Annotated in this window: 52 protein-coding genes (2 of these 52 cut by a window edge); 20 read left to right on the top strand and 32 right to left on the bottom strand. The window is 69.2% G+C overall.

The window, feature by feature from the left end; all coding sequences use genetic code 11:
- The 7 genes from ITJ67_RS00760 to ITJ67_RS00730 all read right to left on the bottom strand — a co-directional run.
- Window positions 1-485, bottom strand: partial view of an SDR family NAD(P)-dependent oxidoreductase gene (locus ITJ67_RS00760; RefSeq protein ID WP_194676679.1) — the 5' portion only. The gene continues 301 nt to the left of window position 1, outside the view; the window shows 485 of its 786 coding nt (coding positions 1-485); the start codon lies at window positions 483-485; its stop codon lies off the left edge, out of view.
- A 454-nt stretch (window positions 486-939) separates the two neighbouring features.
- Window positions 940-1,788, bottom strand: a complete 849-nt coding sequence (locus ITJ67_RS00755; protein WP_160075063.1) for a fumarylacetoacetate hydrolase family protein — start codon at window positions 1,786-1,788, stop codon at window positions 940-942.
- Entirely contained in the window at window positions 1,785-2,876 is a 1,092-nt protein-coding gene (locus tag ITJ67_RS00750; RefSeq protein WP_323741344.1) for an aldo/keto reductase, read from the bottom strand. Before ITJ67_RS00750 ends, ITJ67_RS00755 begins: the two co-directional genes overlap by 4 nt.
- Window positions 2,873-3,808, bottom strand: coding sequence for an amidohydrolase family protein (locus ITJ67_RS00745; RefSeq protein WP_228502153.1), 936 nt, complete (start codon window positions 3,806-3,808; stop codon window positions 2,873-2,875). The genes ITJ67_RS00750 and ITJ67_RS00745 overlap by 4 nt, the downstream gene beginning before the upstream one ends.
- The gene (locus tag ITJ67_RS00740) at window positions 3,805-4,752 is read right to left on the bottom strand and encodes a carbohydrate ABC transporter permease (RefSeq protein ID WP_236558624.1); all 948 of its coding nucleotides are present in this window, start codon (window positions 4,750-4,752) and stop codon (window positions 3,805-3,807) included. Before ITJ67_RS00740 ends, ITJ67_RS00745 begins: the two co-directional genes overlap by 4 nt.
- Complete coding sequence (locus tag ITJ67_RS00735; protein ID WP_228502152.1) at window positions 4,745-5,716, bottom strand: carbohydrate ABC transporter permease; 972 nt, start codon at window positions 5,714-5,716, stop codon at window positions 4,745-4,747. Before ITJ67_RS00735 ends, ITJ67_RS00740 begins: the two co-directional genes overlap by 8 nt.
- On the bottom strand, window positions 5,713-7,077 hold the full coding sequence (locus ITJ67_RS00730; RefSeq protein ID WP_194676424.1) for an ABC transporter substrate-binding protein: 1,365 nt from the start codon (window positions 7,075-7,077) through the stop codon (window positions 5,713-5,715). The genes ITJ67_RS00735 and ITJ67_RS00730 overlap by 4 nt, the downstream gene beginning before the upstream one ends.
- Before the next feature lie 161 nt (window positions 7,078-7,238).
- Here ITJ67_RS00730 and ITJ67_RS00725 point away from each other — a divergent pair, with 161 nt between their 5' ends.
- Window positions 7,239-8,264, top strand: a complete 1,026-nt coding sequence (locus tag ITJ67_RS00725) for a zinc-dependent alcohol dehydrogenase (RefSeq protein ID WP_194676423.1) — start codon at window positions 7,239-7,241, stop codon at window positions 8,262-8,264.
- Here the strand turns inward: ITJ67_RS00725 and ITJ67_RS00720 are convergent.
- The gene (locus ITJ67_RS00720; RefSeq protein WP_194676422.1) at window positions 8,161-9,153 is read right to left on the bottom strand and encodes a DMT family transporter; all 993 of its coding nucleotides are present in this window, start codon (window positions 9,151-9,153) and stop codon (window positions 8,161-8,163) included. The two genes, ITJ67_RS00725 and ITJ67_RS00720, sit on opposite strands and share 104 nt — an antisense overlap.
- Before the next feature lie 39 nt (window positions 9,154-9,192).
- Between ITJ67_RS00720 and ITJ67_RS00715 the strand changes: the two genes are divergently transcribed.
- From ITJ67_RS00715 to ITJ67_RS00695, 5 genes are all read left to right on the top strand, one after another.
- The gene (locus tag ITJ67_RS00715; protein WP_194676421.1) at window positions 9,193-9,723 is read left to right on the top strand and encodes a MarR family winged helix-turn-helix transcriptional regulator; all 531 of its coding nucleotides are present in this window, start codon (window positions 9,193-9,195) and stop codon (window positions 9,721-9,723) included.
- A 54-nt stretch (window positions 9,724-9,777) separates the two neighbouring features.
- The gene (locus ITJ67_RS00710) at window positions 9,778-11,223 is read left to right on the top strand and encodes a M20/M25/M40 family metallo-hydrolase (protein ID WP_194676420.1); all 1,446 of its coding nucleotides are present in this window, start codon (window positions 9,778-9,780) and stop codon (window positions 11,221-11,223) included.
- A 39-nt stretch (window positions 11,224-11,262) separates the two neighbouring features.
- Window positions 11,263-12,726, top strand: coding sequence for an MFS transporter (locus tag ITJ67_RS00705; protein WP_194676419.1), 1,464 nt, complete (start codon window positions 11,263-11,265; stop codon window positions 12,724-12,726).
- Window positions 12,727-13,205: 479 nt separating this feature from the next.
- A complete protein-coding gene (locus ITJ67_RS00700; protein WP_160074613.1) occupies window positions 13,206-13,571 on the top strand; it encodes a PadR family transcriptional regulator in 366 nt (121 codons plus the stop codon).
- Complete coding sequence (locus ITJ67_RS00695) at window positions 13,568-14,983, top strand: hypothetical protein (protein ID WP_194676417.1); 1,416 nt, start codon at window positions 13,568-13,570, stop codon at window positions 14,981-14,983. The genes ITJ67_RS00700 and ITJ67_RS00695 overlap by 4 nt, the downstream gene beginning before the upstream one ends.
- An 813-nt stretch (window positions 14,984-15,796) precedes the next feature.
- Here ITJ67_RS00695 and ITJ67_RS00690 read toward each other — a convergent pair.
- From ITJ67_RS00690 to efeU, 5 genes are all read right to left on the bottom strand, one after another.
- Entirely contained in the window at window positions 15,797-17,368 is a 1,572-nt protein-coding gene (locus ITJ67_RS00690) for a sensor histidine kinase (protein WP_194676416.1), read from the bottom strand.
- Window positions 17,365-18,114: a response regulator transcription factor gene (locus ITJ67_RS00685; protein WP_194676415.1), complete on the bottom strand. Its 750-nt coding sequence runs from the start codon at window positions 18,112-18,114 to the stop codon at window positions 17,365-17,367. The genes ITJ67_RS00690 and ITJ67_RS00685 overlap by 4 nt, the downstream gene beginning before the upstream one ends.
- A 115-nt stretch (window positions 18,115-18,229) precedes the next feature.
- Complete coding sequence (gene efeB / locus ITJ67_RS00680) at window positions 18,230-19,546, bottom strand: iron uptake transporter deferrochelatase/peroxidase subunit (RefSeq protein WP_323741343.1); 1,317 nt, start codon at window positions 19,544-19,546, stop codon at window positions 18,230-18,232.
- A gap of 126 nt (window positions 19,547-19,672) precedes the next feature.
- A complete protein-coding gene (efeO, locus tag ITJ67_RS00675) occupies window positions 19,673-20,890 on the bottom strand; it encodes an iron uptake system protein EfeO (RefSeq protein ID WP_194676413.1) in 1,218 nt (405 codons plus the stop codon).
- A 36-nt stretch (window positions 20,891-20,926) separates the two neighbouring features.
- Entirely contained in the window at window positions 20,927-21,835 is a 909-nt protein-coding gene (gene efeU, locus ITJ67_RS00670) for an iron uptake transporter permease EfeU (RefSeq protein ID WP_194676412.1), read from the bottom strand.
- Window positions 21,836-22,102: 267 nt separating this feature from the next.
- Here efeU and ITJ67_RS00665 point away from each other — a divergent pair, with 267 nt between their 5' ends.
- The 5 genes from ITJ67_RS00665 (at window position 22,103) to ITJ67_RS00645 (ending at window position 25,334) form a co-directional block, all read left to right on the top strand.
- Window positions 22,103-22,405 carry a rhodanese-like domain-containing protein gene (locus ITJ67_RS00665; RefSeq protein WP_194676411.1) on the top strand — a complete coding sequence of 101 codons (303 nt, stop codon included), beginning with the start codon at window positions 22,103-22,105 and terminating at the stop codon, window positions 22,403-22,405.
- A gap of 157 nt (window positions 22,406-22,562) precedes the next feature.
- Window positions 22,563-22,790, top strand: a complete 228-nt coding sequence (locus ITJ67_RS00660; protein WP_160075185.1) for a hypothetical protein — start codon at window positions 22,563-22,565, stop codon at window positions 22,788-22,790.
- Window positions 22,791-22,881: 91 nt separating this feature from the next.
- The gene (gene recQ, locus ITJ67_RS00655; RefSeq protein ID WP_228502151.1) at window positions 22,882-24,765 is read left to right on the top strand and encodes a DNA helicase RecQ; all 1,884 of its coding nucleotides are present in this window, start codon (window positions 22,882-22,884) and stop codon (window positions 24,763-24,765) included.
- Window positions 24,766-24,822: 57 nt separating this feature from the next.
- A complete protein-coding gene (locus tag ITJ67_RS00650; RefSeq protein WP_194676410.1) occupies window positions 24,823-25,071 on the top strand; it encodes a type II toxin-antitoxin system Phd/YefM family antitoxin in 249 nt (82 codons plus the stop codon).
- Complete coding sequence (locus ITJ67_RS00645; protein ID WP_194676409.1) at window positions 25,068-25,334, top strand: Txe/YoeB family addiction module toxin; 267 nt, start codon at window positions 25,068-25,070, stop codon at window positions 25,332-25,334. Before ITJ67_RS00650 ends, ITJ67_RS00645 begins: the two co-directional genes overlap by 4 nt.
- Window positions 25,335-25,628: 294 nt before the next feature.
- Here ITJ67_RS00645 and ITJ67_RS00640 read toward each other — a convergent pair whose 3' ends face one another.
- Window positions 25,629-26,129 (bottom strand): heme-degrading domain-containing protein, encoded by a 501-nt coding sequence (locus ITJ67_RS00640; protein WP_194676408.1) that lies wholly within the window; start codon window positions 26,127-26,129, stop codon window positions 25,629-25,631.
- 160 nt (window positions 26,130-26,289) lie between these two features.
- Between ITJ67_RS00640 and ITJ67_RS00635 the strand changes: the two genes are divergently transcribed.
- On the top strand, window positions 26,290-26,691 hold the full coding sequence (locus ITJ67_RS00635) for a YccF domain-containing protein (RefSeq protein ID WP_160075177.1): 402 nt from the start codon (window positions 26,290-26,292) through the stop codon (window positions 26,689-26,691).
- Between the two features lie 94 nt (window positions 26,692-26,785).
- Here ITJ67_RS00635 and ITJ67_RS00630 read toward each other — a convergent pair whose 3' ends face one another.
- From ITJ67_RS00630 to ITJ67_RS00610, 5 genes are all read right to left on the bottom strand, one after another.
- Complete coding sequence (locus tag ITJ67_RS00630) at window positions 26,786-27,685, bottom strand: ATP-binding cassette domain-containing protein (RefSeq protein ID WP_194676407.1); 900 nt, start codon at window positions 27,683-27,685, stop codon at window positions 26,786-26,788.
- Window positions 27,685-28,767 carry an ABC transporter permease gene (locus ITJ67_RS00625; protein ID WP_160075173.1) on the bottom strand — a complete coding sequence of 361 codons (1,083 nt, stop codon included), beginning with the start codon at window positions 28,765-28,767 and terminating at the stop codon, window positions 27,685-27,687. The genes ITJ67_RS00630 and ITJ67_RS00625 overlap by 1 nt, the downstream gene beginning before the upstream one ends.
- A gap of 67 nt (window positions 28,768-28,834) precedes the next feature.
- Complete coding sequence (locus ITJ67_RS00620) at window positions 28,835-29,812, bottom strand: substrate-binding domain-containing protein (protein ID WP_104240252.1); 978 nt, start codon at window positions 29,810-29,812, stop codon at window positions 28,835-28,837.
- A gap of 282 nt (window positions 29,813-30,094) precedes the next feature.
- Window positions 30,095-31,087, bottom strand: a complete 993-nt coding sequence (locus ITJ67_RS00615) for a Gfo/Idh/MocA family oxidoreductase (RefSeq protein WP_194676406.1) — start codon at window positions 31,085-31,087, stop codon at window positions 30,095-30,097.
- A 1-nt stretch (window position 31,088) separates the two neighbouring features.
- Window positions 31,089-32,315, bottom strand: coding sequence for a Gfo/Idh/MocA family protein (locus ITJ67_RS00610; protein WP_194676405.1), 1,227 nt, complete (start codon window positions 32,313-32,315; stop codon window positions 31,089-31,091).
- Window positions 32,316-32,446: 131 nt separating this feature from the next.
- Here ITJ67_RS00610 and ITJ67_RS00605 point away from each other — a divergent pair, with 131 nt between their 5' ends.
- Together ITJ67_RS00605 and ITJ67_RS00600 are read left to right on the top strand one after the other, a co-directional pair.
- Window positions 32,447-33,478, top strand: coding sequence for a LacI family DNA-binding transcriptional regulator (locus ITJ67_RS00605; RefSeq protein ID WP_323741342.1), 1,032 nt, complete (start codon window positions 32,447-32,449; stop codon window positions 33,476-33,478).
- Window positions 33,479-33,551: 73 nt separating this feature from the next.
- Complete coding sequence (locus tag ITJ67_RS00600) at window positions 33,552-34,082, top strand: GNAT family N-acetyltransferase (RefSeq protein ID WP_160075165.1); 531 nt, start codon at window positions 33,552-33,554, stop codon at window positions 34,080-34,082.
- A 152-nt stretch (window positions 34,083-34,234) separates the two neighbouring features.
- Here the strand turns inward: ITJ67_RS00600 and ITJ67_RS00595 are convergent, their stop codons facing one another.
- The gene (locus ITJ67_RS00595; protein WP_194676403.1) at window positions 34,235-35,854 is read right to left on the bottom strand and encodes an aminotransferase class I/II-fold pyridoxal phosphate-dependent enzyme; all 1,620 of its coding nucleotides are present in this window, start codon (window positions 35,852-35,854) and stop codon (window positions 34,235-34,237) included.
- Window positions 35,855-35,929: 75 nt separating this feature from the next.
- Here ITJ67_RS00595 and ITJ67_RS00590 point away from each other — a divergent pair, with 75 nt between their 5' ends.
- Window positions 35,930-36,871 (top strand): LysR family transcriptional regulator, encoded by a 942-nt coding sequence (locus tag ITJ67_RS00590; RefSeq protein WP_160075161.1) that lies wholly within the window; start codon window positions 35,930-35,932, stop codon window positions 36,869-36,871.
- Window positions 36,872-36,964: 93 nt separating this feature from the next.
- Window positions 36,965-37,798 (top strand): aldo/keto reductase, encoded by an 834-nt coding sequence (locus ITJ67_RS00585; protein WP_160075159.1) that lies wholly within the window; start codon window positions 36,965-36,967, stop codon window positions 37,796-37,798.
- A gap of 235 nt (window positions 37,799-38,033) precedes the next feature.
- On the opposite strand, the gene ITJ67_RS00580 is transcribed toward ITJ67_RS00585, so the two are convergent.
- The 3 genes from ITJ67_RS00580 to ITJ67_RS00570 form a co-directional block, all read right to left on the bottom strand.
- Window positions 38,034-38,927 carry a neutral zinc metallopeptidase gene (locus ITJ67_RS00580; RefSeq protein WP_194676402.1) on the bottom strand — a complete coding sequence of 298 codons (894 nt, stop codon included), beginning with the start codon at window positions 38,925-38,927 and terminating at the stop codon, window positions 38,034-38,036.
- A 134-nt stretch (window positions 38,928-39,061) separates the two neighbouring features.
- Window positions 39,062-40,486 carry an aldehyde dehydrogenase family protein gene (locus ITJ67_RS00575; protein ID WP_323741341.1) on the bottom strand — a complete coding sequence of 475 codons (1,425 nt, stop codon included), beginning with the start codon at window positions 40,484-40,486 and terminating at the stop codon, window positions 39,062-39,064.
- Window positions 40,483-41,568, bottom strand: coding sequence for a homoserine dehydrogenase (locus ITJ67_RS00570; protein ID WP_194676401.1), 1,086 nt, complete (start codon window positions 41,566-41,568; stop codon window positions 40,483-40,485). Before ITJ67_RS00570 ends, ITJ67_RS00575 begins: the two co-directional genes overlap by 4 nt.
- A 255-nt stretch (window positions 41,569-41,823) precedes the next feature.
- Here ITJ67_RS00570 and ITJ67_RS00565 point away from each other — a divergent pair, with 255 nt between their 5' ends.
- From ITJ67_RS00565 to ITJ67_RS00555, 3 genes are read left to right on the top strand one after another with little or no spacing between them, the layout of a single operon-like run.
- Window positions 41,824-43,338: an amino acid permease gene (locus ITJ67_RS00565; protein WP_194676400.1), complete on the top strand. Its 1,515-nt coding sequence runs from the start codon at window positions 41,824-41,826 to the stop codon at window positions 43,336-43,338.
- Complete coding sequence (gene alr, locus ITJ67_RS00560; protein WP_194676399.1) at window positions 43,335-44,501, top strand: alanine racemase; 1,167 nt, start codon at window positions 43,335-43,337, stop codon at window positions 44,499-44,501. The genes ITJ67_RS00565 and alr overlap by 4 nt, the downstream gene beginning before the upstream one ends.
- 51 nt (window positions 44,502-44,552) lie before the next feature.
- Window positions 44,553-45,305, top strand: coding sequence for an IclR family transcriptional regulator (locus ITJ67_RS00555; protein ID WP_194676398.1), 753 nt, complete (start codon window positions 44,553-44,555; stop codon window positions 45,303-45,305).
- Between the two features lie 36 nt (window positions 45,306-45,341).
- On the opposite strand, the gene ITJ67_RS00550 is transcribed toward ITJ67_RS00555, so the two are convergent.
- Window positions 45,342-46,106, bottom strand: a complete 765-nt coding sequence (locus ITJ67_RS00550) for an IclR family transcriptional regulator (protein WP_236558630.1) — start codon at window positions 46,104-46,106, stop codon at window positions 45,342-45,344.
- Window positions 46,107-46,125: 19 nt separating this feature from the next.
- Entirely contained in the window at window positions 46,126-46,854 is a 729-nt protein-coding gene (locus tag ITJ67_RS19490) for a cyclase family protein (RefSeq protein WP_228502188.1), read from the bottom strand.
- 547 nt (window positions 46,855-47,401) lie between these two features.
- Here ITJ67_RS19490 and ITJ67_RS00540 point away from each other — a divergent pair.
- On the top strand, window positions 47,402-47,899 hold the full coding sequence (locus ITJ67_RS00540) for an Lrp/AsnC family transcriptional regulator (RefSeq protein WP_160075145.1): 498 nt from the start codon (window positions 47,402-47,404) through the stop codon (window positions 47,897-47,899).
- A gap of 29 nt (window positions 47,900-47,928) precedes the next feature.
- Here the strand turns inward: ITJ67_RS00540 and ITJ67_RS00535 are convergent, their stop codons facing one another.
- The 7 genes from ITJ67_RS00535 to ITJ67_RS00505 form a co-directional block, all read right to left on the bottom strand.
- Window positions 47,929-48,390: a flavodoxin domain-containing protein gene (locus ITJ67_RS00535; RefSeq protein ID WP_104240202.1), complete on the bottom strand. Its 462-nt coding sequence runs from the start codon at window positions 48,388-48,390 to the stop codon at window positions 47,929-47,931.
- Window positions 48,391-48,399: 9 nt separating this feature from the next.
- Entirely contained in the window at window positions 48,400-49,746 is a 1,347-nt protein-coding gene (locus ITJ67_RS00530; protein WP_194676396.1) for an FAD-dependent oxidoreductase, read from the bottom strand.
- A 113-nt stretch (window positions 49,747-49,859) separates the two neighbouring features.
- Window positions 49,860-51,953: an acyl-CoA dehydrogenase gene (locus ITJ67_RS00525; RefSeq protein WP_194676395.1), complete on the bottom strand. Its 2,094-nt coding sequence runs from the start codon at window positions 51,951-51,953 to the stop codon at window positions 49,860-49,862.
- Window positions 51,954-52,148: 195 nt separating this feature from the next.
- Window positions 52,149-53,342 carry an ABC transporter permease gene (locus tag ITJ67_RS00520; protein ID WP_160075139.1) on the bottom strand — a complete coding sequence of 398 codons (1,194 nt, stop codon included), beginning with the start codon at window positions 53,340-53,342 and terminating at the stop codon, window positions 52,149-52,151.
- Window positions 53,339-54,223 carry an ABC transporter ATP-binding protein gene (locus tag ITJ67_RS00515; protein ID WP_104240198.1) on the bottom strand — a complete coding sequence of 295 codons (885 nt, stop codon included), beginning with the start codon at window positions 54,221-54,223 and terminating at the stop codon, window positions 53,339-53,341. Before ITJ67_RS00515 ends, ITJ67_RS00520 begins: the two co-directional genes overlap by 4 nt.
- Before the next feature lie 220 nt (window positions 54,224-54,443).
- On the bottom strand, window positions 54,444-55,163 hold the full coding sequence (locus tag ITJ67_RS00510; RefSeq protein WP_160075137.1) for a response regulator: 720 nt from the start codon (window positions 55,161-55,163) through the stop codon (window positions 54,444-54,446).
- A gap of 104 nt (window positions 55,164-55,267) precedes the next feature.
- A protein-coding gene (locus ITJ67_RS00505; protein ID WP_194676394.1) for a sensor histidine kinase crosses the window boundary here: on the bottom strand, window positions 55,268-56,460 show its 3' portion. 262 nt of this gene lie beyond the right edge of the window; only the last 1,193 of its 1,455 coding nucleotides appear in the window; its start codon lies beyond the right edge, outside the window; the stop codon is at window positions 55,268-55,270.

The following is a 56,460-nucleotide window of genomic DNA, read 5'->3' as shown; positions in this document are numbered from 1 at the left end:
ACGGCGCCCTTCGTCGCCGAGTACAGCGCGCGCTGCTGGATCCCCGTCGTCGCGGCGATGGAGGTGAGGTTCACGATGGCCGCCGCGTCCGACTCGCGCAGCGCCGGCATCGCTGCCGCGCACACACGGGCGACGCCGCGAACGTTGACGTCGAGCACTCGAGCCCAGTCGTCGTCGCTCGAGTCCTCCACCGTGCCGAAGGCGCCGATGCCCGCGCAGTTCACGACGACATCGAGTCGCCCGAAGCGGTCGAGCACGGCCGCGACCCCGGCATCCACCGAGGCCCGGTCGGACACGTCGACGCTCACGCCGAGTGCCGGCCCTGCGACCGAGGCCCCGTCGAGGTCGAACACGGCGAGCTGCGCGCCGCGAGCCAGCAGCTCCTTCGCGACGGCGGCACCGATTCCGGACGCGCCGCCCGTGACGATCGCGACCCTCCCGCCGAACTCCCCGGCCCGTTCCGCACTGTCGTCGCCGCCGCTCACGCCGCCGCCCGAGCCGGAGCCCGAGCCCGAGCCCGAGCCCGAGCCGCTGCCGCCACCACCACTCACGCCGCCACCCCCTGAGGTGCCCCGGTGCCCTGACGGTCCCGAGACTCGCGCTGGAAAAGTCCCTCTGTTGCGGGAACTTTCCCCGAATGAAGTGAGTTCGCCATCCCGAAACCAGCGGAGGCGGGGGTCGGGACGGAGGCCGGGGCGGAGGCGCAAGGTGCAGCGGATGCGCCAGGGACCGAGAAGGACAAGTCGGGGACCGAGAAGGACAAGTCGGGGACCGACACGAAAGCGCCCCCGGTAACCGACTCACCCCCGACGATCGCGCCCACCCCACCAGACTCGGGCTGGAAAAGTCCCTCTGTTGCGGGAACCTTCCCCGAACGAAGTGAGTTTGCCATCCCGAAACCAGCGGAGGCGGGGGTCGGGACGGCGACGACGGGGCCGGTCACGAGGCGTCCTCGAAGCGCTGGCGGGCGGTGCCGAGGCCATCGATGGACAGCTCGACGACGTCGCCGTCGCGCAGGTAGGGGTTGCCGTCGATGCCGAGGGCGACGCCGGCGGGCGTGCCCGTGTTGATGAGGTCGCCTGGCTGCAGCACCATGAACTGGCTGAGGTACCAGACGACGTGGTTGACGTCGAAGACCTGGTCGGCGGTCGTGCCGTTCTGCCGCAGGACGCCGTTGACGCTGAGGCGGAGGCCGAGGGCCTGCACATCGGCGATCTCGTCCGGCGTCGCGACCCACGGGCCGAGGGGGTTGAAGGTCTCGCAGCTCTTGCCCTTGTCCCACTGGCCGCCGCGCTCGAGCTGGAACTCGCGCTCGCTGACGTCGTGGGAGAGCACGTAGCCGCCGATGACGGCGGCGGCCTCTTCCGGCGAGGCGAGATAGCGTGCCTCGCGGGCGATGACGATGCCGAGCTCCACTTCCCAGTCGGTCTTGACGGAGGTGCGGGGGATGCGCACGATGTCGAAGGGGCCGACGATCGTCGAAGGGTCCTTCATGAAGATGACGGGTTCCTCTGGGATGGCGGCGCCGGTCTCTGCCGCGTGGTCGCGGTAGTTGAGGCCGATGCAGACGATCTTCCCGGGGCGCGCGATGGGGGCCGCGAGGTCGAGGCCCTCGAGCTCGCGGCCGACGGTGCCGAGGGCGGCTGCTTCGAGTTCGCCGAGCTCGTCGTCGGAGCGGGCGAGGAGCGCGCCGTCGACCCGGTCGATGCCGTCGAGGTCGTAGACGTGGTCGCCGTCGACGATGCCTGGCACGACTCGGTTGCCGTCACGGCGCTGAACGAATCTCACTTGGGGTCCTCCTGGTGGTCGGTGGTGAAGCTTCTCGGGTCGATGAGTCTGTGCTCGGCGAGGTCTCGCCAGAGTTCGTCGGGCACGGCGACGGATGCGCGCCTGAGGTTGTCGTGCACCTGGGCCGCGTTCCGCATGCCGAGGGCGATGCCGGCGACGGCGGGGTGCTGCAGGGGGAACGCGAGTGCCGCATCCGGGAGCGTGACGCCGTGCCGCTCGCAGAGCTCGGCGATGCGGTGCACCCGCTCGAGCACCTCCGGCGGGGCTGGCAGGTAGTTGTAGACCGCGTCGGTCCCCGGGCGTGGGGTCGAGAGCAGTCCCGAGTTGTAGACGCCGACCGCGATGACGGAGGCGCCGGAGCGCCTGGCGGGTTCGAGGACAGCGTCGAGGCCCGGCTGCTCGAGGAGCGTGTAGCGACCGGCGAGCATGGCGACGTCGATGAGGCGCTCGTCGAAGAGCTCGCCGAGCTGGTGGGTCTCGTTGGTGCCGACGCCGATGGCGCCGACGACACCTTCGTCGCGCAGCTCGCGGAGCGTCACGAGGGCTTCGCGGGCGGCGCCCCCGCTGAACGCGTCGGGATCGTGTACGAACAGGATGTCGACGCGGTCGGTGCCGAGCCGTTCGAGGCTGCCCTCGAGGCTCTGGAGCACGCCGTCTCGGCTGAAGTCCCAGGCCCGTGTGAGGTCGTCGGGCACGACGAATCCGTCGTCGACGCCCGTCGGGTTCGGGTTGGGCACCAGCAGGCGGCCGACCTTCGTCGAGATGACGAGCTCGTCGCGCGGGTAGGCCGCGAGGGCCGCGCCGAGCCGCCGCTCTGAGAGCCCGAGCCCGTAGTGCGGCGCCGTGTCGAAGAAGCGGATGCCCTCCTCCCATGCCGCGGCGACTGCTCCTGCCGCTTCCTCGTCTCCCGTCTCGCGGTAGAGGTTGCCGAGGGAGGCGGCGCCGAAGCCGATGCGGCTCACTCGCACGTCCGTCTGGCCGAGGCGTCGCCGTTCGATGACTCCGCTGTGTGCTCGCGTGTCGGTGGGGGCGGTTGCTGATTCCAGAGGCCCGGCCCCGGTCCCAGCGGGGCCGTCGGCCGCGCTCACGACTCCACCCCGCTCATCCCGTAGACACGCTCGGCGGTGCCGGCGTCGATCTGCCGCTGCTCGTCGGCGCTGAGGGCGGCCGTGGCGGATCGATACGCGTCGATCCAGGCTCGGTAGCCGCCACGCGTGAGCCGCACAAGCGGCCAGTCGGAGCCGAACATGAGGCGGGACGGGCCGAACAGCTCGAGCGCGGGGTCGATCGCGCGCTCGATCGCCTCCTGCGACCAGTCGCCCCAGTCGTCCTCGACCGTGAGGCCGGACACCTTGGCGGCGACGTTCGGCAGCGCGGCGAGCCGCCGCAGGCCTGCGTTCCAGGCGTCGAGCTCCCCCGTCGACAGGGGCGGCTTGCCGAGGTGGTCGAGCACGAAGCTCGTGCCAGGCACTCGGGCGGCCAGCTGCGCCGCCTGCTCGAGCTGCCATGGCCGGATCACGAGGTCGAAGGCGAGCGACCGCGCACCCAGCTCGGCGAGACCATCGGCGACGTCGTCGCGCGACAGCCAGCGCTCATCCTCGTCGATGTGCACGGGATGCCGGATGCCGACCAGCTTCGACGAGCCTGCGTGCCCGCTGAGCGCATCCAGTTGCGTGCGCACGCCCGCCGCTCCGCCCCGCAGATCGACCCAGCCCACGACTCCGGCGAGCTCCGAGGTGCGCTGAGCCTCGTCGAAGAGGTAGTCGTTCTCGATGAGGGTTCGGTCGGACTGTACGACCACGGCGCGCGAGATGCCCGCCTCGCGCAGCTGCTCAGACAGATGCTCGCCCGAGAAGTCCCGATCGATGGCCGACATCGAGCGAGGGTCGATCCAGGTCTGCGGCACGAGCGAGCGGTCCCAGAGGTGCACGTGCGTGTCGACGGGGATGCGCGCCGCGAGCTCGCGGCCGATGGTGCCGCTGGGACCCGCATCCACTGCGGAGAGCGTCTCGCCGCTCATCCCTTCGTGCCGCCCGCGGTCATCCCGGAGACGAGGAAGCGCTGCGAGAACAGGAAGATGATGACGATCGGCGCAACCGAGAGCAGCGTCGCAAGGGCCAGCGTCGGCAGCTCGATGACGATGCTGGTGGCCGTCGTGGGGTTGAACTGGGGCACGTTCGAGAGCAGGTTGGCGAGGCCCACCTGCACTGGCACGTTCTTGCCACCGACCATGAGGAACGGCAGGAAGTAGTTGTTCCAGTTGCCCGTGAAGCTGAAGAACCCGACCAGGGCGATGACGGGCGCCGCGAGGGGCATCGCGACCTGCGCGAAGACCCGCAGCTCGCTCGCGCCGTCGATGCGCGCCGCATCCAGCAGGTCGCGCGAGACGGCCGTCGAGAAGTAGATGTAGGTCAGGTACACGCCGAAGGGGAAGAACGAGAAGGGCAGGATCACGGCGAGCGGCGACCCGATGAGCTTCACCGCGCTCAGCTCGAGGAAGATCGGCAGCACCAGGGCTGTGTTGGGGATGAGCATGACGATGAGCGTCACGAGCAGCAGCGCCTTGCGGCCAGGGAAGTTGCCGAGCGCGAGCGCGTAGCCGGCGGGCACGCTCACGATGAGCGTGATCACGAGCGCGCCGAACGAGTACAGAGCGGAGTTGCCGATCCACGTGAGGAAGATGCCGTTCTGGAAGCTGAACAGCTGCTCCCAGTTCGCGGCAAGCTGCTCGAACGAGCCGAACGACATGGGATTCTCGAGTAGCAGCGAACGCGCATCCTTGGTGCCGGCGAGCAGCAGCCACACGATGGGCAGCAGGAAGAACACGACAAACGAGGCGATGACGGCGCCGAGCACGATGCGCATGATCCACTCGCCCGGCGTCAGCTTGCGGGCGAGCGCCTTGGTGACGGGATGCGCCGTGTCCTGGTGCTCGACGTTCCTGGAGTGCACGGTGTCAGTCACGTTCGAACAGCTTTCCCTTGAGGATGAAGACCGTCGAGAGCGCGAGGGCGACGACGAGCAGCGTGATGGAGATGGCGGCCGAGCCGGAGAAGTCGCCCTGCTTGAACGCGTAGAGGTACGCGAGCTGGTTGAGCGAGTAGTCCTCTGGCACGACGCCTCGGCTGGCTTGCGAGAGCACTCGCGGCTCGACGAAGAGCTGCGTTCCCGCGGCGAGCGACATGATGCCCATGTAGGAGATCCACTTGGTCATCATGGGCAGCTGGATGTAGAGGGCGACCTGCAGCGGGTTGGCTCCGTCGACCCTGGCGGCCTCGATGACCTCGTTGCTGATGTTGTTGAGGGCGCCGTACATGATGACGATCCAGCTGCCCGCGCCGGTCCAGAACGCGATGACCGTGAAGACGATGGGCAGGTTGTCGATGGAGACGGTGCGGATGAGCGAGTCGTAGCCCATCGCGCGTAGCAGTCCGGCGACGGGGCTGACGGTCGGGTCGAGCAGGAACAGCCAGAGCATGACGCTCGACGCCCCTGCGATGGCTCCCGGGATGTAGTAGAGGAAGCGGATGCTCACGCTCAGCCACTTGGCGCGAATCGAGTGCACGATGATCGCCAGGAACGTCACGAGGACGATGAGGCTGATCAGCCAGAACACGATGTAGAGCGTGACGTGGCCGACGGCTGGCAGGAATCGGTAGTCGCCGAAGACCCGCACGAAGTTGTCGATTCCGACGAAGACGCCGTCCCTCGTGATGGACAGGAAGACCGCGTAGAGGGTCGGGATGATCCCGAAGGCGAGCAGGAGCAGGACGTAGCCGCTGATGAAGACGTACCCGAAGCGGGTCTCATTCGCGAGCGGATTGGCGGCGCGCTTGCGCTTCGCCGTGCGTGGTTTCTTCGGCCCCGCCGGGTCGGCGTCGCTCAGGAGAGCGGCGCCGACCGCGGGTGCAGCCTGGGTGGAGGTCATTCGGCGGCCGTGTACCCGTTCACCTGTGCTTCGTTGAGCACTTCGGTCTGCCAGTTCGGGAGGACCGACTCGATGGTCTTGCCGTCTGCGATCGCCGGCATGACGGTGGTCGCCCAGGCGGTCTCCGGACTGAAGCGCGCGGAGGCCCAGCCGCTCCAGATGCTGCCGCCGGCGTCGATCATCTGCTGCTCGAAGCCGTCGATGAAGTAGTTGGTCTCGGCGAGCTTGCCGAGCCATCCTTCGGCGGCGGAGGAGTAGGCGGGGTAACCGCTCGAGAGCTCGACCTGGAACTCGGGGGCGCTCACCGCGAACTCGAGGAACGTCTTGACCGATTCGAGGTTCTGCGTGTGGCTCGAGGCATACCAGATGCCGCCGCCGACGTTGCCGGTGGCGATCTCCTCACCCTCCCAGGCGAGGGGCGCGGCGACGCCGAGCTGACCTTCCGGGACCTGGAGGGTGCTCTGGAAGACGGCGCCCGTGTACCAGACCGGCCCGGGCATGACGACGACCTTGTCGGCGTACTTGGACGTGAACTCGGCGCTGAAGACGCTGTCCTGCACGATCGTGCCGTTGGCGATCATCTTGTCGAGGATCTTGGTGATCTCGACGGAGTTCGAGGCCTCCATGTCGGCGACGAAGGTGTCGCCTTCGGTCTGGAAGACGGGTGACTGCGTGCCCTGGTAGTAGACGTAGGGCATGAAGGCATCGCCGACGCTGCCGAGGATGTAGCCGGGGTGCTCTGCCGCGAGCTTGTCACCGAGCTCCCCGTACTCCTCCCACGTGGTCGGCACCTCGTAGCCGAACTGGTCGAGGAGCGGCTGGTTGTAGTAGGTGACGACCTGCGCGAGGTCGTTGCGGAGCCCGTACACGGTTTCGTCGATCGTCGAGGGGTCGAGGGCGCCTGCAGAGAAGCCGTCGAGGAACTCCTGGTCGAAGAAGCCCTGGTTGAGGGGAGCCGCGAAGCCCTGCCCGCCGCCAGGCGCGGGCTGCGAGGCCCACGAGGCGTCGTTCTGCTGGGTGGAGAACACCACGTCAGGCCAACCCTCGCCGGCCTGGTCCATGAGGGCGATGCGGGTCTGGAAGGTGCCGCTGCCACCCGCGTTGCCGTCGTAGACCTCGTACTCGATCGGGACGTCGGGGTTGGCTTCCTTGAAGGCGGCGATGGCTGGCTCGCGGGCCGCGTCGACCCAGACCATGATGGGGCTGTCGGCGAGCTGCTCCGCTGTCGCGAAACCGTACTCGCTGTTGATTTCGCCGCTGGCCCCTCCGGAGCATCCGGCGAGCAGGAGAGCTGAGGCAGCAGCTGCCGCGATGGTGGCGATGCGCCTGCTGCGGCGCTTCTGGGACGAATCTTGCAACATTGTGCGTCCTTTTCTGGTCGACGTCGTTGACGACTGCTGCCCGCAGGTCGGGGCTGATGCGATTACATCATACGTCTGACGTTAGAGCAAGGGATCCTGGTAGCGCTGCCAACAATTGGTACTATGTATCACCTATTGAAGATTCGACCGGGAGAGCAACGATGCTGTCAGCACATTACGTCGGCCAGAAGACCATCGAGATCCGCACGAGCACGCCCATTCCACCCGGCGAAGGAGAAGTGCAGATCGCCGTGGCCTACGTCGGGATCTGCGGTACAGACCTCCACATTCTGCACGGCGCGATGGACCAGCGCATCACCCACAGCGGCATCATCGGCCACGAGATGAGCGGCACGATCGCCGCCGTCGGCCCCGGCGTCGACAGCTGGGCCGACGGGGACGCCGTGACCGTCATGCCGCTCGCCTGGGACGGCACGTGCCCCGCCTGCCTCGCAGGCCACCGCCACATCTGCCAGAACCTCGACTTCATCGGCATCGACTCGACGGGCGCGCTGCAGGAGTACTGGAACGTGCCGGCATCCACCCTCGTCAGGCTCCCCGACGGCATGCCACTTGCGCACGCTGCGCTTGTCGAGCCCGTCGCCGTCGCCACCCACGACGTCCGCCGCTCTGGCCTCACGGCGGGCGACAAGGCCCTCATCATCGGCGGAGGCCCCATCGGGGTGCTCATCGCCACCGTCGCGCGCGAGTCGGGAGCAGAGGTCCGACTCTTCGAACTCGACGCCCAACGTCGGGCCGCCGCGGAGGCGCTCGGCATCGAGGTCGCGGACCCAACCTCCCCCGACGCCGCCGACGCCATCGAGACCTGGACCGGTGGGGCGGGCGCCGATGTGGTCTTCGAGGTCTCCGGATCCGCAGCGGCAGTGCTGACGTCGACGAGCTTCGTCAAGGTGCGGGGCACGCTCGTGATCGTCGCCATCCACCCGCAGCCGCGCCCCATCGACCTGCACCGCGTGTTCTGGCGCGAGCTCACCATCGTCGGGGCGCGAGTCTACGAGCGCGAGGACTTCGAGCGGGCCGCGTCACTGCTCGCGCGCGGCGTCGTGCCCGCCGACGCGCTCATCACCGAGACGGTGCCCCTGGACGAGACGGCGAAGGCCTTCGCGACGCTCGAGAGCGGCCGCGCCATGAAGGTGCTCGTCGACGTTCGCGCCCCTTCTCGCTAGCGCCCCGGCGGCCCCACCTGCGCCGGACGCCCCGGACCAGCGGCAGGATGACCGGCTGGCCGAGCAGGATCCCGAGGAGCACGAACCCCATCCCGAGGGCCTGCTGCCCCTCGAGCACCTCGCCCGCCAGGAGCGTGCCGAGCACGACCCCCGTCACGGGGTTGAGGAGGCCGATGAGCCCCGTCGTGCCCGCCGGCAGGTTCTTGAGCCCGCCGAACCAGGCGAGGTAGGCGAGTGCCGTCGAGAAGAGTCCGACGTACGCGAGCGCGGCGATCGCGGGTCCGTCATAGCTCGGCATGGGCCCTTCGACAAGGAGCGCGACAGGCAGCAGCACGAGGCCGCCACCCACCAACTGCCAGGCAGTCAGGGGCAGGAGGCTGACGTCGCTCCCCCACCGCTTGACGAGAACGAAGCCGAATGATGCGAGGACCATGGCCGCGACGGATGCGAGCACCCCGCGCCAGTCGATGGCGGTCGACCCGGCCGCCAGCATGAGCACCACCCCGAGGAGCCCGACCGCAGCGCCGGCGACGGGGAGCGCTCGCAGCCGTTCACCGAGCATGGACGCGGCGAACAGCATCATCACGATGGGCGAGACCGCCATGATCATCGAGGCGATGCTCGACGGCAGCAGCTGGGAGGCCACGTACACGAGCGCGAAGAACGCACTCATATTGATGGTGCCGAGCACCAGCGCGCGCCACCACCACGCCCCCTCCGGCAGCTTCCTGGCGATGAGCAGGAGCACCAGCCCTGCTGGGAGCGCACGGAGCACGGCGCCCCAGAGCGGCGAGTCGGCGGGCAGAAACGTTCCGATCACGGCGTAGTTGCTCCCCCAGGCGATCGGTGCGATCGCGGTGATGAGCATCCAGCGCCACTTAGCTTCCATGGAAGACACTCTAGCTTCCACGGAAGGTATGCTGTCAACATGCGAGCATCCGACGACCGCGTCACCCAGATCCTGGCCGAGTGGGAACGCGAGCGCCCCGACCTCGACGCCTCCCCCATGGGCGTCATCGGCCGCATCCACCGCATCGGCATCCACCTGACTGAAGAGCTCACGCGCGTCTACCGCGAGTACGGACTCGGCGAAGGCGACTTCGACGTGCTCGCGACCCTGCGACGAGCCGGCACGCCCTTCGAGCGCACCCCGAGCGAGCTCGCCGCGTCGACCATGGTCACGACGGGCGCCATGACAAAGCGTGTCGACCGGCTCGAAGGCGCGGGCCTCGTCACGAGAAGGGTGAGCGATGCGGATGGCCGAGGCCGAGTCGTGCAGCTCACCGAGCGCGGACTCGAGCTCATCGACGAGGCCTACACACGACACCTCGAGAACGAGGAGCGGCTCCTCGGCGACGTGAGCGCCGACGACCGGGCGGCCCTCGCCCGCATCCTCGGCAACTGGCTCGCCGAGGTCGAGAACCGCGACGCAGCGGGAGCGCGCCGCCCCGTCGGCTGACGCCCCTCGCCGCCGCCACGCAGCGACGGCCGGGGCGCGACCTACACTGACGACATGCTCGATCCGCACCGCCCGGACCGCCACCCCCTCGACGACGAGGGCGTCGACGGCATCGCCGCCCGCCTCTCCCGGATGATCCGCGTGCGAACCGTCGAAGACGCCGACGCCGACGCAGCCGACCCCCTCGCCCCGTTCGCGGAGTTCCTCGCGCTCCTGCAGGAGCTCTACCCGCTCGTGACCGCCCACCTCGAGCGCGAGCTCGTGACGGAGCGTGGCGTGCTCTACCGCTGGCCGGGCACCACCAGCCCCAGCGGGAGGGGTAGCGGCAGGGATAGCGGCAGGGACGGCGACGACGCGAGCAACTTCGGCGACGACGCGACCGCACCGGGCCCCCTTGTCCTCATGGCCCACTTCGACGTTGTCCCCGCCTTCGAAGCCGAGGGATGGACACATCCGCCGTTCGCCGGCGCAATCGCCGACGGCTCCGTCTGGGGCCGCGGCACGCTCGACGACAAAGGACCGCTCTGCGTCATCCTGGAGGCCGTCGAGGCACTGCTCGCGGAAGGCCACACGCCGCCGCGCGACGTGTACCTGTGGTTCGGCGGCGACGAGGAGACGCACTCCGGCGCCGCCAGCGCGGCCGCCGCACTCTTCCGCGAGCGCCGCCTGACACCGTGGCTCGTGCTCGACGAGGGCGGCGCCGTGGTGGATGCTCCCCTGCCATTCATCGACGTGCCCGCCGCCATGATCGGGGTCGGCGAGAAGGGCTCGGTCAATGTCATCCTCGAGGCGAGCGGCGATGCGGGGCACGCCTCAGCACCCTCCGGGCTGACGCCGACGGCGCGCATCGCGAGGGCGGTGTCGCGCGTCGAGCGACGCCCGTTCCCCGCCCGCCTGAACCCGGTGGCCCGTGAGATGTTCGCGACGTTCACACCACACGCGCACGACTCCGGCAGGGTCATCCTCCAGACGCTCACCAGGGCACCCCAGCTCGCAGCGCACGCGCTCGCCCGCCTCGGCGGAGACGCCGCCGCGCTCGTCCGGACGACCCTCGCGACGACGCGCCTCAGCGGCGGAACCGCCGACAACGTCCTGCCCGCGAGCGCCAGCGCCACCCTCAACTGCCGCATCGCGCCAGGCGAGAGCGTCGCCAGCACCGTGCGGCACGTGCGACGCGCCATCCGAGACCGGGAGGTGCGCATCCGCATCACCGACCCGAACGAGCCCACCACGATCGCACCGACGGACAACCCGCAGTTCGGCCTCCTGCAGCGCGCCGCGCGAGCCGCCTACCCGGACGCCATCGCGGCCCCGTACATCACGCTCGCCGCCACCGACGCGAAGCTCTTCCAGCGCTTCGCCCCCGCCACCTACCGTTTCGCGCCGCTCGCCATGGACGCGGCGCAGCGGGCCGCCATCCACGGAGTCGACGAGCGCGTCTCGATCGCGAGCCTCCACGCCGGCGTGAGGTTCCACACGACGCTGCTGCGCTCCCTCTGACATCCCGACACTGAGAGCCCCTCGAGGAAAGGCACCACCGTGCACCGTCTCCGCTCCACCGGCTTCGCCTCCATCGCCGGCATCGTCGGGTTCCTGGCCTTCGTGGAGTTCACGAGCGGGATCCTGCAGGGCTACTACACCCCGCTGCTCACCGACATCGCGCGCCACCTCGGCATCCACGACGCAGACGTCAACTGGCTCGAGGGCGCGCAGCTCATGCTGTCGGCGCTCGTCGTGCCGGTGCTCGCGAAGCTCGGCGACATGATCGGCCAGCGCAAGGTGCTGCTCGTCTCGACCGCGGTGACGGCACTCGCCTCGTTCGGCCTGGTCTTCGCACAGGAGTTCTGGATGTTCCTCGTCGCCTGGGCACTGCAGGGCTTCTACGTCATCTGGCTGCCCATCGAGATCGCGCTCATCTGGTCTCGGACTCGCGAACGCGCCAACTCCGCCAGACTCACCCGAACCTCCGCCGGCGTGCTCGTCGCCGCCCTGCAGCTCGGTGCCATCGCGGGCGCGCTCAGCGCAGGGGCGCTCGCCGAGTCGCTGCCGGTGCAGGTGCTCCTGCTGATCCCGGCTATCGCCGTCGCCCTCTGCTTCTTCGTGATCCTCTTCGGCGTCAAGGAATCGCCCAACCCGGTCGGCGGCAAGCTCGACTACCCGGGCCTGCTGCTCCTCAGCTTCGCCCTCATCTCGTTCACGGGCGGCCTCAGCCTGCTCCGCGTCACCGGCCCCGGCGACCTCTCCTCGTGGCTCGTCGTCCTGCTCGGCCTCGCCGGGCTCGCGCTCTTCGCGCGCGTCGAACTCGGACGACCCGACCCCCTCATCGACGTGCGCCTATTCCAGTCGTCGACCCTCTGGCCCGTGTTCCTCACGGCGGGGCTCTTCGGCGTGAGCGTGCTCGGCGCGCAGGCACCCCTATCGACGTTCGCGCGCACCGACCCGAGCGTGTACGGCTACGGGCTCGGCGCATCCGCCGGCCAGACGTCGATCCTCATCGGCTCCTACGTGCTGTCCATGGTCGTGGGGGCGCTGCTCTACTCGCAGGTCACGAAGCTGCTGGCACCCCGCGTCACGCTCATCGGGGCGAGCGGGCTCGTCGCGACGGGCTACCTCCTGTTCCTGCCGTTCCACGACGGCTACCTGCAGGCGGTCACCAACATGGTCATCGCCGGCATCGGCTCGGGGGCGCTTGTCGCCGCGCTGCCCTCGGCCGCCGCGGCTGCCGCACCCGCGACGCAGACGGGAGTTGCGACGGGCCTCACCAACTCAGTGAAGACGCTGGGCGGTGCGATGGCGTCGTGCGTGTTCGGCATCGCCCTGCTCGGCACGCTGGCGGATGCGCCCTCCGCCGAGGGAACAGCCGGGTCGCTTGCCGGGTACTTCACGGTGTGGACGGTGTGCGGGCTCACGGCCGTCGCCGCCGCGATCGCCCTCTGCTTCGTGCCGAAGGCCGCGTTCCAGGATGCGCCGGAGCGCGCCGACCGGCCTCCCGTCATCGTGTAGTACGGCGCGTCTCGCGCCCGCGGAGCCCGTTCGCAGCACGACGCGCCGCGAACCCACCCGCCTGGCGAGGACCCGCCTCCGCACCCTCAAAAAGGCCACTTTCGCCGCGTGTTGCGCGCCCACACGGGGTGAAACTACCCCATCTGGCGACGGCGGCGGGCGACGGCGGGCGGGCGACGGCGGGCGGCGCTCATCCGCCATGCTCCAGCCTCGCGCATCCATCCCGGTGCGCCACAGCCCCACCCAAGGCGCGGAGCTGCACTCGAAAAGGTCACTTTCGCCGCGTGTCATGCGCCCCGATGGGGTGAAAACGACCCATATGCGGGCGGATGGGCGAGCGGGCGGGTGGGCGAGCCGCGGGGGCGCGGAGAGCGGGGGCGCGGAGAGCGGGGGCGCGGAGGCGGAGGCGAAGGCGAAGGCGAAGGCGAAGGCGAAGAGACTTGTGGACCAATAGTCCAATGGCGGGTATATTCCGATACATGGCAACCATGACCGAGTCCACGTTCTGGATCCTCACCGCCCTCGCCGCCGGGCGTCAGCACGGCTACGCGATCATGCGCGACGTCGAGCGCCTCAGCGCCGGCGCCGCGAAGCTGCGCGCGACCACCCTCTACGCGGCCCTCGAGCGCCTCGAACGCGAGCAGCGCATCCAGAAGGCAGGCGACGAGATCGTGGATGGTCGCGCCCGCCGCTCCTACGAGCTCACCCCGCAAGGGCACCACGACCTGGTGGCGGAGACCGAGGCGCTGGCGACTCGCGCCCAGGTCGCCGCGACGGCGCTGAAGCGTGGCCCCTCGCCTGCCGTTCGCCCCTCCCCGGCTCTGCGACTCGGCCCCGCCTGGTGAGCGCACCCCTCAGTACCAGGTTCGAGCGCCTGCTTCGCTGGTATCCGCGGGCCTGGCGGGAGGAGAACGGCGACTACCTGCTCGCGGTGCTCCTCGAGGACGCCGTCGAGCATGGCAAGACGAAGCCGACGCTCGCGGACGCCTGGTCGATCCGCGTGCATGGCCTCGCCGCCCGGGCCACACCGAGGGCCACACTCGGTGTCGCGGTCGCAGCGCTGATCGTGAGCCTCATCCCGATGGCCACCATCTTCGTGAGCGCGCTCATGGAGCCGACCTGGCTGCGCCTCGGCATCGCCGGGGTCCAGGAGTTCTCCGGCCTGCTCCTGCTCTTCCTGACCGTCATGATGTTCGGCCGCCGCCACGGCGGCAAGCTCACCGCCCCTGCCGCAGTCTCGGCACTCGCGCTCTGGGTACTGCATGCCGCGGCCGCCGCGTGCGCGCGCCTGAGCTGGTCGATCGGATGGGAGGAAGCGGATGACAACCTGCTGCCGGGAGCGACGAGCACCTGGTTCGGAGACTCCACGTCGTTCTGGCTCGCGGTAGCCGGCGCGCTCGGAGTCGCTTCGCTGAGCGTCGTCTTCCGGGGCCTCCTGCGACGGAATGGTTCCGGCTTCGAGGCGTGGATCCTTGCCGGGATCATCTCCTCAGGCTGCCTCGTCGCCCTGTTCATCACCAGCATGATGCCGTCGATCATGCCGCTCGCAGCGGGAACCATGCTCGTCCTGAGCGTGATCGACGTGAGCAAGGAGACCGCAGACGCCCGAAGGTCGCGGCTCGCTGCTCGCACAGTCAGACCCGTGCAGCACCGACCCGCGCAGCGTCGGGCCCGCTTCGTGATCTTGCTGATCCTCGGGGTCCTGACCGCGCTGGCCGGCGCGTTCTGCGCCGCGCTGGCCATCGGCGGCAGCAGCTGGAGTCTGGCGTTCCGCGACTCGACACACGCTATGAACGTCGGGTTGGCCCTCGGCTGCCTCGTCGTGATTCCGCTCGCAGCCGTCGGAACGTGGATGCTCGCCCACCGGTTCGGAACGCGCTGGCTGGTCGGCGGCGCGTTCCTCGTGGCCGCGCTGCTGCTCGAGGCGGGCTCGCAGCTCGCGGGGGCAGGGCATCCGGCGCAGGAGCCGCTCTGGATGCTCGCAGCCCTCTGCATCGGCGCGGCCCCCACCATCCCGCTCATCGCGATGATCCCCGCATCGAAGCCCGTCAGCGCCATTCTCGCGGTCGGCGGGTCACTTGTGCTCGCCCTGACCGTGGGGCTCGGCGTGCCAGGTCTGCCGTTCATCGCGCCCCTCGCATCCGTCGCCGTCGCGTGCTGGGCTGCTGTTCACATCATCGTGGATGCGCGTCGCTCGCGCACCGACGCGCGGACCCCGAGCGCCGGAGCCGGACTCCAGCTGGCCGAGTCGCCCTGAGCACGCGCGCGCATCAGCCGCTTCATCCCCGCGCGCATCTGACCCCCTCGCGCATCTACCTACGACGCACCTCCGCGCCCTCCGCGCGCATCCGCTCCCGGCACACCTCCGCGCCCTCCGCGCCCGCACCCCAGCGCGGAGCTACCCACGAAAAGGTCACTTTGGCCGCGTGTTGCACGCCGCGATGGGGTGAAAACGCCCCATCTGACGGCGAATGGGCGGATGGCGGGCGGGCGACGCTCACCCGCCCTACTCCCGCCCCGCGCGGGCCCCGAGTACGCGCGCCGCAGCCGCTTCATCCCCGCGCACATCCGACCCGGTGCACCTCCGCGCCCCCACGCGCATCCGCCCCCTTGTGTACCTCCGCAGCCCCGCCCCAGCGCGGAGCTACCCACGAAAAGGTCACTTTCACCGCGTGTTGCACGCCGCCATGGGGTGAAAACACCCCATCTGACGGCGGATGGGCGGATGGCGGGCGAGCGGCGCGCATCCGTCCCCGGTGCACCTCCGTCCCCGGTGCACCTCCGCGCCCTCCGCGCGCATCCACCCCAGCGCGGATTTACCCGCAAAAAGGTCACTTTGGCCGCGTGTTGCACGCCGCGATGGGGTGAAAACGCCCCATCTGACGGCGGATGGCGGGCGGGCTCGGGACGGGCGCGGCCTCGCGGGCGGGCGGGCGGGCTCGGGACGGGCGCGGCCTCGCGGGCGGGCGGGCGGGCTCGGGACGGGCGCGGCCTCGCGGGCGGACGGGCTCGGCGTCGGGACGGGCTCGGCGCGGCCTCGCGGGCGGGCGGGCTCGGCCTCGCGCGGGGCTCAGCCTCGCGACGGCTGGGGCTCGGCGAGCGGCAGGCGCACCATGAAGCGCGTCTCGCCAGGGCGGCTGTCGACGGAGATCGTGCCGCCGTGCGCATCCACCACGCTCTTCACGATCGAGAGGCCGAGGCCCGTGCCGCGGGTGACCGGGATGGAACTCGCCTCGGTCTCGCCGCGCGTGCGCGAAACGTCGCCGCGCACGAAGCGCTCGAAGAGGTGCTCGAGCACGCCAGGGTCGATGCCTGGCCCGTCATCGACGACCCTGAGCACGGCGTTGCTGCCCTCGAGGCCGAGCGTCAGGGTGACGTTCGTTCCCGCAGGGGTGTGCGCGTTCGCATTGGCGAGGAGGTTCGAGACGACTCGGCGCAGCTGCGCGTCGACACCCGTCACCTCGATGGCGACGCCGGGAATGTCGAGGTTCCACCGATGCTGAGGCCACGCCGCGTGCGCGTCGCCGACCGCCTCGAGGGCGATGAGCGACAGGTCGACCGTGCTGTGCTCGACGTCGACGCCCTCGTCGAGGCGGGCGAGCAGCAGGAGCTCCTCGACAAGCGCGGTCATGCGGACGGACTCCGAGTCGATCCGCTCGAGCGCGCGCGCCGTGTCCTCCGGCAGGTCTGCGCGGCTGCGGCGCGTGAGCTCGGAATAGCCGCGGATGGAAGCGAGTGGGGTGCGCAGCTCGTGGCTCGCATCCGCCACGAACTGCCGCATCTTCGCTTCGCTCGCCTCCCTCGCGGTGAAGGCGCGGGAGATGTGACCGAGCATCGTGTTGAAGGCCTGGCCCATGCGCCCGACCTCGGTGCGCGGGTCCGCGTCGCGCGGTTCGACCCGCACGTCGAGGGCCGCGTCGCCCGAGGTGAGGGGCAGCTTCGAGATGCTGGTCGCGAGATGCTCGACCCGCTCGAGCGGGGCCATGGATGCGCGGATCCAACGCGACGTGAAGACCGCGGCGAGCCCCATGCCGAGGAGTCCGATGAGGGCGATCATGAGGCTGAGCGTCGTCGTCGTCGCGTTGACGTCGCCGAGCGGGAGGGCGATGACGACGCCGTACCCGGCTGGCCCTTCGCTTGCCTGCGCCCTGACCTCGCCGATGCCGAGGACGGTGACGGTGTGCGCCTGCCCGTCCTGCGGGACGCTCGCGAGTTCCTCGGCGGTGGCCGGGGAGATCAGCACGACCTCGCCGAGACTGTTGAGGGCGCCCGCCGAGATGACGGTGTCGTCGTCGATGACCGCGCCGACGGTGCCCTCCGCCTGGCCGGGGAGCTTCAGCACGAACGTCGCGTTCGGGGTGATGGAGAGCGGTCCGCCCGTGTCGCCGGGACCGGACGCGCCTTCGCGACCCCGGTCGCTGGCCGAGGAGAGCTGCTGGTCGAGCCGGTCGACGAGCACGTTGTGCAGCAGCGTCACGCTGACGGCGCCGATGACGGCGGTCACGATGACGAGCGTCGCGACGAGTCCGAGGACGAGTCGCCTTCGGAGGGTCAGCGGCGCACGCTCGCGCCTCCCATTCGCGCCCGACGGCGGGGCGTTCGGGGGGAGAGTTGCAGGGGATGCGCCTCCCGGCGCGCTCATTCCGTGGCCTTGAGCATGTAGCCGACACCGCGAACCGTGCTGATCATGGGCTCGCGGCCAGCGTCGACCTTCTTGCGCAGGTAGGAGATGTACAGCTCGACGACGGTCTCGCGCCCGCCGAAGTCGTAGCTCCACACGTGGTCGAGGATCTGCGCCTTCGACAGCACGCGGCGGGGGTTGCGCATGAGGAAGCGCAGCAGCTCGAACTCGGTGGCCGTGAGCTCGATGAGGTCGTCGCCGCGGCGCACCTCGTAGCTCTCCTCGTCGAGGCTGAGGTCGCCGACGCGCAGCACGGGGTCGTTGGCGCCGCCCTGCGTGAGCATGGATCGGCGGACGAGGCCGCGCACGCGCGCGATGACCTCCTCCAGGCTGAAGGGCTTCGTGACGTAGTCGTCGCCGCCGGCCGTGAGCCCAGCGAGTCGGTCGGCGAGCGCGTCCTTCGCGGTCAGGAAGAGCACGGGCAGCGCCTCGTCGTCGGCGCGGATGCGGTGCAGCAGCGAGAGCCCGTCCGTGTCGGGGAGCATGATGTCGAGCACGGCCGCGTGCGGCTTGAACTCGCGGGCGACCTTCACCGCGGATGCCCCGTCCGCGGCGGTGCGCACCTCCCAGCCCTCGTAGCGCAGCGCCATCCTGAGGAGGTCGGTGAGCGAGGGCTCGTCGTCGACGACGAGCACTCTGATGGCGGACCCGTCGGCCGCCTTGAGCATCGGGCCGAGTCGCGAGCTCGACTGATCGGTGGGAGGCATGCCCCTAGTCTCCTCCTTGATCTATGGAGGAGCTATGAGGCGCCTGAGCGCCGGGTATGGGGTCGGCAACGGGCGCGCAACGTTCCGGGCCGCATCCGCTCGCCCGCCCATCTGGTCAGCCGAACAGCGTCTCGCCGACGTACCCGCCCTCGCGAGCGCCAGGGGGAATCGCCCAGATGCCGCTGCCCGTGTGCTTGATGTACTCGTTGAGGAGGTCGGTGCTGAGCGACTGCTGCACGCGGATGAACTGCTCCGGGTCTCGCTGGTAGGACAGGAAGAAGAGGCCGGCGTTGAGGCGTCCGAGCTCGTCGTTGCCGTCGACGAAGTTGTAGCCGCGGCGCAGGAGCCGAGCGCCCGCGTTCTTGCCGGGATGCGCGAGCGCGACGTGGGAGTTCGCGTCGATGGCCGGCTGCCCGAACGTCGTGCTGCTCTCGGCCGCGAAGTCGGGTTCTGCGAACTCCTCGCCGCCGCTGAGCGGCGCCCCGGCGCGCTTGTCGCGGCCGATGATCTGCTCCTGCTCCTCGAGCCGGACTCTGTCCCACGACTCGATCATCATGCGGATGCGCCTGGCCACGAGGTAGGAGCCGCCGGCCAGCCAGTCGACGCCGTCGCCTGGGGCGACCCAGACGTGCTCGGTCGTGGCGCTCGTCTCCTCCGCCTTGACGTTCGCGGTACCGTCCTTGAAGCCGAAGAGGTTGCGGGGTGTGGCCTGGCTCGTCGAGGTCGACGAGGTGCGCCCGAATCCCAGCTGCGACCAGCGCAGGATGACGCGGCCGAAGCCGATGCGCGTGAGGTTGCGGATGGCATGGACCGCGACCTGGGGGTCGTCGGCGCAGGCCTGGATGCAGAGGTCGCCGCCCGAGAGCGCGCTGTCGAGCGCGTCTCCGGAGAAGCGTGGGAGCTGCGCGAGCTTCGCCGGCTGCTTGCTGGCCAGGCCGAAGCGGTCGACCCCGTCGCCGTCGACGAAGAGCGTCGGGCCGAATCCGAACGTGATGGTGAGCGCCGAGGGCGGCAGTCCGAGGGCCTCGCCGGTGTCGTCGGGTGGGGCGAGCGGCGACCCTCCGACGGCTCCGGAGGCGGAGGCGTCGAGGCCCTGCACGAGTCGTGACGACGCGTAGCTCCAGTCCTGCAGCAGCTCCGCGAGGTCCTCCCTCGTCGTCCCTTCGCGGACGTCGAAGGTCGCGAAGTGGATGCGGTCCTGCGCCGGGGTGACGATGCCGGCCTGGTGCTCTCCGTTGAAGGGGTACTGGGTCCCGCTGCCGGCGTGGGAGGTCGCGCCGGCACCGGTTGCCGCGGCGATCCCGAAGCCGCCGGCACCACCTGCGGCGATTCCGGCCGCTCCGGCGCCGAGGAGGCCGAGGAGACCGCGGCGGGACAGGCCGCGGGCCGGTTCTTCGACGTCGTGATCGTTCGGGGTCTCGCCTGCGCTCACGGGCAGCCCTCCTGGGTTGATCTGATGAGAGTGACCAGCTTGCGTGACCATCCGCGGGTGCTCACCGCGTTCGGGGTGATCTCAGGCCGATGGTCACGCAAGCTGGCCGGGTGCGCTGGGAGCGCGCTATGCCGGCAGCCCGAGCACGGTGGTCGTGAGCTGCGAGAGCGGCTCGGCGAGCGCGTCGACCTGAGTCGACAGCTCTTTCACCTGTTCGGGGGTGAGGTCGCGGTAGTTGGTGAAGCCCTCCTCGTAGCTGCCGTAGCTCGCGAGCAGGTCGTTGAGCGCGGTGAACTCGGTGCTGATCGAGTCTGCGATCGCGATGCCGTCCTCGCCCTTCGACCGGGCGACGTCCTCGACGATGCCGAACGCGACCTCCGCGCCCTCGACGTTCGCCTTGAAGTCGCTGAGGTCGGTGCCGGACCACCAGTCTTCCTCACCCGAGATCTTGCCGGTCGCGACCTCGTCGAGCAGGCCGATGGCGCCGTTCGTGATGTCCTCGATGGAGATCGAGAACTCGTCGCTGTTCACGAGGTCCGCGAGCTGCTGGATGTCGGCGACGAGCTGGTCCGCGTACTGCGCGCGCTCCGCCGTGGTCGACGGCGCCCAGTCGAGGAACGCGTCGGTGTCGTCGGAGTTCTTGTCACCGGGCTTCGGCTGCCAGAGGTCCTTCTCGATCCGGTGGAAGCCGGTCCAGTCGAGGCCCTCGGCGACGGCGTCGACCTCGCGGTAGTCGATCTTGGGGTCGAGGTCGCCGAAGGCCTCAGCGGTCGGCTCGATGCGCTCGTATGGCACTCGCGCGGCTGCGAAGAGCTCGCGCGCGGCCTCGTCGTCGCCCGACTTGTAGGCGGTCGTGAACTGATCCACGAGGGGGACGAGCTCGGCGACCTGGTTGCGCAGGTAGGCGGTGTAGCTCGTGACGGCTTCGTCGTAGGCCGCTTGGTCATCGGCGGCGACCGCGACTGCCTCGCCCGAGACAGAGAAGGCGGTCTGGCCGATGCCGGCCCCGAGCATGCCCGGCTTGCACACGGTGAAGTAGCTGCCTGGCTGCGCGACGACCGAGAGCTGGCGGCTCGTTCCTGGCGCGATGTTCTCGACCTCGCCGACGATGCGGAGTCCGTCGTCGGCGAGCAGGTAGAACTCGGTGACGCGTTCGCCGTCGTTGGTGACCTCGAAGGTGATGGGGCCGCTGGCGGCGGAGGCGCCGGAGACCGTGCAGTCGGTGTCGGTGCTCGAGACGGCGAGCGAGGAGGAGGCGTCAGCCGGCGCGTTCGGCACGCAGCCGGTGAGGGAGACGAGCGTGACGGCGGAGAGCAGTCCGACCGTGAGTGGCTTGAGGTGCATGGTTGTCCTTCTGAGAGGGGATGCTGAGGGCGGTGCTCAGCGTGCGGCGGTCGCCGCGGGCTGAGGTGATGTGTGGGTCGATTGGCGGCGGCCGGAGCGCGTGCGGACGGCGAAGAGCGCGGCTGTCGGGACCAGGTAGGCGAAGTAGGCGAAGATCTCGAGCTTCGTCATCTCGGGCGTGAAGCCGATGGTGCCCTTGAGGAGCGCCCCGAAGAGCCCGTCCGGCGGGATGACCTCCGGGATGCGGAACGCCCACGCGTTCTCGCCGAACCAGGCCTGCACGGCGGCGGATGCGCCCTCCGGCGCCGCGATGAAGGGGCCGGGCAGGACGGCGGCTTCCTGCAGGTCGTGGATGGCGTAGGCGACGATGCCGGCGGCGAAGACGATGAGGATAGCGCCGGTCCACGTGAAGAACGTGGAGAGGTTGATGCGCACGACGCCGCGGAAGAGCCCCCAGGCGAGGCCGACCGCGAGGAGCAGTCCGACGATGGCGCCGAGGAAGCCGAGCACCCAGCCGTCGCCCGAGCGGGTCGTCGACCAGACGAAGAGCGCTGTCTCGAGCCCCTCGCGTGCGACGGAGACGAAGGCGACGGCGACGATGCCCCATCCGCTGCCGCCGAGGTGCCGGTCGACCTGCCCTTCCAGCTCGTGCTTGAGGGTCTTGGAGACTCGGAGCATCCAGAAGACCATCCACGTGACCATGGCCACGGCGACGAGCGAGAGGCTGCCGCCGATGATCTCCTGTGCCTGGAAGGAGAGTCCGTAGGCGCCGAAGGTGAGGACGGCGCCGAGGATGAGTGACGCGACGACCGCGAATGCGACGCCGAGCCAGATGCGGCGCACGATGTCGGGACGCTGGATGCGCCTGGCGTAGGCGATGAGGATGCCGACGACAAGCGCCGCTTCGAGGCCTTCGCGGAGTCCGATGAGCAGAGAGCCGAGCATGTTGGGTTCCTGGGCGTGAGGGGGTACGGGCTGGCGGGCGTGAGGGCCAGCCATAGCCCAGGCGTCCATGCGCGGTAGGCCAGGTAAGGCTTACCTTTCGCGAAGATACACCCGTCTTCGGCGAATTGCCAAGTCCCCGATGCCGAGGATCGCGCACCCACCACGATCAGGCTGGAACGGGGCGAAAGGTCCCACCGAGACGACTCAAGTAGCGTGGGCCGCGGCCCGCGACACCGTCGGGTACCGGCAAGTCCAGGAGGAGCATTCGTGCAGACCATCGACATCACCCAGCTCGCGGCGCTCGGCGAGCAGGCCACCATCATCGACGTCCGCGAGCCGGACGAATTCTCGGCCGTGCGCATCCCCTGGGCCAGCAACGTGCCGCTCAGCGAACTCGTGGAGCGCGCAGGCGAGGTGCCGGATGACGGCCCGGTCTACCTGATCTGCGCCGCTGGCGTGCGCAGCGAGCGAGCCGCGGCCTACCTCAAGCAGCACGACAAGCCGGTCGTCAACGTGCTCGGCGGCATGTCGGAGTGGGCGGGCGCCGGACACACGGTCGAGCGCGGCTGATACAAGCGGCTGAGGAGCGCTCGCCGCCGAGTACCGAACGGCGACGGGCAGTTCTCCCCGTCCGCTCGGGTGTGCCGCGCGACGATTCTCGCTAGCGTGGGGCCACCTCGACTGGGCTGCCGCGGCGCCCCAGATCCACCGGCGATGGGAGTGGAGCGTGAACAGTCCACGGCGTCCTGCGCGCACCCGCGACGCCCCGAACCGGCTGGCCTCGCAGCCGAACACCGAGGCGCATCGGCAGGCCGAGCAGCAGCACCGGGCGGCGCAGTCCGATCCCTTCGGCCACACGCTGCCGCGGCGGAAGCCGGCCGTCCAACCGCCCCCGCTCTTCATCCCGGGCTTCCGGTACTACCCGCCGGTGTCGCGCATCCGCGCCGCGGGGTAGCACCGGGTCATCGCTCGTTGCTGGGCACGTGGGGCGACCGTGCCTGTGGATGACCGAGCGGATGTCCGAGGTCGCGCCTAGGGTTGCTTGCATGGTCGCAACGCACGAGACAGATGCCCCCGCTCCATCAGGGACCCTGCTCCAGCGCGCGCAGACGGTGCTCAGGGAGGTCTTCGGCTACGACGACTTCCGCGGCGATCAGGCGCAGATCATCGAGCGGTTGTGCGCCGGCGACGATGCCGTCGTGCTCATGCCGACCGGTGGCGGGAAGAGCCTCTGCTACCAGGTGCCCGCGCTGGTCCGCGAGGGCACCGGCGTCGTCATCTCGCCGCTCATCGCGCTCATGCACGACCAGGTCGGGGCACTCGAGCAGCTCGGCGTGCGGGCCGCGTTCCTCAACTCCACGCAGTCCATCGACGAGCGCCGCGACGTCGAGCGTCAGCTGCTGGCGGGCGAGCTCGACCTCATCTACCTGGCACCGGAACGTCTGCCCGTCGCAGCCGACCTCCTCAGCCGAACGAACATCTCGCTGTTCGCCATCGACGAGGCGCACTGCGTCGCGCAGTGGGGGCACGACTTCCGACCCGACTACCTGAACCTGTCGATGATCGCCGAGCGGTGGCCAGGGGTTCCGCGCATCGCGCTGACGGCGACCGCGACGAGCGAGACGCGGCAGGAGATCGTCGAGCGGCTTGCGCTCGACGACGCGAAGGTGTTCGTCGCGAGCTTCGACCGCCCCAACATCCAGTACCGAGTCTCCCCCAAGCAGACCCCGAAGGCGCAGCTGCTGCGCCTCATCCAGGAGGAGCACTCGGGCGATGCGGGCGTCGTCTACTGCCTGAGCCGCAAGTCGGTCGAGAACATCTCGGAGTGGCTGCGTGGGCAGGGCGTGAATGCCCTCGGCTACCACGCCGGCATGCCCGCCGAGACGCGGGCGAGGCACCAGTCGAAGTTCCTGCGCGAAGACGGGGTCGTCATGGTCGCGACGATCGCGTTCGGCATGGGCATCGATAAACCCGATGTGCGCTTCGTCGCCCACCTCGACCTGCCGAAGAGCATCGAGGGCTACTACCAGGAGACGGGTCGCGCCGGACGCGACGGGCTCCCCTCGACCGCCTGGCTCGCCTACGGGCTCCAGGACGTGGTGCAGCAGCGGCGCATGATCGCCGAGGGCGAAGGCGACGCGCAGCGCAAGCGTGCGCAGAGCCAGCACCTCGACGCGATGCTCGCGCTCTGCGAGACGGTCACGTGTCGCCGCGTGCAGCTCCTCGCCTACTTCGGGCAGCTGAGCGAGCCGTGCGGCAACTGCGACACGTGCATCTCACCTCCCGACTCATGGGACGGCACGATTCCCGCGCAGAAGCTGCTCTCGACGGTGCTGCGGCTCGACAGGGAGCGCAACGGCCAGGCGTTCGGCGCCGGCCAGCTCATCGACATCCTCACGGGGAAGACCACCGACAAGGTCACGCAGTGGAAGCACGACGAGCTGTCCACGTTCGGCATCGGCAAGGACCTGGGCGACACGGAATGGCGTGGGGTCGTGCGGCAGCTGCTCGCCGCGGGCGTGCTCGCGGTGCGCGGCGAGTACGGTGTGCTCGCGCTCACGAGCGAGGCCGCCCCGGTGCTGCGCGGCGAGCGTCAGCTCATGTTCCGCAAGGAGCCCCCGAAGGCGCCCGGCTCGAACGGGCGACGCTCGCGCGGCGAGTACTCGGGCCGCTCCGGCGGCGGCAGCGCGGCAGCGGCGGCCCTCACCGAGTCGCAGCGCGAAGTGTTCGAGCGATTGCGTGCCTGGCGGGCGGAGACGGCGAAGGAGCAGGGCGTGCCGGCGTACATCGTGTTCACGGATGCGACGCTCGCGGCTATCGCCGAGGTGAAGCCGCGTCAGCATGCGCAGCTCGCGGCGATCTCAGGCGTCGGCGCGGCGAAGCTGGAGCGCTACGCCGACGACGTGCTCGACGCCATCGCGGAGCAGTAGCGCCGCCGGAGTGCCCAGACGTAGACTGGTACCACATCTTGTACAAGAGGGGGACCCATGGCCATCACGACCAGCGAGGCTCGCCGAGACCTCTTCGGCCTCATCGAGCGCGTGAATCTCGACCATTCGGAAGTGGAGATCACGTCCAAGCGAGGATCCGCCGTGCTGATCTCGAAGGATGAGTACGACGCACTCATCGAGACGAGCTACCTGCTGCGCTCCCCGAAGAACGCCGAACGCCTGCTTGCAGCGATGCACCAGGCGCGATCAGGGCAGACCGAAGAGCACACACGCCACGAGGCATGACCGCTCGCCTGCTGACCTGGACCTCCGAGGGGCGGGAAGACTACCTCTACTGGCAGAAGCAGGACAGGCTGACCCTCAAGCGCATCAACACGCTCATCGATGACATCCTGCGCGCCGATCCGTTCGCGGGGATAGGGAAGCCCGAGGCTCTGAAGCATGCCATGGCCGGAGCCTGTTCTCGGCGCATCGATGGCGAGCACCGACTGGTCTACACGGCAACCGAGGAGTCGGTTGTCATCCTGCAGGCTCGCTACCACTACTGAGCACGATCACCGCTTGCCTCTCATGCTGCTCTCGAACCGCGCTCGTCTCGGACCGTGATGGGTTTTGGCGACCGTGATGGGATAAAACCCATCACCAGTCACCGAAACCCAGCACGAGCGCCCTGAGAACCCATCGGCGTCGCCGAAAGCCAGGTTCCTCACACGGTGAGCGGGGGCACGGGCTGCAGGTCAGTCAGCGCCCTGAGAACCCATCGGCGTCGCCGAAAGCCAGGCTCCTCACACGGTGAGCGGGGGCACGGGCTGCAGGTCAGTCAGCGCCCTGGTGACTCGCGGCTAGGAGAGTACTCGGTGCACGCGCAGCGCTTCGACGACCAGCGCGTGGTCCTCGTGCATCTCGAGGCCGCTCACGCCGACGGCACCAGCAAGCGTTCCCCCGATGCGGATGGGGAAGGCGCCGCCGGCAGCGGCGTACTCTCGCGGGTCGAGCAGCGAGTCGGCGGCGAAGTCCTCGCCGCTTGCCTCGTAGGTGTACCGGACCGTGAGGGTCGAGTGGCCGAAGTGCTCGACAACCCGGAATTTGCGGGCGAGCCACGCGTCGTTGAGCACTGCGGAGCCGGGGGTCGCCGCGTGGAACGCCCGCTGCCCACCCAGGACGATCGAGACGGCGACGCTGTGCCCGCGCACGAGCGACTCGTGGCGCAGCCACGTGCCGACCTGCCAGGCATCCTCGAGCGTGAAGCTCGGGAAGTCGAGTTCCCGCTCTTCGGCGCGCAGGAGCTGGAGGACGTCATCGGCGGGCAGGCCGACGTATGGCGGAGTGGGGGCGGAGCTCATGGTTCACCTCGGTGTGCGGAATGAGTGGGGTGCTGGGGCACGCCAACGTGCCTGCAAGCGAGCATAACCCTCGGAGGCTCATTTGTCATGACATATGAACATGAGCGATTTCACCCTCCAGTATGACGCGATACATCGCGAGTTGCTGCAGGCTGTTCGCATGCGCACTCTCCTCAACATCATCTGGCTCCTTCTCTCGGGGTTCTGGCTCTTCTGCGGCTACGTCCTCGCGGGCGTGCTGCTGTGCATCCCGATCGTCACCATCCCGTGGGCGATCGCCTCGTTCCGCATCGGGCTCTACGCGCTCTGGCCCTTCGGCCGCGACGTCGTCTCGCGACCCGACGCCGGAGCTTTCTCGTTCATCGGCAACGTCATCTGGTTCATCCTCGCGGGCTGGTGGCTCGCGATCGGCCACATCGTCTCTGGCATCGCGCTGTGCATCACCATCATCGGCATCCCGATGGGTATCGCCGACTTCAAGATGATCCCGATCTCCCTCTCGCCCCTCGGCAAGGAGGTCGTCGACCGCGACAACGGCCCGTTCGGCAGCCCGCGCCGCTGACGAGCCTCCCGAGCGCGCGAAACGGCCGGCACCCCACTGAGGGTGCCGGCCGTTCTTCGCGCTGCTCGCAGTGCCGGACAGTGGATGCTCGCGCCTACTTTGCGGGCACGTCCGGGATGTCGTCCTCGACTTCGCGGATGACGGCGATGTCCTGCGTGTAGCCGCCGAGCTGTTCGAGCTCGTGGGCGAGTTCTTCGAGTTCGGCGCCGCCGGCCATCTGCGCGGTGAGCTCGTCGAGGGTGATGTCGGCTTTGTCGTAGTAGCCGATCGACTTGCCGCGCTTGAGGAGCAGGAAGCTGTCGCCGACGGGGAACGCGTGGTGCGGGTTGTGGGTGATGAAGATCACGCCGAGTCCGCGGTCGCGGGCCGCGAGGATGTAGCGCAGCACCACGCCCGACTGCTTCACGCCGAGGGCGGCGGTCGGCTCGTCGAGGATGAGTGCCTTCGCGCCGAAGTACACGGCGCGGGCGATCGCGACGCACTGCCGCTCGCCGCCGGAGAGCTGGCCGATGGGCTGGTCGACGTCGCGAAGGTCGATGCCCATGTCGAGCAGCTCCTTCTTCGTAATCTCCTTCATCTGGTCGACGTCGAGGCTCTTGAAGGGGCCGAAGCCCTTCGTGAGCTCGGAGCCGAGGAAGAAGTTGCGCCAGATGGGCATGAGCGGCACGACCGCGAGGTCCTGGTAGACGGCCGCGATGCCCCGCTCGAGGGCCTCGCGTGGCGACTTGAGGTGCACCGACTCGCCCTCGATGAGGAACTCGCCGTCGGTGTGCTCGTGGCGTCCCGCGATGATCTTGATGAGCGTCGATTTGCCGGCACCGTTGTCGCCGAGCACGCAGGTGACGCGCCCCGGGTCGACGTCCATGTCGACGTTCTGCAGGGCGAGGATGTTGCCGTACCGCTTGCCCGCATCCCGAAGCGAGATGAGGTGCGTGCCCTGCTCGACGCGACCGGGTTGCTGCACGTCCGCCGCTGCTGTCTGGTTCGTTGTCATCACTTCTGCTCCGCCCTCTTCTTGACGACGAGGTTCACGATCGTGGCCATCAGCAGCATGAGGCCGAGGAAGAACTTGAACCAGTCCGGGTTCCACTGGGCGTAGACGATGCCCTTGTTGGCCATGCCGAAGATCAAGGCGCCGATGGCGCCGCCGATCGCCGAGCCGTAGCCGCCGGTGAGGAGGCAGCCGCCGATGACGGCCGCGATGATGTAGAGGAACTCGTTGCCGATACCCTCGCCCGACTGGACCACGTTGAAAGCGAACAGGTTGTGCATGCCCAGGATCCAGGCGCAGAACCCGACGCCCATGAAGAGCCCGATCTTGGTCGCCGTGACGGGCACACCGACCGCGCGGGCCGCGTTCTCGTCGCCGCCGACGGCGAAGATCCAGTTGCCGATCTTGGTGCGCATCAGGATGAACGTGGCGACGAGCACCAGCGCGATCCAGATGAAGACGGTGACGTTCACGTTGACGCCGAAGACGGGGATCTCGCTGGCGAAGATCGCCTTGGCCGATGCGAAGCCGTCCATGTCTGCGATGGCGGGGCTGGAGACGCCGCCGCCGACGAGTCGAGTGATGCCGAGGTTGAGTCCCGTCAGCATGAGGAACGACGCGAGCGTCACGATGAACGACGGCAGCTTCGTCTTGATGAGCAGCCAGCCGTTGATGAAGCCGACGACGAGGGCGAAGACGAGGCCCATGAGCACGCCAACCCACACATTGGTCGCGAAGTACCAGCTGAACAGGGATGCGGTGAGCGCCGAGGAGATGACGGCGACGCCGGCGGAGAGGTCGAACTCGCCGCCGATCATGAGGAGGGAGACGCCGACCGCCATGATGCCGATCGTGGAGGCGCCGTAGAGGACCGTCGCGAGGGAGGTGACCTGGGTGAAGACGGGCGCCGCGATCGCGAAGAAGACGAACACGACGATGGCGCCGACGACGGCGCCCATCTCGGGCCGGCCGAGGATGACCGACAGCGGCGAGCGTCTGCCGACACGCTCGTCGGCGCTCGAGGATGCGGGGCCGGCGGCGGGAGTTCGGGGCGATGCTGAAGTTGGTGTTGCGGTGTGAACCATGACTGCACTTCCTTGTGAGAGGTCGGGATGACCGCGGCTCGCGGCCATCCCGACCGTGGCTCGCTGGTTAGCGGATACCCTTCTTGGCCTCTTCGAGGACAACGGCCGCGTTGCTCTCGTCGATGATCGTCGGGCCGGTGAGCACGGGCTTGCCGCCACCGAGGGCGAACTCGCCGTTGTTCTGCAGCCAGAGCGAGTCGACTGCCATGTATCCCTGCAGGTAGGGCTGCTGATCGACGGTGAACACGACGTCCCCGTCGACGATCGCCTGCGCGAGGTCTGCGTTGAGGTCGAAGGACGCGACCTTGGCGCTGGAACCGGTCTCGGCGACCGAGTCGATCGCCGTGAGCGTGAACGGGGCACCGAGTCCGATGACGACGTCGGTGTCCGGGGTCGACTGGAGCTTGGCGGAGATGGTCGACTTGACCTGCGTCATGTCCGTCCCGGTCACGTACAGGATCTCGGTGGCTGGCACCTTCTCCTTGATGCCGGCGCAGCGGGCTTCGAGGCCGACGTGGCCCTGCTCCTGGATGATGCAGAGGGGCTTCGTGTAGCCGAGCTCGGTGATCTTGTCGCCAGCTGCCTGGCCTGCAACCACTTCGTCCTGGCCGATGTAGGTGAAGGCACCGAACTCGAAGGCCTCTTTGCTTCCGCCGTTGAAGGCGACCACGGGGATACCGGCGTCGACGGCGGCCTTGATGGAGTCTTCGAGTGCGTCGCCCTTGGCGATCGTGACGGCGATGCCGTCGACGCCCTGGTCGATCGCCTGCTGGATGAGCTGGGCCTGGTTCGGGGCCTGCGGGTCGGAGGAATAGAGCAGTTCGACGTTGTCCTTCGCCGCCGCGGTCTCGGCACCCTTCCGAACGATGTCCCAGAAGGTGTCTCCCGGGGCGGCGTGCGTGATCATCGCGATCTTGATGGAGGGCGTGTCTGCGACGCCCGCGACCGCGGGGTCTTCGGCCGTTCCGGTGTCGCGTCCGCCTGCGGAGGAGCAGGCGGTGAGCGCGAAGACCGGCACCATTGCGAGTGCTGCCAGGCCGAACATGAGACGTTTCTTCTTCACGAAAACTCCTTTGAATGCCGTGATGACGCCAGTTGGACGCTCGACAGGACAGCCGCTGGGGGACGGCGTCTTGAGGAACCCACGTGTGCTCGCTCGGTCATCCTTGTCCGAGAGCAACGAGCACGTCACTGACTTGTCATGACAATAGCTCAACAGGTGTATTAAGCAAACACTTTTTTGTGACGCGTCCATCTCAGCTTCGCCACGGCGCGAAGAGGTGGGCGATCGCGGAGCGACCGCCCACCCGAAGAGCAGAGGTGACTCCTACCCCACCGGCTCTTCACGCCCACTCGCGAGCGACCGCGTCGCGGCCTCCGCGATCGCCTGGGCCCGCAGCGCATCCCGCAGCGACGGCGACGGCGCGCGACCGTCCTCGAGTGCCGCGACGAACTCCGCGAGCGCGGCCGCATACGTGGGCTGCACGCGCTCGAACCAGCCGGCGTGCATCCCCGACCCGACGACGACGCCCTTGCCGTACCTCGCGACCTGACCTGCGGGGTGCCGCTTGGCCTCGACGAGCCCCTCCGAGCCGAACACCTCGATGCGCTCGTCGTAGCCGTACCCCGAGCGACGGATGCTGTCGATCTGCACGAGCGCGCCGTTCGCGAGCCGCACGGTCGCGATCGAGGTGTCGACGTCGCCGTAGTCGGCGACCCTCGGCTCGGCGAGCGCACCGCCCGCCGCGTACACCGCGACGGCGTCGAGTCCCGTGATCCACGTCGCGAGGTCGAAGAAGTGCACGGTCTGGTCGCGCATCTGCCCACCCGAGACCGCGATGTACTCGAGCGGCGGCATGGAGGGGCCGCGACTCGAGAGCTGCAGCAGCTCGACGGTGCCGATCTCCCCGGCATCCACGGTGCGCTTCAGCTCGGCGTAGTCGCGGTCGAAGCGTCGGTTGAAGTCGACCATGGCGGTGATGCCGGATTCCTCGACGTACTCGACCGTCTCGCGGGCGCGCTCCAGATCGAGATCGATGGGCTTCTCGCACAGCGCCGCGATACCGGCATCTGCCGCGAGCCGCAGATGATCGGCGTGCTTGTTCGTGGACGACGCGACGAGCACCGCGTCGACCTCTGCCGCATCGAAGAGCTGCTCGAGCGAGGACGCCGCAGCGGCGCCGTGCGAGGCAGCCAGCCTCTCGGCCCTCGCCTGGTCGACGTCGTAGACGAATCGGAAGTCGACGTCCGGGTTGGCCGCGAGACTCTGGGCGTGGACGGCGCCGATGAACCCGGCGCCGATGAGGGCGAAGCGCTGCATGTCACTTCCCTCCGGCTTCCCGCAGCTCGGCGTCAGCCGCAGCCACCTCGGCGTCGCGGTCGGCGACGCTCGCAGGCACGGTCCACGCTCCATCCGCCGCGTGCGAGGCCGCGACGGCCTCGACGAACTGCACCCCGATGAGACCATCGATGCCCGTCGGGAACGACAGCTCGCGGACCGTCGAGCCTCGCGCATCCCGGCGGGCCTCAAGCTCGTCGGCGAGGTCGCGGTAGAAGTTGCCGAACGCCTCGAGGAACCCCTCGGGGTGCCCGAGCCCGACCCTCGTGAGTCTGGCGGAATCCTCGGAGAGCGAGGCGAGGCCGTGCGTGAAGATCGTCGTCGTCCCCTCCAGATCCTGGAAGGTGAGGTGGTGCGGGTCCTCGTGCTGCCACTCGAGACTGCCCTCGTCACCGAACACCCGAATGCGCAGCCCGTGGTTGTGACCAGTCGCGGCCATGCTCGCCCAGAGGCGCCCGGGGGTCTCATCGGCGAGCCTGAGCGCCACCGTCGCGTTGTCGAAGACCCTGCGTCCCGGCACGAGCGTGTGCAGCTGGGCGGAGACCTGCTCGACCTCGAGGCCCGTGATGTAGCGGGCGAGGTGGTAGGCGTGTGTGCCGAGGTCCCCGACCACGCTCGGGAAGCCGGCGATGTCGGGGTCCGTGCGCCAGCTCGCCTGCTTGTGGCCGGTCAGCTCCAGCGGCGTCGCGGCCCATCCAGAGGCGTGCTCGACGTCGACGAAGGTGAGGCGCCCCAGGCGCCCGTCACTGACCATCCGGGCGGCCTCGCGCACCATCGGGTAGGCCGAGTAGCAATGGGGGACGGCGAGGATCGCTCCGCTCGCGGCCGCCAGCTCGACGAGCTCGCGCGCGGTCGCCGAGTCCTGCGTGAGCGGCTTCTCGCACACGACGTGGATGCCGCGTTCGAGGAACGCCTTCGCCACCTCGAAGTGGCTGTCGTTCGGCGTCGCGACGATGACGACGTCGACACCGTCCTCCCTCGTCGCCTCGACCTCCGCCATGTCCTGGTAGCTCGCGTAGCTGCGTTCCGGAGCGACTCCGAGCGATGCGGCCACCTCGGCCGACTGCTCGCGGTCGCGGCCGAAGACCCCGGCGTCGAGGGAGTATCGGTCGTCCATCCGCATCCCGAATCGATGCGTCTTGCCGATGTCGGCACCGATGCCGCCACCGACCATTCCTGCGCTCAGTCGGCGCGCGTTCTGTCTGCTCATGTCACCCTCGGTGCTCGTCTGCTGTGCCTTGTCGATCTTGGACAAATATGGATCGATGCAAATAGTTCCACACGATGCCAGGAAAGGCCATACGCTGGTGGCGACCAGATGCAGAGCACGGAGGCGACCTCGTGAGCGAGACCCCGAAGTCCCCCGCGGCACCAGTCACGATCCGCGACGTCGCCGAGCAGGCCGGCGTCTCCAAATCCCTCGTCTCGCTGGTCCTTCGCGATGCACCGCACGTGAGCGACGCGAGACGCCAGGCAGTGCTCGCTGCGATCGCCGAGCTCGGCTACCGGCCGAACGCGCACGCGCGAGGCCTCGCCCGCATCAAGACCAAGACCGTCGGACTCATCGTCAACGACCTCCGCAACCCCTGGTTCGTCGAACTCCTCGAAGGGGTTTCCGCCACCCTCCATGCCTCCGGCTACGCGACCCTCCTCGCCGACAGCCGCACCGACCAGCGCGTCGGGCGCAGCTCGCTGCAGACCCTCACGCAGCAGGGCGTCGACGGCATCGTCGTCATCGGCACCACCTCCGAGGCCGATGCCATCGCACGCATCGCCGACGACATCCCCACCGTGCTCGCCGGCACCCTCGACCCCGAGCTGCCCTCCGTCGACGTCGTCACCAACGACGACGAGGCGGGCGCCCACCAGGTGACCCGCCACCTCCTCGACCTCGGCCACACCCGCATCGCGTACCTGCAGGGCCCGGGTCGCATCAGCCGACTGCGCGAGCAGGGGTTCCTGCGCGCCATGACGGAAGCAGGCGTCGCCTCGAGCGCCGTCGTCGACGCAGGCGGCATGAGCGAGGAGAGCGCACATGCCGCAGCAGCCCGCCTCCTCAGCCGCTCGGCCGCCGAACGCGTCACCGCGATCTTCGCCTTCAACGACGCCTCGGCCATCGGCGTCCTCTCGGTCGCCGACACCCTCGGCCTGCGCGTCCCCGCCGATCTCTCCGTCGCGGGCTACGACAACTCCCCGCTCGCGAAATTCCAGGTCGTCTCCCTCACGTCCGTCGACACCGGCAACTTCGCGATCGGCGTGCAGGCGGGCACGTTCCTGCTCGAGCGGATGCAGCATCCCGTGCAGCTCAAGCGGGTGCAGCGGGTGGTCACGAGTCTCGCGGTGCGCGGGTCGACGGGCAGCGCCCCGGCCTGAGCCGCGAAGGCGAGGAGGCGCCAGCCCGGGCTCGCCGAGGCGCGGGGGTGCGGCCCTGCGGGATACTGGCCGGGTGACCCCGATCATCCGCGATGCCACCGTCGACGACATCCCCGCGATCACCGCGATCTACAACGAGGACGTGCTGACGACGACCGTCAACTGGAACGCCGAGACGGTCGACGACGACGACCGTCGCTCCTGGTTCGCGGGGCGCACCTCCGCCGGCCTGCCCGTGCTCGTCGCCGTCGATGAATCGGATGCAGTGCTCGGCTACGCGAGCTACGGCGATTTCCGCACCTTCTCCGGCTACCGGCACACGGTCGAGCACTCCGTCTACGTGCGCGGCGAGGCCCGCGGGCGCGGACTCGGGAAGGCCCTCACGCTCGCGCTCATCGTCCGCGCCCGCGACGCGGGCAAGCACGTCATGGTCGCCGCCATCGACGCGGCGAACGTGACCTCGATCGGCCTGCACGAGCGCCTCGGCTTCGCGCACGCGGGCCGCCTCGACCAGGTCGGCACGAAGTTCGGCCGCTGGCTCGATGTGGTCTTCTTGCAGCTCATCCTCGACGACGGCACACCGGCCGACGCAGGACGCACCTGACTCCGGGCCAAGACGAAGCCGCGCCTGACCAACATCAGTGCGAAAACGGCTCCACCAGGCTCCCCGGAAGCGCTGAGCAGCGATCCTGCACTCAAGCTGGTCACGAGAGCGCCGAACCGCTCGCGCCGGAGCGCCAGCGCGGTGCTGCCCCGCTACTCGACGACGACGCGGAATGCGGAGACGGCCGAGTCCACGGCACCGCGCACGTGGCTCCCCGCCGCCGCCGAGGCGCGGAGGAACTCGACGACCTCGACCGTGATCTCCTCACCCGGGAGGACGTTCGGGATCCCGGGCGGGTAGGCGGCGAGCGAGTCGGCGGAGATGCGCCCGACCGCATCCGAGAACGACACCGTCTCGGCGTCGGCGAGGTACGCGGCGCGGGGGCGGATGCGCATGGCCCCTGGCCCAGGCATGGGCGGGATCGAGGGGGCCGAGTCGCCCGCCGCATCCGCAGCAAGCGAGTCGGCGGCCGCACCCGCCGCGATCTCGACGAGCGCGTCGAGCAGGACTCGCGTGTCCGGCGTCTTGCCGATGCCGATGACCGCGACGATGCAGCTGACGGTCGCCATCTCGACCATCACGCCGTATTCGCGGGCGAGCCGCAGCCGCACGGTGTGCCCGTCGAGGCCAGTCGCGCGGATGTCGAGCGGGATGCGGAAGGGGTCGATCGCGACGGTCGACGGGAAGCCGCCGAACCCGTCGGAGGCCACCGGGAAGCGGCCGTCGGCTCGGAACATCGCCCTGGCGGCGAGCACGGCAGCGTGCGATTCCTCGAGCAGGTCGCGGCGCTCGACGAGGTCACGACGGTCGAGGTCGAGCGACGCGAGCAGCAGCGAGCTCTCGCTCGTGGATGCGGTCATGCGGTGAGCGCGCTCGACGTGCGGCTCGAGGGCTCGCGCGATGGGCCCGTGCCCGAGGTGGACGAGCGCGCTCTGCGAGAGCGAGGACGTGAGCTTGTGCGTGCTCGTCACGACGAGGTCGGCGCCGAGCCGAACCGGGGAGTCCGGAAGCTCGGGAAGGAAGCCGAAGTGAGCACCCCAGGCGGCGTCGACGATGAGCGCGGCGCCGGCCTCGTGCGCGACCTCGGCGATGCCGGCAACGTCGGCCACCGCGCCGAAGTAGCTGGGAGACACGATGTAGACGGCCGCGACGGCACCGCCACCGGATGCCTGCCGCTCGGCGAGCGCTTCGGCGACCGAGTGGGGGGTGACGCCGTGGGCGATGCCGTGCTCGAGGTCGACCTCCGGCAGCACGAAGCTCGGCGAGGAACCGCCGAGGATGATGCCGTCGACGAAGCTCGAGTGGGCGCTGCGCTGCATGAGCACCCCCTCGCCCAGTCCCCTGGCCGCGAGCGCGGCCATGCGGTTGCCCATCGAGGAGCCGCCGGTCAGGAACCAGGTCCTGGATGCGCCCCACGCGTCGGCGGCGAGCCGCTCGGCCTGCTCGCGAGGCGAGCCGTCACCGAGGTCGATGCCGTCGAGCAGGGGCGTCACGTCGAGTTCGAGGACGCGCTCGCCGAAGTACTCGGCCTGGCCGAGGCCGAGGCCGCTGGCGTCGGCGCCGTGCCCCGGGACCAGGAAGGCCGTCGAGTCGCGGGCAGCGTGCATCGCGAGCGCCGCCGCGTAGGGGGCGCCGGCCGTCTCGCGGCTCGCGCCGCTCGCCTCCAGCGAGCTCTGCCCCTGCACGTCAACGCTCGCATTCGCCGCGGCTCCGCCGAAGGCGTCTGCAGCGTCGTCGAGGGCAAACGTGGGGAACTCAGGTGCGTGCGTCATCCCCCTATCGTGGCACCCGGGCATCCAAGAGAGAATTGCAGGTTGCCGGGGGCGCTTCAGTCCTAGACTGAAGCTATGTATGATCGCCGATCCGCGGACCTGCCAGACTTCCGCGGACTCGCGGCGTTCGACGCAGTGCTCGCGGCGGGCTCCGTCTCAGCCGCGGCGACGGCACTCGGCTGGAGCCACCCGACCGTCGACCACCACCTGAAGCGCCTCGAGCAGCAGGCGGGCACGAAGCTCCTCGAACGAGGCCCTCGGGGAAGCGTGCCGACCGCGGCCGGCACCGTGTTCGCACCTCGGGCCAGGCAGCTACTCGAGGGCGGACGCCGAGCATTTGCCGAGCTCGACGCCTGGCTCGACGACGAGCGACGCCTCGTCCGCTTCGGCATCTTCCCCACGCTCGGCGCCCTGGTCGTGCCCGGCATCCTGAGCCGCGCCGAACGGGAGCAGCTCAGCCTCGAGCTGACCCTCGACGAGTGCGAGCGCCTCGGCCGACAGCTCGAGCAGGGGCGACTCGATGCGGCGGTCCTGTTCCAGGCGTCCGACCTGCCGACGCCGCTGTCCCCCGAGATCACCACCACGCTCCTCTTCGCCGAACCGCTCTTCCTCGCCGTGCCTCGCGAGCATCCGCTCGCGACCGCCGAGCGACGGCAGCCGGTCCGGGAATTCGGCGAGCTGCGCGACGACCGCTGGGCCTTCGGCGCCTCCGGTGGAGACACGCTCGACGAGGCGACCCGGGAACACTGCAGGAGGGCCGGGTTCGAAGCCAGCACGGGGATGCGCTCGGACGACTACCCCGCGATCCTCGGGATGATCGCCGCGGGACAGCTGGTCGCCGTGGTCCCCGCCTCGGTGGCGAGCTGGCACGACGACGCGGTGGCATTCGTGCCCATCGATCCCGCGACGCTCACGCGTGAGGTGGTGCTCGCGACGCGCGAGGAGCCACCGGCAGGCCTGCGCGCGGCCATCACGGAGGCACTCGAGGACCTCCACTCCCCCACGCCAGCTATCTGATGGCATCGACGCGGCGCCGCGCGTCACGGTCGGAAACCTCCCGAGCGCACACCCTAGGCTCGATTTGTTCTGACAAATGACGGAAGGCGAACAGTGACCAGCAACGTTCCTGCACTCGGGCTCAACGACGGCACCACGATCCCCGCGATCGGCTTCGGCACCTACCCCCACGCGGGCGAGGACTCGGCAGACCCCACGCGCGAGGCGCTTGCGCTCGGCTACCGCCTGCTCGACACCGCCATCAGCTACGACAACGAGGAAGCCGTCGGCCGCGGGATCCGGGCCTCCGAGGTGCCACGCTCCGAGATCGTCGTGACGAGCAAGATCCCCGGCCGCTTCCACGGCTACGACGAGACGCTCACGGGCTTCGACGAGTCGATCGCGCGCCTCGGCCTCGAGCAGCTCGACCTGCTCCTCATCCACTGGCCGCTGCCGCGCCTCGAGAAGTACGTCGACACCTGGCGGGCCCTGGTGCAGCTGCAGAAGGACGGGCGCGTGCGCTCCATCGGCGTCTCGAACTTCACGCCGGAGCACCTCACGAGGATCGCCGACGCGACGGGTGTCACACCTGCCGTCAACCAGGTCGAGCTGCACCCGTTCTTCCCACAGGCCGCGCTCCGCGCGTTCCACGCCGAGCACGGCATCGTGACGGAGGCGTGGAGCCCGCTCGGTCGCGGCGAGCTGCTCGAGCACCCGGTCGTCGCAGAGATCGCCGCCGCGCACGAGGTGTCGCCGGCGCAGGCGATTCTGCGCTGGCACGTCGAGCTCGGCTCGGTGCCGATCCCGAAGTCACGGTCCACCGAGCGCCAGGCGAAGAACCTCGACATCTTCGGCTTCCAGCTCGACGATGCCGAGGTGGATGCGCTCTCCGCCCTCGAGCGCGGACGCATCTGGGGCCAAGACCCGGACACGCACGAGGAGTTCTAGGCGGGAGCTCTCGCCGGCACCTCGCGGTGGCGCATCCGGCCGCCGCTGGCCAACTTCCGGGACGAGCCGCGGCCTCGGGCCGCGCCCGTCACTAGCTGCGCGTGCTCATCACGCAAGTTGGCCACTCCGAGGAGCGCGCCGAACCGCCGGGAACAGGTGTGGCCCGGTGCGACTCATCTCACGATGGGCGGCACCGGGCCACGATGCTGTGCGCCGGCGCGACGCGCGACGAACGCTAGAGCTGGCTGCCGCTGACCGCGAAGGTGTCGCAGGCGCCGGTGCCCTGCTCGTAGCCCGTGACGAACCAGTTCACGCGCTGCTCGCTCGTGCCGTGCGTGAACGACTCCGGGTTCACCTGGCCCTGCTGGCCCTGGATGTGGTCGTCGCCGACGGCTGATGCTGCCGACAGGGCGACGTCCACCTGCTCGCGTGACGGCGGCTCGAGGAGCGTGACGCCGTCGGCGGTCTCGGTGGTCGCCGCGGCGCCCAGCCAGGAGCCGGCGAAGCAGTCGGCCTGCAGCTCGATGCGCACGCCGTCAGAGGTCGGCCCTGTGTCCGTGCGATTCGTGTTGTCGAAGACACCCATCTGGTGCTGGATGTGGTGACCCCACTCGTGCGCGACGACGTACATCTCCGCGAGCGGCCCCTCCTTGGCACCCAGCTGCGAGGTGAGCAGCTGGAAGAACGACGTGTCGACGTACATGGACGAGTCGCCTGGGCAGTAGAACGGGCCGACCGCGTTGGACGCGGTACCGCAGGCCGAGCTCGTCTGGCCCTCGTAGAGGATGAACCCGGGCTGCTCGTACGTGACGCCGACGGCCGCGCTCTCGGTCTCCCAGAAGTCGGCAAGCGAGTTCTGCACGCCGACCATGCGGCACTCGATCTGCGCGTTCGCGTCAGCGCCGGTCTGGCAGGCTTCGAGGCCGGTGCCCTCGACCTGCTCCTGCGACTGCTGGCCCGTGTCGACGCCGCTGACGAGCCCCGTCAGGTCGACTCCGAGGAACTGCGAGGCGAGGAACGCCACGATGAGCAGGCCGATCGAGCCGCCGCCGATCGCGGCGGTCTTGGCCCCCCGGCCGCGCTTCTGCACGCCGCTCGTGTCGAGCTTCGCGTTCTCGTTGAAAGTCATGCGCGCAATCTACTCCGCTGGGCGGCCGGTCGGGGCGCTGTTCGGCGAGCGTTCCCAAACCGAGGCCGAGTGGCGAGCGGATGCACACGCCGACTGCATCCGCTCGCCCTCGGTCACGGCGCCCCGCGATGCGGTCACTCCAGGATGCCGACGACCTTGGTCTGCGTCATGTCCTCGTAGGCGAACCGGACGCCTTCGCGCCCCATGCTCCCGTACTTCGCGCCACCGAACGGCATCGCGTCGAAGCGGTAGTCGGAGGAGTCGTTGACCATGACGGCTCCGGCGTCCAGCTCGCGAGTCGCCCGCATCGCCGTCGCGAGACTGCCCGTGAAGACCGCAGCGTGCAGCGCGTACTCGGGCTCGTTGGCGAGGTCGACTGCCTCCTCGAAGGTGGAGAAGGACTCGATGACGACGATCGGTGCGAAGGCTTCCTCCGCCCACACGCATTGCTCGCGAGGAACGTCGGTGAGGACGGTCGGCGGGAAGATGTACCGTTCGGCGCGACCGCCGAGGAGCAGCTCGGCCCCCGCGCGAACCGCGGCCTCGACGGCTTCTTCCGCCGATCGGGCGGCGGCGATGCTGATCATCGGGCCCACGTCGGTCGTCTCCTGCCTGGGGTCACCGAAGGTGAGCTCGGAGGCGGCGGCGACGAACGCCGCGCGGAAGCGCTCGACGATCGATTCGTGCACGATGATGCGCTGCGTGCCGATGCAGTTCTGCCCCGCCGCCCAGAAGGACCCCGAAACGCAGCGTCCGACGGCAGCTTCCAGGTCGGCATCAGCGAAGACGAGCACGGGCGCGTTGCCTCCCAGCTCCATGGCGATCTTCTTGATGCCGGCGGAGGCGGCGATCGCCTCGCCCGTCCGGAACCCTCCCGTGAAGGACACCATGCGGACCTCCCTGGCCGAGACGAGCGCCTGCGACAGGCGACGGTCGCCGTGCACGGTGGTGATCACCTCCGCCGGAAGGCCAGCTTCGACGAGCAGGTCGACGAGGAGCCTGGCGGTCAGCGGCGTGAGCTGCGACGGCTTGAGGATGATGGCGTTTCCCCCGGCGATGGCGGGGCCGATCTTGTGAGCGACGAGGTTGAGCGCGTCGTTGTACGGCGTGATGGCGACGATGATGCCGAGCGGCTCCCGCGTGAACCATCCCGTGCGAGTCTCCTCACCTTCGTAGGCGTCGAACGGAATCACCTCGCCCGCGTTGCTGCGAGCTTGAGCAGCAGACAGCCGGAGGGTGTTCTGGCAGCGCGAGACCTCCTTGCGTGCCTGGCGAATGGTCTTCCCGGCCTCCGCGACGATGAGGTCGGCGACGGCTTCCGACCGGTCACGGAGGAGGTCCGCGGCGCGCTCGAGGACGCTCGCTCGCTCGTGCCGCGACAGGCACTTCGCCAGGAGGCTGCCGGCCCGCGCTCGGGCCAGTATCTCGGGGAGGTCTTCCGCGAGGTGCTGCTGGACCCCGCCGACGACGGCTCCATCGGCAGGGCTCGTGACGACGAGCTCCTCCCCCCGGGCCGCGAGCGTGCGGTGCTCTCTCGAGAGCGATGACAGGGCGGTCACAGCGTCGCCCCGAACAGCCCGACGAGCTCATCTTCGGGGGCGACGCGCTGCGACGCCGCCCTGTCGATGGCGACGAGGTCGGAGATGAGCGCGTAGGCCGTCTCCACTCGCCCTGCTCCTGGACCGGCCACGGTGACCTGGCCGAGCAGGTCCGTCGTGAACGTCACGGCGTTGGTCGGGCCGGTGATGCCGGCGAGTGGATGCTCCGCGCTGAGCGCGACGGGCCGCACGCGCGCTTCCACCCCGCCCTCTGCGGTGCGCGTCGCCGAGCCGACGAGCTTCCACCTGAGGCCCTGAGCCGCGGCTTCCACGATGTCCGCATCGGTGATGCCGGAGATCCCCTCCGTGACGATCTCGGTTGTCGGCACGTCGACGCCGAGGACCTGCTGCGCGAGGATGGCCACCTTGAGCCGCACATCCGACCCTTCGATGTCCGCAGTCGGGTCGGCTTCTGCGTACCCGAGCTGCTGCGCTTCAGCGATCGCGGCTTCGAGCGAGACGCCAGCCTCGCGACGGCCGAGGACGTAGTTGCTCGTGCCGTTGAGGATGCCCTCGACGGAGGTCACGGTGAGCGCCGGGAGCATCTGCTGCGCGAACCGGAGGATCGGGGTTCCGCTGAGCACGGAGCCCTCGAACTCGAACGCCAGCCCTCGTGTCGCTGCGAGCGCACCGAGCGACGCGGCGTGGAGGGCCACCGGCCCCTTGTTCGTCGTGGTGACGTGCTTGCCGGATTCCAGTGCCCACCTGACGTGGGAGGCCGCCGGCTCTCCGTCACTCGGGTTCGTGAAGGTGGCCTCGACGACGATGTCCGCCGTGCAGCCCTGGATGACCTCTCGATTGTTCGGTTCTGCCGATCCGCCTGGGAGGCCCCCGAAATCGGAGCCGCGGGGCAGCGCGAGGACATGTTCGAGGTCGATTCCGCCCGGCTGCACCAGCGATCCGAAGGCGAGGTCGGTGATGGCGACGACTCTGAGGGTGAAGCCGAGCTGGGCGGTCAGGCGTGCAGCGTCGTTGCTGATGATCTCTGCGAGGGCTCGGCTGACGCCGCCGAACCCGATGAGGGCCAGATCGTAATTTCTCACGGTGTCTCCTTGTGTGTTCTAGGTGCCCTCAGCCTGGGTTGCAGTGGCGGCAGCGCGATGCTGTCTTTTCGCTGCTCGTGACTGCCGTTCTGCTCGCCGCGCTGCCCATGTGCCTGACGCATGCTCGGACTCTTGTGTCGGCTCAGTTCGGCGAGATACTTGGGAATTACCTCCAGAGGATGCAATATAGGCATCAACGCGTGGCTATGTTGCACACTGCTCCTCGACCGCGACACAGAACTCAAAGGTGAGCCCATGTCCCCCTCAACGCACAAAGAGCTGCCCAACTCGCTCCCGCACACGACGTCGACCCAAGTGCCCCTGCGCAAGCTGCAGCGATCCATGGGCGCGCGTCACCTCGTCATGATCGCGCTCGGCGGAGTCATCGGCTCTGGCCTGTTCCTGAGCTCCGGCTACACGATCTCGCAGGCTGGCCCCCTCGGCGCCGTCCTCGCCTACGGCATCGGCGCCGTCGTCGTCTACCTCGTGATGACCTGCCTGGGCGAGCTGGCCGTCGCCTACCCGGTCTCGGGCGCCTTCCACATCTACGCGGCCCGGAGCATCAACCCGGCAACCGGGTTCACGACCGCCTGGCTCTACTGGCTCTGCTGGGCCGTCGCTCTAGGCTCCGAGTTCACCGCCGCTGGGATCCTCATGCAGCGGTGGTTCCCGGGCATCGACGTCTGGATCTGGTGCTTGGTGTTCGCCGCCGCGCTCTTCGGCATGAACGCCATCTCGGCGCGCGTATTCGGAGAGTCGGAGTTCTGGTTCTCCATCGTCAAGGTCGCAGCCATCGTCGTGCTCATCATCCTCGGCGGCGCGGCCATCTTCGGCTTCGCCCCATTCGGCGGCCCGGCAGCCGAGCACGGGCCCCTGTTCTTCACGAACTTCGAGACCCCGGATGGCCTCTTCCCGACCGGGATCTCCGGGGTGCTGGTGACCGCCCTCGCCGTCTTCTACGCCTTCAGCGGCTCCGAGCTGATCGGCGTCGCGGCCGGCGAGACGAAGGACCCGGCGAAGAACATCCCCCGCGCCCTCAAGTCGACGGTGCTGCGCCTCGTCATCTTCTTCATCGGCGCCATCACGGTCATCGCGGCCATCGTGCCGTACGAGGAGACCGGCGTGACCGACAGCCCGTTCGTGACCGTCTTCGAGTACATCGGCATCCCGTTCGCCGCCGACATCATGAACTTCGTCATCATCACGGCACTGCTCTCCGCAGGCAACAGCGGACTCTTCTCCTGCGCGCGGATGCTCTTCTCCCTCGCCGAGGAGGGGCACGCGCCACGGGCCTTCACGAAGCTCACCCGGCGAGGCATCCCCCTCACGGCCCTCAGCGTCAGCATGCTCGGCGGGCTCGCCTCGCTCATCTCGAGCGTCATGGCACCCGAGACGGTCTACCTCGTCCTCGTCTCCGTCGCGGGCTTCGCCGTCGTCGCCGTCTGGATGTCGATCGTCGCGTCCCAGTTCTTCCACAGGAGAAAGTTCGTCCGGGCCGGCGGCGACGTCAGCACCCTGGCCTACCGGACCCCGCTCTACCCGTTCGTCCCGATCCTCGCATTCGCACTCCTCAGCATCTCGATCGTGGCGATCGCCTTCGACCCGAATCAGATCGCCGCGCTGTACTTCGGCGTGCCCTTCGTCATCGCCTGCTACGTCGTCTTCTGGTGGCGATACACGCGCCGAGGCGCGAAACCTGCGCTCCTCGTCGACGAGGAAGCCGCGTACCCCGCTGAAGAGCTGGACACACCGAGGAGCCACACGTCATGACCACCGCGATGACGGCGGAGCCGGTCTGGGTCGAGATCAACCTCGACGCCATCCACCACAACCTTCGGGAGATCAAGCGAGAGCTCGACGGCGACAGCACGCTCTGCGTCGTGCTGAAGTCCGACGCCTACGGGCACGGCATCGATCTCGTCGGCCCCGCCGTCATCGCCCACGACATCGAGATGCTCGGCATCTCGAGGAACCGTGAAGCCGCCCAACTCCGCGCCCTTGGCTTCACGGGGCGTCTCCTGCGGCTGCGTTCAGCGCAGCCGCAGGAGATGCAGGCGGGCACCGCCTGGATGATCGAGGAATGGGTCGGCGGCTTCCCCCACGCGACCGCCGCGTCGGCCGTCGCCGTCGCCGCTGGGCGGAGCATCCCGGTGCACCTCTCCATCAACTCATCCGGGATCTCACGTGACGGCATCGACGTCTCCAGAGGCGCAGGACTGGCGGAGCTGCGCGCGCTCGCCTCGCTCCCGGGCCTCGACGTTCGCGGCATCGCGACGCACTTCCCCCAAGAGGATGCGGACGACGTCCGAGCGGGCACCGCACGGTTCGTCGCCGAATCCGAGGTCATCCGCGCAAGTCTGGCCCAGCGAGGCGCGCGTTCGCCGATCGATCGGCACTGCGCCACCTCCTTCGCCGCGTTCACGGTCCCGGAGTCGAGACTCGACCTCGTGCGGATCGGCGCGGCACTCTACGGCGACACGGCCGCCGACCCGAAGCGTTTCCGGACGGCGATGGCCCTCAAGTCGCGCGTCGCGGCCGTCAACGGCTACTCGCGCGGCGAGAGCGTGGGTTACAACCGCGCACATACGCTCGCAAGGGACTCCGTCCTCGCGACGGTTCCGGTGGGATACGGCGACGGCTACCCCCGTGACCTGAGCGGTCGAGCCGAAGTCCTCATCCGCGGCAAGCGCGCTCCCGTCATCGACCTGCTCGCCATGAACTGCCTCACGATCGACGTCACAGAGGTGCACGGCGTGTTCCCCGGCGACGAGGTGGTCCTCTACGGCCGACAGGGCGGCGAGGAGGTGACCGGCGCCGACCTGGAGCTCGCACACGGGCACCTCGCCGCCGACCTCTACACGGCGTGGGGAAGAATGCTCCCGCGGAAGGCCACGGGTGTGCACGCCCTGGAGCGTGCCACGACGCTAGGCTGAAACGTCACGACCACTGAGTTACCCAGTAGCCCCAAGAGACGGGAGCCTCGCATGCACCAGCAGTCGTCGCTCTCCCAGGGCCTGCAGCTGCTCGCTGCGGCGACGCAGCGCGAGGCGACGGGACGCAGCGCGTTCACCGTCTCGAGACTGGCCGATCACACGGGGCTCGAACGCAGCCGAGTGTCGCGACTCACTCAGGAGCTCGTCCAGTTGGGCATGCTCGAGAAGAACAGGGACCTCGCCTTCCGGCCGGGCCGCCGCCACTTCGAAGTGGCCGCAGCCCGCCAGATGCCGTGGCTCCGGGAAGCTCGTCGAGAGCTCCGTGGGCTCGTCTCCGCGTTCCAGGTGGATGCCCGGATCTCGGCGTCGCTCGGAGACAGGGCTCTGCTCCTGAGGTTCGAGTCGCCCGCGTCCGGCGCCAGCACCTCCGTCCGCCCGGGGATGGTGACGCCGATCTGGTGCACGGGAGCCGGCAGGGCGCTGCTCTGGGATGCGTCCACGGATGAGCTCCAGACGCTGCTTGGGAACGCGCAGTTCGTCGGAGTCGGCGGTCCGAGAGCCCCCTACTCGGTGGCAGACCTCTCCGAACGACTGACTCGCGATCGCGCGACTGGACATATCGACGCGTTCGAGGAGTTCGAGCACGGGACCTCCGACCTGGCCGCTCCGATTCGCGGCGAGGAAGGGGCCATCGTCGCTGCCCTGAGCTGTGTGTCGCGGGCACTCCCGGAGGCGACCCAGCCGCGTCTCGTCGCGGCCATGTCGGCGGCGGCCGATTGCCTCAGCGCGCTCGCCGCTTCTTGAGCATCGCGAGCGGATGCGCGCGGGAGCACGCGATCCTCAGCGTGCTGGAGCGGCGAGAATCGTGGACAGCGTCAGGGCGCAGTCCCGAACGGCCGCACCGAGCTCTGCCGTCTTCGGACGCAGCCGTTCGCGCGTGCCGACGATCTGCACGGCGGCGACCACCTCACCGCGGAAGTCGTACACCGGCGCCCCCACGGAGTACAGGCCAGGTTCGGCCTCCTCATCCACGATCGAGTAGCCGCGCTCGCGCGCAGCGGTGAGCCTCGCCAGGAACTCCCCCAGGCTGGCCGCGGCGTTCGGGCCCGCGGCCCGGAACTCGGTCGCGGCGAGCACCGCGGCGATCTCGTCGTCGCTGGCATCCCACAGCACCCCCTGCCCCGCGTCCGAGCAGAACGCAGGGTAGGGACGCCCGAGCCATGACCCGATCATGCGCGCAGCCGTCGGGAGCGCCTCCACGATCGTCACCGTGCTGTCACCACTCAGCACGCCGATGAAGCAGGCCTCGCGCGTCGCCTCGGCAAGCTCTTCGAGCAGCGTGAGTCCGTCAGTCTGGAGGCGACGATCGGTGAGCTCCTGAGCGGTGGCGTAGCCCCGCCAGCCGAGCTGGTAGCTCCGATCCTCGAGCCTCGTGACCGTCCCCTCCTCCGTGAGGAACTTGAGCGTCCGAGACACCTGCGAGCGGTCACGGTCGAGCATCGCCGCGACCTGCGCGACGGTCGCTCGGTGCGGGGCCACGCTCGTGAGGTCGGCGAGGGTCGTGAGCACGTCGAGCGCCCGCCCCATGCTCGAGTTGGAGTCCACGCGGCCAGCCTAGCGACGCTCAGTGGATGGCGAAGACGCGCGCCGGGAATCCGCTGCCGCCCAGGGGCTTGGGCCAGGTCGCGACCACGGCCGCCCCCGCCGCTGGAACGCGGTCGAGGTGCGCCATGAGCTCGATCTGCCAGCGGTCCTGCTCCAGCAGATACCGCTCGAGGCTGAAGTCGCCCACCGAGGTCGCGGAGCCGGGATCGGTGTCGGTCTGCTCGTGACCGACCGCCGCGACATCACGCTGGGTGACCAGGAACGTCAGCACTTCGCGACTCCACCCAGGCACGTGGCTGACCCCGTCAGCGCCCGCGTTCGCCATGGCCGACATGTCAGGCCACCGCTTGCTCCAGTCGGTGCGAAGCGCAACGAAGGACCGGGCGGGGATCCTCCCGTGCTCGCTCTCCCAGAGCTCGACATCCTGCAGCGTCGGGGTCGCATCGGGATCGACCGCCGCGCGGGCGCTGATATCGAGCACGACCAGGGGAAGGATCATCTCGTCGACGGCCAGCTCGTCGAGGCTCCGTCCGCCCCGTGCGAAGTGCGAGGGCGGGTCGACGTGCGTGCCCCACTGGCCGATGATCGAGTACCGGTGGGCCGTGAAGCCGTCGCCGCTCTCGAGGGAGAAGATCTCCGTCCGCTCTTCGTCGGGGAACGCAGGAAAGCGCGGCTGCCCGGCATGGAAGGCGTGGGTGAGGTCGGTGAAGGTGCGGCCGAGTAGCACCGAACGCAGCTGGGGCCACAGATCGCTGCGGGCGGCAGGAGGCTCGTCTCTGACGCGCGAGACGAGCGTCACGCCCTCGGTGACCTCGATGACCGGGACCTCCCACGGATGGACCTCGACGATTCGCTCGAGGATCTCCGTGAGTCGGTGGGAGCCCAGCTCGCTCTCGACGTGCGTCGTCACGGCGAGCGTCGGGGAGATGGTGCGCTCTCCCGCGGATCCGAGCGTCGGCTGAGCCCCTGGGCCGACGGTGAAGCCCTCGAAGCCGATCGACACCTCCGTCACCGTCTTGTAGTCGCCGAAGTCCCCGACCTCCGGGAACGACGAGAGGGCGTCCCTGAGGGGCCGCACGTCAGAACTGTCTGCGAAGACCGCGGCGTTGCCAGCGACGACCTCGGCGAACGTCTCGGGCCGCACGGGCCAGTAGATCCGGATCCTGCTTCGAACCGTCGTGCTGAGAACCATGGTGTTCCTCTCCTGTGACGCGCCATCGCGTCATTCTCGTCCCGCGCCCATGCCATATAACCACGCGAGAGTGCTAATGTCACACTCAAAGAGGGAGCAGACAATGACGATGCGACCACGTGACGACATCGACGCGCAGTTGCTGCGCGAACTCACGAAGAACGCGCGAACGCCGCTGGTGACCCTCGGCAACAAGGTGCGGCTCTCCAGGAACGCCGTCAAGCAGCGCATCGAGCGACTCGAGCGGGACGGCGTCATCGAGGGCTACACCCTGGTTCGGGGACACGACGCCGGCAGCCAGGAGACCCCGATCTCGGCGGTCCTGTTCGTGTACCGCTCCGACCGCATGCGCGGCTCCGACGTGCTCGCCGCCCTGGCACAGGTCCCCGAGGTCACCAGGTGCGACATCCTGACGGGCGACTACGACCTATTCGTCCTGCTCGAAGCGCGATCCGTCGAGCGCATCAAAGAGGTCTGGGAGAGCATCGCCGCGATCCCCGGAGTCTCGGACACCGTCACGTCGCTCTCGCTCTCAACCGCCATCCGCCGCTCTCCCCCAGCACCTGCCGGACACACACCGCCGCCCATCGCAGATGCGTGATGGGCGGCGGAAGGTTGGTCGGGCGCGCGCTACGCGTCGATGCCGGCCGCTTCGAGCGCCGCGAGCAGCGTCGGCAGCCAGGCGAGCGCCGCGTCGCTCGCCGTCTGGCGCGAGCTGGCGTCGTGGCGACCGTACTCGCCGACGCGCTGCGCGCCGAGCTCCGTCATGAGCCGGTCGATGTGCTCGCTCCCCTGGCTGTAGGTGTCCGAGTAGGTGGTGTCGCCCATCCCGAACATGCCATAGCGGTACCCGTCGAGCGCGGGACGGATGGCGTCGAGCTCCTCCCAGAAGGGCAGGGCACCGCTCGGGAGCTCTCCGTCGCCGTGCGTCGAGCAGACGAAGAGGTAGAAGGTGCCTTCCTCGAGCTCTTCCGGCTCGAAGACGGACATGTCCTCGACCATGACGTCGCGGTCCGGCATGGCGTCGGCGAGGTCACCGGCGACGAGCTCGGCGTTGCCCGACTCGGTGCCGTAGAGGATGACAATGCTCATTTACTGCTCCTAGGTGTTGCTTGCGGGGTGGGGGTCTTGGACACTCGCACGACCGGCCTCGGCGTGCGCGTCGGAGGAGTCGGCCTCGGCTCGGCCGCGTGCGATGCGCAGCAGCGTCTCGGTGTTCTGCTCCTTGGCTCGCACGCGCCCCGGGCCAGCCTGGCGCTGCTCGTGCTCGTCGATCGTGCTCCACTCGGCGAAGCTCACGGCGCTCTCGTCGAGCCGCTCGAGCAGCGCGGCCCGCTCATCGTGCGGTTCGTGCGCCGCGGATGCGAGCCACGCGTCGACCTCTCGCGCGACCGTCTGGCCCTCGGCGCGACTCTCGGCGATGGTGCCCTTGGGGCCCCGTCTCGCCCAGCCCGCCGCGAAGACATCGTCTTCGTGACCGAGGAGCGCGTGCAGGAGGTGCGCGTCGCCGCGGTGGAAGCCGACGGCCGTGATGACGGAGTCGATGTCGATGGATGCGGGCTCGGCGCTCGTCGAGGCGGCGAGCGCCTCAGACGCGCCCGGTCCGGCGAGCGACAGGCGGAGGATCTCGCCGTCCCGCGTGAGCGCCACCGGCGCGACACCGAGCCGAAGGCGCACCGTGACCCGCGGGTTCTCCGGCTGCGGTCGGTCAAGGAGGCCAGCGAGGGCGACAGCCTGTGCGGACCGATTCGACGTGTCCGCCAAAGAGCTGTCGTCGACACCGAAGGCCTCGACGCGGACGTCGTCGATGCGCCCGAGCTCGGCGAGCAGGGAGGGCGTGAACTTGGCGTCGTCGATGCCTGCCCGCCCGAGCACCTCGATGATCTGCAGACCGCCAGCTGCAGCGGCGAGCAGCGGCGAGTGCACGTCAGAGCCCTCGAAGTCGGTCTCGTGCTTGGCGAGCAGGCGCACGACGTCGATCGCGACATTGCCGTTCCCGACGACCGCGACCCGACTCCCCAGCTGCGGCAGCGAGATCTCGTCGCCTGGATGCTGGTTGAGGATGCGCATGAACCGACCCGCGCCGATGACCCGCTCGTCGTCGAAGCCAGGAAGCGGCAGCTCCGCATCCGCGTGCAGTCCCGTGGCGACGACCGTCGCGTCGAACGCGCTGCGGACGGCATCGAACTCGACGTCCCGCCCCACCTCGACGTTGCCGAGGAAGCGCACACCCGAGCGGGTGAACAGGCGATCGAACTGCCGGGTCACGGCCTTCGTGCCGACGTGGTCCGGGGCGACGCCGTAGCGGATGAGCCCATACGGCACGGGCAGTCGCTCGAACATGACGATCTCGACGTCGCGGCGCAGCTTGAGCAGCGCCTGCGCCGTGTAGCAGGCCGACGGGCCGCTGCCGATGATCGCGACGGCACGTCGGGGTTCAACGGTCATGCGGTGATGCTCTCCTCGACTCACGGGGCGCGGGAAACGCTCCGCCGAGTATCGCACCTCGACCCAGGCCGCCGCTTCAGGTTGGCGGGCGGCCGCGACTCGGCGTGCGACCGTCAGGCGTTGGCACCCGCCTTCTGCTGCTTGAGCTTCTCCTCAGCACGCATTGCCTTCTCTTCCACCGGCGCGGTGCCCGATTCTCGCTGCGCGCGCATGTAGGCGCGGGCTTCGTCTTGCCGCTCGCGCTCAGCGCCGGAGGCGATGGAGGCGCGGATGTGCTCTGGCCCGTAGCCGAAGGAATCGACGAGGTCAGCGGCATGCGGCCGCAGACGCGCGATGAGGCGCTCCCTGTAGGCGGAGACGGCCTGCGCGCGGGGTACGGAGAGCCGACCCGACATGAGGTACCAGGCGAGGTTCTCCTCGATGAGGCCCAGGCCGAAGAGATCTCGCAGCCACGTGAGCACCTGGCGGGTCTTGCCTTCCGGCATGGTGGTGATCGCGTCGGTGAACGCCTCCCACTGCAGGAGCTGTCCGTGCGCGCGGGCCGCTTCGATGAGCGTCGGCTGGTTGCGGTTGAAGAGCGCGGCCGCCTCGGCCTTGGACAGCTTCTTGGCGTTGCGCAGCTTGGCGGCGATCTCGGAGACGAGGGTCTCGACGCGCGCCGTCAGCAGCTCGTGCTGCGTGGCGGGCTGGCGCAGCCAGCCGACGGACCGCGCGCGGCTGCCGCGGTCGAGGACGATCTGGCCGATACCCCGGAGCCCGGAGCCCGAGTAGACGCGCTCGGCGGTCTGCTCGGCGATGATGCGCGTCACCTGCCCCCGGTCCGCACCCTTGAACTGCTCGGCGTAGTCGCTGAGCAGGCGCTTGCCGACAAGCTGCAGCAGCACGTGGTTGTCGCCCTCGAAGGTCGTGTAGATGTCGAGGTCGTGGCGCAGCTGCGCGACGCGGTTCTCGGCGAGGAAGCCGGCACCGCCGCAGGCCTCGCGGGCCTCCTGGAGGGTATCGATGCCGTGCCAGGTCGAGAGCGGCTTGAGCGCCGCTGCGAGGGTCTCGAGGTCCTCCCGGTTCTCGGGGGTGTCGAGCTCGCCGGAGAAGACGCCGTGGAACTGCTTGAGGAGGTTCTCGTGCGCGAAGCTGAGCGCATACGTGGTCGCGAGACGCGGGATGAGCCGCTTCTGATGCATGCCGTAGTCGAGCAGAACTGTCTCCTCGCCATCGCCACCCGCGAACTGCCTGCGCTCGTTCGCGTAAGTGACCGCGATCTTGAGCGCGACCTTCGAGGCGGCCACCGAGGCGCCGTCGAGCGAGACGCGACCCTGCACGAGCGTTCCGAGCATCGTGAAGAAGCGACGCCCAGGGCTCTCGATCGGCGAGCTGTACGTGCCGTCCTCGGCCACGTCGCCGTAGCGGTTGAGGAGATTGCGCCGAGGCACCCGCACCTCGGTGAAGTGAAGTCGGCCGTTGTCGATGCCGTTGAGGCCGCCCTTGACGCCGTCGTCCTCACCGCCGACGCCGGGCAGGAAGCCGCCATCGTCGTCGCGAATGGGTACGTAGAAGGCGTGGACGCCGTGCTTGACGTTCTTCGTGATGAGCTGCGCGAAGACGACCGCGGCCTTGCCGTGCAGCGCCGCGTTGCCGAGGTAGTCCTTCCAGGCCCCGCGGAACGGGGTGTTGATGACCCACTCCTGCGTGCCCTCGTCGTAGCTCGCGGTCGTGCCGATCGAGGCGACATCCGAGCCGTGGCCCGTCTCGGTCATGGCGTAGACGCCCGGCACCTCGAGGCTCATGATGCCGGGAAGGAACGTGTCGTGGTGGTACTCGGTGCCCAGGTGCATGACGGCTGAGCCGAACAGGCCCCACTGGACGCCCGCCTTGATCTGCAGGCTCGGGTCTGCCACCACGAGCTCCTCGAACGCAGCGATATTGCCGCCGTGGTTCTCGCCGCCGCCGAGCCGCTTCGGGAAGGCCAGGTTGACGGCCCCCTCCTCGACCAGGATGCGCAGCTGGCCCATGACGCGGTCACGATGCTCGGGCATGGCCAGAGCCGGATCGCGCCAGAGCTCGGGCCGGGCCGAGTTCGCTCGTGCGCGCAGCCGCTCTTCCGGCCAGGTGCCGAGCAGCTGCTGCGACAGCCAGCCGACATCGATGCGGCTCTGCTCGAGAGCGACAGGCTCGTCGAGTTCCGGATCGTTGATGCTGATGTCAGACACGGATGCTCCTTTGCAACGTTCGGGGGTGCATCCACGCTAAGACGGGCCACCGACACTCGCCATTTCCCAGTGGGAGGGCACGACAATCACGCGCCACTCGAGCCCCCGAATTGCACACTTCATACAACTCAGCGGGCCAAGCGTTAGCTTGACCCGCCAGAGATGTCGGTGAAACCGGTGCGATTCAGACCTCGGCTACCCCTTGAGGGCGTCGCTGAGCTTCACGCGCCCGCCGATGCGCAGGATCGAGTTCTCGTAGATCCGGGCACCGATCATGATCGACACGGCACTCGTCGCGATGAGGATCACAAGCGCCAAGATCGGCTCCCACCACTCCGCCTGACCGAGGACTACCCGGAGCGGCATCGCGATCGTCGCCGAGAAGGGGATGTAGCTGAGGATCGTCATGAGCAGCGCGTTGCTGTTGAACAGGATCACGAGCATGTACGGGATGAGCATGAGCATCATGAGCGGTGTCGTGACGCTGCCCACCTCCTCCTGCCTCGAGACCATCGCGGAGGCGCCGGCGTAGAGGGTCGCGATGAGCACGAACCCGAACACGAACAGCACGAGGAACCAGATGAAGCCGGGCCCGATGAGCGAGAACAGCGCGCCCTGCCCCGTCGCGGCGAGCGCTATCGCCGCAGCCGCAAGGATCGCGGCGACCTGGATGAGCGCGAGCACGCTGTTGCCGATGACCTTGCCCGCCATGATGACGCGGGGCGTGACCGTCGAGAGCAGGATCTCCACGATGCGCGACTGCTTCTCCTCGACGACGCTCTGCGCGATCGTGTAGGCGTAGCCCATGGCGGCCATGAAGTAGAGCACACCGAACGCGACGGCCATGATGTAGCCGAGCGCGGGGTTCACCTCGGGCGCCTGCAGCGAGAACGATGCCGGCACCTGGGCGAGCGCCATGGAGTCCTCGGTCGGAACGCCGTCGAGACCGACGAGGACGAAGGCCCCGTCGCCGAGGTCGCCTGCCGGCTGCCCGTCGCCCGTGAAGAGCTCGAGGCTGCGCGCGTCCGTCGGCGTCAGCACCGCGTACTCGACGTCGCCGTCCGTCACGAGACGGGCCGCCTCCTCAGCGGATGCGACCTCCGTCGTCTCGAGTCCGGCCGCTGCGGCCACGGACTGCGTTCCCGAGACGGTCGCCACCTTCGTCGCGCCGCCCCCGATGGCGTCGCCGAAGAGCGCGACGGCGACGATGCCGCCCGCGACGAGCAGCAGCGTGACGAGGAACGAGATCTGCTGGGCGCGCGAGCGGGCCTGCACGAGGATCTCGCGCTTCGCGATGAGCTGGATGCCCTTCGCCGAGCTCAGGCCGAACTGTCGCGGCGGCGTCGAGACGCCCCGCTGCTGAGCCTTGGTGTCCTGTGTTCTTGTCATGCGACGACCTCCCGGTAGATGTCGGAGAGCTTCACGATGTGGCGGCCGAAGCCGAAGACGGGGCCCCGGTCGAGTGCGGTGCGGAGAATGCGCTGCGCAGTCTCGCCGGAGTCAGCGACGAAGATCGCATCTCCCCGGTCGAACTCGAGCACCGTGATGCCCGGCTCGTCGCGCAGCCAGCCTGCGTCGCCCGCGAGCGAGATGCGGTGCATGCCCTCGGAGTGCCGCTCCTGCAGCTCGTTCCGGTCGCCGCTCGCCCTGATGGCGCCGCCCGAGATGATGACGAGGTTGTCGCTGAGTCGCTCCACCACGTCGAGCTGGTGGCTCGAGAAGAGCACGGGCACTCCGCGAGCAGCGAACCCCTGCAGCGTCTCGAGGACAACCTCGACGGCAAGCGGATCGAGCCCAGAGAACGGCTCGTCGAGGATGAGGATCTCGGGCTCATGCGCGAGGGACGCCGCGATCTGCGCGCGCTGCTGATTGCCCAGCGAGAGGTCTTCGACGTTGTCGCCCGCCCGCTCCGTCAGACCCAGATCCTCCAGGAAGCGGTCTGCGTTGCTCGCAGCCTCCCTGGCGCTCAGGCCGTGCAGCTCCGCGAAGTACGTGACCTGCTCCTTGACCTTCATCTTCGGGTAGAGGCCGCGCTCTTCTGGCATGTATCCGAAGCGGGCACGGTCGGTGACGGCGACGGGCCTGCCGCTGATGGTCACGACGCCCGAGTCCGGCTTGACGACGCCGAGGATCGTGCGCATCGTCGTGGTCTTCCCCGCCCCGTTGCCGCCGACGAAGCCCGTGAGCTTGCCCGGCTCGACCGTGAAGCTCACGTCGTCGAGCACCTTGCGGTCTCCGTAGGTCTTGGAGATGTTCTGGATCTCGAGCATCACCCCTCCTGTCTCGCGCGACGTCCGCCGCACCGTCTCTGCGCCCGTCCACCTCTGGGCCTGATGGAAACGCTACGGAGATCGGCCGCAGGAGGGATCGGCCGTGCGACGGAACTGCCCTCGCTCGGCGTTCATCCGCTCGGGTGAGGAGGTGGCGACCACGACGGAACCGGCGAGCCCGGCTGCGCGATGCCGCGCACCCGGCGGCGCACACCCGCCGCTATTCGACGGGGGCGACGACTCCCACGTTGTAGGCGAAGATCACGGCGTGGATGCGGTCGCGCACGCCGATCTTCGCGAGCAGGTTCGAGACGTGCGTCTTCACGGTCGCCTCGGAGACGAAGAGCCGCTGCGCGATGTCCGCGTTGCTGAGGCCCTCCGCGATGAGGGCGAGCACCTCCCCCTCCCGGTCGGTGAGGCTCGCGAGAGCGGGATGCTCGGCGGCGGACTGCGAAGCTGGCACGGCCTGGAGCGCATTCGCCGGCTGGAACGGCGCGCCCTCTGCCGGGTCCTGCAGCATGCCGGCGATCACGCCGCGGGTCACCTGGGGGTCGAGCAGCGCGTCACCGGAGTGGACGACCCGCACTGCCTCAACCAAGGTCTCCGGCGGGGAGTTCTTGAGCACGAAGCCGCTGGCCCCCGCGCGAAGCGAGTCGCGGACGGCGGCCTCGTCGCGGAAGGTCGTCAGCATGAGCACTCGCGGCACGGCCCCTCCGAGCTGCATGATCTCGCGGGTCGCGGCGATCCCGTCGAGGACCGGCATCTGCACGTCCATGCAGACGAGGTCGGGGCGGAGCTCGGCGACGACGGAGACAGCTTCGCGGCCGTCGGTCGCCTCGCCGACGACGACGATGTCGGGCTCCGACTCGAGAATGAGCTTGAACCCCATGCGGACGAGCTGGTGATCGTCGACCAGCACGACGCGGATCTTCTCAGACACTTGGCCTCCTTTGGCACCCGCCGGAGCGGTGTCGTTCTCGTGACCGTATCGGGGCGAGGTTACCGGGAGCTTGCCGATCGGTGCTGGGACACGGTCGCATGATGTCAGCCCTGCCGCTCGTAGGGGACGCGGAGGAGCACTCGGAAGCCGCCACCGCCCCGCTTGCTCGTCGTGAGGTCGCCGCCAGCGGCCCTGGCGCGCTCGCGCATGCCGACGAGACCCAGACCGCCAGAGCCGTTCGCGCCCCTCGACGCCGCGGCATGCGCGAGGGAGGCTGGTCCGTCATCGGTCACGTCGAGCTCGACTCCGCGCTCGAGGTAGCGGAGTCGCACGTCGGCGGGCGCATCGGGACCCGCGTGCTTCCGCGTGTTCGTGAGGGACTCCTGCAGCACCCGGTAGACGGCGATGCCGGTCAGGGGCGACACCGGCCGGGGCTCGCCGAAGGTGCTGAACTCCACTCGCATGCCGGCCCCGCGCAGCTCCTCGATGAGCGCTGGCACCTGCTCGATCGTGTGCGTCGAGGGGGCGGATGCGCCGGATTTCGCTCCGGAGGCACCGTCGTTCTCGCGCTGGCCGCCGTCGGCGGACTCCGCGTCCGCGTCCGCGTCAGCGCTGCGCAGCGTCGTCAGCAGCGAGTGCAGCTCGTCGATCGCGACTCGTGCGCTCTGCTCGACGCCGAGGAGCGCCTGCTGGGACTTCTCCGGCGAGGTCTCCGCCGTCCGGCGCGCTGCTGCTGCCTGCAGGCCCATGAGCGAGACATGATGCGCGACCACGTCGTGGAGCTCCCGCGCGATGCGGACGCGGTCGAGGCGGATGGCCTGCTCCTCGACGAGGCGACGCTCGTCGGCAAGCGCCGCCATGTACTCCTCGAGCTCGCGCGTGCGCTCCTCGAGCGCCGCCCGCTGGCCAGCCCTCCTGAAGTCGGAGTTTCCGAACCAGAACGCGCCGATGAAGTACAGCACGTTGATGAGCAGGGTGTAGGCGCCGAAGACGCTCGTGATCCAGTTCTCGCTGTCGCTGCCATCCGAGAACGAGAACACGAGCGTGGCGCGAGTGAGGGAGTCGACGAGCGCCCACACGATCATGCCGATCGTGATCCCGATGCGGAGCAGCGTCACCAGGGCACGCTGGTTGCTCCACGCTCCCGCGGTGAAGAGCACCAGGAAGTAGCCGATCTGGGTGACGATCGTGTCGAGGTACGTGAAGGCGAATGCCGAGACGAACGCAACTGTGCAGAGCACGAGCATCCACAACGGGAAGCGGCGCCGAAGCGCGATGGCGACCCCGTACATGGCGG

Source organism: Pseudoclavibacter sp. VKM Ac-2867, assembly GCF_015351275.1.
Classification (GTDB): Bacteria; Actinomycetota; Actinomycetes; order Actinomycetales; family Microbacteriaceae; genus Pseudoclavibacter.
Note: the sequence above shows the minus strand (reverse complement) of the source record. Positions and strands in the feature narration are given on the sequence as shown.

Excerpts from the sequence above, each read along its gene's own strand:
- ITJ67_RS00720 (WP_194676422.1), bottom strand. The coding sequence starts at position 9,153 with ATGGAAGCTAAGTGGCGCTGGATGCTCATCACCGCGATCGCACCGATC.
- ITJ67_RS00645 (WP_194676409.1), top strand. The coding sequence starts at position 25,068 with ATGACCGCTCGCCTGCTGACCTGGACCTCCGAGGGGCGGGAAGACTAC.
- ITJ67_RS00635 (WP_160075177.1), top strand. The coding sequence starts at position 26,290 with ATGCGCACTCTCCTCAACATCATCTGGCTCCTTCTCTCGGGGTTCTGG.
- ITJ67_RS00685 (WP_194676415.1), bottom strand. The coding sequence starts at position 18,114 with ATGCCTCCCACCGATCAGTCGAGCTCGCGACTCGGCCCGATGCTCAAG.
- ITJ67_RS00590 (WP_160075161.1), top strand. The coding sequence starts at position 35,930 with ATGTATGATCGCCGATCCGCGGACCTGCCAGACTTCCGCGGACTCGCG.
- ITJ67_RS00555 (WP_194676398.1), top strand. The coding sequence starts at position 44,553 with ATGCACCAGCAGTCGTCGCTCTCCCAGGGCCTGCAGCTGCTCGCTGCG.
- ITJ67_RS00620 (WP_104240252.1), bottom strand. The coding sequence starts at position 29,812 with ATGTTCGGCCTGGCAGCACTCGCAATGGTGCCGGTCTTCGCGCTCACC.
- ITJ67_RS00515 (WP_104240198.1), bottom strand. The coding sequence starts at position 54,223 with ATGCTCGAGATCCAGAACATCTCCAAGACCTACGGAGACCGCAAGGTG.
- recQ (WP_228502151.1), top strand. The coding sequence starts at position 22,882 with ATGGTCGCAACGCACGAGACAGATGCCCCCGCTCCATCAGGGACCCTG.
- ITJ67_RS00630 (WP_194676407.1), bottom strand. The coding sequence starts at position 27,685 with ATGACAACGAACCAGACAGCAGCGGCGGACGTGCAGCAACCCGGTCGC.
- ITJ67_RS00540 (WP_160075145.1), top strand. The coding sequence starts at position 47,402 with ATGACGATGCGACCACGTGACGACATCGACGCGCAGTTGCTGCGCGAA.
- ITJ67_RS00595 (WP_194676403.1), bottom strand. The coding sequence starts at position 35,854 with ATGACGCACGCACCTGAGTTCCCCACGTTTGCCCTCGACGACGCTGCA.
- alr (WP_194676399.1), top strand. The coding sequence starts at position 43,335 with ATGACCACCGCGATGACGGCGGAGCCGGTCTGGGTCGAGATCAACCTC.
- ITJ67_RS00615 (WP_194676406.1), bottom strand. The coding sequence starts at position 31,087 with ATGCAGCGCTTCGCCCTCATCGGCGCCGGGTTCATCGGCGCCGTCCAC.
- ITJ67_RS00640 (WP_194676408.1), bottom strand. The coding sequence starts at position 26,129 with ATGAGCTCCGCCCCCACTCCGCCATACGTCGGCCTGCCCGCCGATGAC.
- efeO (WP_194676413.1), bottom strand. The coding sequence starts at position 20,890 with ATGCACCTCAAGCCACTCACGGTCGGACTGCTCTCCGCCGTCACGCTC.
- efeU (WP_194676412.1), bottom strand. The coding sequence starts at position 21,835 with ATGCTCGGCTCTCTGCTCATCGGACTCCGCGAAGGCCTCGAAGCGGCG.
- ITJ67_RS00730 (WP_194676424.1), bottom strand. The coding sequence starts at position 7,077 with ATGTTGCAAGATTCGTCCCAGAAGCGCCGCAGCAGGCGCATCGCCACC.
- ITJ67_RS00715 (WP_194676421.1), top strand. The coding sequence starts at position 9,193 with ATGCGAGCATCCGACGACCGCGTCACCCAGATCCTGGCCGAGTGGGAA.
- ITJ67_RS00710 (WP_194676420.1), top strand. The coding sequence starts at position 9,778 with ATGCTCGATCCGCACCGCCCGGACCGCCACCCCCTCGACGACGAGGGC.
- ITJ67_RS00745 (WP_228502153.1), bottom strand. The coding sequence starts at position 3,808 with ATGAGCGGCGAGACGCTCTCCGCAGTGGATGCGGGTCCCAGCGGCACC.
- ITJ67_RS00725 (WP_194676423.1), top strand. The coding sequence starts at position 7,239 with ATGCTGTCAGCACATTACGTCGGCCAGAAGACCATCGAGATCCGCACG.
- ITJ67_RS00625 (WP_160075173.1), bottom strand. The coding sequence starts at position 28,767 with ATGGTTCACACCGCAACACCAACTTCAGCATCGCCCCGAACTCCCGCC.
- ITJ67_RS00580 (WP_194676402.1), bottom strand. The coding sequence starts at position 38,927 with ATGACTTTCAACGAGAACGCGAAGCTCGACACGAGCGGCGTGCAGAAG.
- ITJ67_RS00610 (WP_194676405.1), bottom strand. The coding sequence starts at position 32,315 with ATGAGCAGACAGAACGCGCGCCGACTGAGCGCAGGAATGGTCGGTGGC.
- ITJ67_RS00650 (WP_194676410.1), top strand. The coding sequence starts at position 24,823 with ATGGCCATCACGACCAGCGAGGCTCGCCGAGACCTCTTCGGCCTCATC.
- ITJ67_RS00520 (WP_160075139.1), bottom strand. The coding sequence starts at position 53,342 with ATGACAAGAACACAGGACACCAAGGCTCAGCAGCGGGGCGTCTCGACG.
- ITJ67_RS00700 (WP_160074613.1), top strand. The coding sequence starts at position 13,206 with ATGGCAACCATGACCGAGTCCACGTTCTGGATCCTCACCGCCCTCGCC.
- ITJ67_RS00565 (WP_194676400.1), top strand. The coding sequence starts at position 41,824 with ATGTCCCCCTCAACGCACAAAGAGCTGCCCAACTCGCTCCCGCACACG.
- ITJ67_RS00690 (WP_194676416.1), bottom strand. The coding sequence starts at position 17,368 with ATGAGCGCGCCGGGAGGCGCATCCCCTGCAACTCTCCCCCCGAACGCC.
- ITJ67_RS00735 (WP_228502152.1), bottom strand. The coding sequence starts at position 5,716 with ATGACCTCCACCCAGGCTGCACCCGCGGTCGGCGCCGCTCTCCTGAGC.
- ITJ67_RS00535 (WP_104240202.1), bottom strand. The coding sequence starts at position 48,390 with ATGAGCATTGTCATCCTCTACGGCACCGAGTCGGGCAACGCCGAGCTC.
- ITJ67_RS00530 (WP_194676396.1), bottom strand. The coding sequence starts at position 49,746 with ATGACCGTTGAACCCCGACGTGCCGTCGCGATCATCGGCAGCGGCCCG.